At 73.2% G+C, this 43,746-nt stretch carries 42 protein-coding genes, 1 tRNA gene and 1 other RNA gene; 15 read left to right on the forward strand and 29 right to left on the reverse strand.

Features of this window, described 5'->3' with window-relative positions:
- The 3 genes from ACH9D2_RS13580 to ACH9D2_RS13590 form a co-directional block, all read left to right on the forward strand.
- Positions 1 to 745: sortase domain-containing protein (locus ACH9D2_RS13580; RefSeq protein ID WP_396363340.1), on the forward strand; the 745-nt coding region annotated here is incomplete at its 5' end.
- 129 nt (positions 746 to 874) lie between these two features.
- Positions 875 to 1,438, forward strand: a complete 564-nt coding sequence (locus ACH9D2_RS13585) for an RNA polymerase sigma factor (RefSeq protein WP_396363341.1) — start codon at positions 875 to 877, stop codon at positions 1,436 to 1,438.
- Positions 1,422 to 2,267, forward strand: a complete 846-nt coding sequence (locus ACH9D2_RS13590; RefSeq protein WP_396363342.1) for an anti-sigma factor — start codon at positions 1,422 to 1,424, stop codon at positions 2,265 to 2,267. The genes ACH9D2_RS13585 and ACH9D2_RS13590 overlap by 17 nt, the downstream gene beginning before the upstream one ends.
- A 16-nt stretch (positions 2,268 to 2,283) precedes the next feature.
- On the opposite strand, the gene cls is transcribed toward ACH9D2_RS13590, so the two are convergent.
- The 5 genes from cls to purS form a co-directional block, all read right to left on the reverse strand.
- Complete coding sequence (gene cls / locus ACH9D2_RS13595; RefSeq protein ID WP_396363343.1) at positions 2,284 to 3,777, reverse strand: cardiolipin synthase; 1,494 nt, start codon at positions 3,775 to 3,777, stop codon at positions 2,284 to 2,286.
- Between the two features lie 35 nt (positions 3,778 to 3,812).
- Entirely contained in the window at positions 3,813 to 4,331 is a 519-nt protein-coding gene (locus ACH9D2_RS13600) for a GNAT family N-acetyltransferase (RefSeq protein WP_396363344.1), read from the reverse strand.
- 105 nt (positions 4,332 to 4,436) lie between these two features.
- A complete protein-coding gene (gene purL / locus ACH9D2_RS13605; RefSeq protein ID WP_396363345.1) occupies positions 4,437 to 6,734 on the reverse strand; it encodes a phosphoribosylformylglycinamidine synthase subunit PurL in 2,298 nt (765 codons plus the stop codon).
- A 17-nt stretch (positions 6,735 to 6,751) separates the two neighbouring features.
- A complete protein-coding gene (purQ, locus tag ACH9D2_RS13610) occupies positions 6,752 to 7,546 on the reverse strand; it encodes a phosphoribosylformylglycinamidine synthase subunit PurQ (protein WP_396363346.1) in 795 nt (264 codons plus the stop codon).
- A gap of 2 nt (positions 7,547 to 7,548) precedes the next feature.
- The gene (gene purS, locus ACH9D2_RS13615) at positions 7,549 to 7,812 is read right to left on the reverse strand and encodes a phosphoribosylformylglycinamidine synthase subunit PurS (protein WP_344124149.1); all 264 of its coding nucleotides are present in this window, start codon (positions 7,810 to 7,812) and stop codon (positions 7,549 to 7,551) included.
- A gap of 286 nt (positions 7,813 to 8,098) precedes the next feature.
- Here purS and ACH9D2_RS13620 point away from each other — a divergent pair, with 286 nt between their 5' ends.
- Positions 8,099 to 8,590 (forward strand): hypothetical protein, encoded by a 492-nt coding sequence (locus ACH9D2_RS13620; RefSeq protein ID WP_396363347.1) that lies wholly within the window; start codon positions 8,099 to 8,101, stop codon positions 8,588 to 8,590.
- Between the two features lie 197 nt (positions 8,591 to 8,787).
- On the opposite strand, the gene ACH9D2_RS13625 is transcribed toward ACH9D2_RS13620, so the two are convergent.
- Entirely contained in the window at positions 8,788 to 9,021 is a 234-nt protein-coding gene (locus ACH9D2_RS13625; protein ID WP_396363348.1) for a hypothetical protein, read from the reverse strand.
- Between the two features lie 30 nt (positions 9,022 to 9,051).
- Entirely contained in the window at positions 9,052 to 9,474 is a 423-nt protein-coding gene (locus ACH9D2_RS13630) for a CBS domain-containing protein (protein ID WP_396363349.1), read from the reverse strand.
- Positions 9,475 to 9,640: 166 nt separating this feature from the next.
- On the opposite strand from ACH9D2_RS13630, the gene ACH9D2_RS13635 reads away from it, so the two are divergent.
- Positions 9,641 to 10,240, forward strand: a complete 600-nt coding sequence (locus tag ACH9D2_RS13635; RefSeq protein WP_396363350.1) for a helix-turn-helix domain-containing protein — start codon at positions 9,641 to 9,643, stop codon at positions 10,238 to 10,240.
- A 7-nt stretch (positions 10,241 to 10,247) separates the two neighbouring features.
- Here the strand turns inward: ACH9D2_RS13635 and ACH9D2_RS13640 are convergent, their stop codons facing one another.
- The 6 genes from ACH9D2_RS13640 to ffs all read right to left on the reverse strand — a co-directional run bounded on the left by ACH9D2_RS13640 (position 10,248) and on the right by ffs (position 16,882).
- Positions 10,248 to 10,622 carry a Rieske 2Fe-2S domain-containing protein gene (locus ACH9D2_RS13640; RefSeq protein WP_396363351.1) on the reverse strand — a complete coding sequence of 125 codons (375 nt, stop codon included), beginning with the start codon at positions 10,620 to 10,622 and terminating at the stop codon, positions 10,248 to 10,250.
- On the reverse strand, positions 10,619 to 11,554 hold the full coding sequence (locus ACH9D2_RS13645) for a 3-methyladenine DNA glycosylase (RefSeq protein WP_396363352.1): 936 nt from the start codon (positions 11,552 to 11,554) through the stop codon (positions 10,619 to 10,621). Before ACH9D2_RS13645 ends, ACH9D2_RS13640 begins: the two co-directional genes overlap by 4 nt.
- A 46-nt stretch (positions 11,555 to 11,600) precedes the next feature.
- Complete coding sequence (locus ACH9D2_RS13650; RefSeq protein WP_396363353.1) at positions 11,601 to 12,887, reverse strand: aspartate kinase; 1,287 nt, start codon at positions 12,885 to 12,887, stop codon at positions 11,601 to 11,603.
- 103 nt (positions 12,888 to 12,990) lie between these two features.
- Positions 12,991 to 13,587: a recombination mediator RecR gene (recR, locus tag ACH9D2_RS13655; RefSeq protein ID WP_298589693.1), complete on the reverse strand. Its 597-nt coding sequence runs from the start codon at positions 13,585 to 13,587 to the stop codon at positions 12,991 to 12,993.
- A gap of 90 nt (positions 13,588 to 13,677) precedes the next feature.
- Positions 13,678 to 16,710 (reverse strand): DNA polymerase III subunit gamma and tau, encoded by a 3,033-nt coding sequence (locus ACH9D2_RS13660; protein WP_396363354.1) that lies wholly within the window; start codon positions 16,708 to 16,710, stop codon positions 13,678 to 13,680.
- A 75-nt stretch (positions 16,711 to 16,785) separates the two neighbouring features.
- An RNA gene (gene ffs, locus ACH9D2_RS13665) (signal recognition particle sRNA small type) lies at positions 16,786 to 16,882 on the reverse strand.
- A 133-nt stretch (positions 16,883 to 17,015) separates the two neighbouring features.
- Here ffs and ACH9D2_RS13670 point away from each other — a divergent pair.
- Positions 17,016 to 17,100, forward strand: a tRNA-Ser gene (locus tag ACH9D2_RS13670).
- 276 nt (positions 17,101 to 17,376) lie between these two features.
- Here the strand turns inward: ACH9D2_RS13670 and ACH9D2_RS13675 are convergent.
- The 3 genes from ACH9D2_RS13675 to ACH9D2_RS13685 all read right to left on the reverse strand — a co-directional run bounded on the left by ACH9D2_RS13675 (position 17,377) and on the right by ACH9D2_RS13685 (position 21,484).
- A complete protein-coding gene (locus ACH9D2_RS13675) occupies positions 17,377 to 17,946 on the reverse strand; it encodes an OsmC family protein (protein WP_396363355.1) in 570 nt (189 codons plus the stop codon).
- A gap of 118 nt (positions 17,947 to 18,064) precedes the next feature.
- A complete protein-coding gene (locus ACH9D2_RS13680; RefSeq protein ID WP_396363356.1) occupies positions 18,065 to 20,662 on the reverse strand; it encodes an AAA family ATPase in 2,598 nt (865 codons plus the stop codon).
- A gap of 111 nt (positions 20,663 to 20,773) precedes the next feature.
- Positions 20,774 to 21,484, reverse strand: coding sequence for a hypothetical protein (locus ACH9D2_RS13685; RefSeq protein WP_396363357.1), 711 nt, complete (start codon positions 21,482 to 21,484; stop codon positions 20,774 to 20,776).
- Positions 21,485 to 21,688: 204 nt separating this feature from the next.
- Between ACH9D2_RS13685 and ACH9D2_RS13690 the strand changes: the two genes are divergently transcribed.
- Together ACH9D2_RS13690 and ACH9D2_RS13695 are read left to right on the forward strand one after the other, a co-directional pair.
- A complete protein-coding gene (locus ACH9D2_RS13690; RefSeq protein WP_396363358.1) occupies positions 21,689 to 23,041 on the forward strand; it encodes a hypothetical protein in 1,353 nt (450 codons plus the stop codon).
- A 139-nt stretch (positions 23,042 to 23,180) separates the two neighbouring features.
- A complete protein-coding gene (locus tag ACH9D2_RS13695) occupies positions 23,181 to 23,531 on the forward strand; it encodes a type II toxin-antitoxin system VapB family antitoxin (protein WP_396363359.1) in 351 nt (116 codons plus the stop codon).
- On the opposite strand, the gene ACH9D2_RS13700 is transcribed toward ACH9D2_RS13695, so the two are convergent.
- The 3 genes from ACH9D2_RS13700 to ACH9D2_RS13710 all read right to left on the reverse strand — a co-directional run bounded on the left by ACH9D2_RS13700 (position 23,515) and on the right by ACH9D2_RS13710 (position 26,011).
- Complete coding sequence (locus ACH9D2_RS13700; RefSeq protein ID WP_396363360.1) at positions 23,515 to 24,183, reverse strand: TetR/AcrR family transcriptional regulator; 669 nt, start codon at positions 24,181 to 24,183, stop codon at positions 23,515 to 23,517. The genes ACH9D2_RS13695 and ACH9D2_RS13700 overlap by 17 nt on opposite strands.
- 151 nt (positions 24,184 to 24,334) lie before the next feature.
- Entirely contained in the window at positions 24,335 to 25,057 is a 723-nt protein-coding gene (locus tag ACH9D2_RS13705) for a DsbA family protein (protein WP_396363361.1), read from the reverse strand.
- A gap of 96 nt (positions 25,058 to 25,153) precedes the next feature.
- A complete protein-coding gene (locus ACH9D2_RS13710; RefSeq protein WP_396363362.1) occupies positions 25,154 to 26,011 on the reverse strand; it encodes a hydroxymethylpyrimidine/phosphomethylpyrimidine kinase in 858 nt (285 codons plus the stop codon).
- A gap of 226 nt (positions 26,012 to 26,237) precedes the next feature.
- On the opposite strand from ACH9D2_RS13710, the gene ACH9D2_RS13715 reads away from it, so the two are divergent.
- Positions 26,238 to 26,951 (forward strand): queuosine precursor transporter, encoded by a 714-nt coding sequence (locus ACH9D2_RS13715; RefSeq protein ID WP_396363363.1) that lies wholly within the window; start codon positions 26,238 to 26,240, stop codon positions 26,949 to 26,951.
- A gap of 67 nt (positions 26,952 to 27,018) precedes the next feature.
- Here ACH9D2_RS13715 and ACH9D2_RS13720 read toward each other — a convergent pair whose 3' ends face one another.
- Together ACH9D2_RS13720 and ACH9D2_RS13725 are read right to left on the reverse strand one after the other, a co-directional pair.
- A complete protein-coding gene (locus ACH9D2_RS13720; protein WP_396363364.1) occupies positions 27,019 to 27,828 on the reverse strand; it encodes an MBL fold metallo-hydrolase in 810 nt (269 codons plus the stop codon).
- A gap of 112 nt (positions 27,829 to 27,940) precedes the next feature.
- Positions 27,941 to 28,414: an SRPBCC domain-containing protein gene (locus ACH9D2_RS13725; RefSeq protein WP_396363365.1), complete on the reverse strand. Its 474-nt coding sequence runs from the start codon at positions 28,412 to 28,414 to the stop codon at positions 27,941 to 27,943.
- 60 nt (positions 28,415 to 28,474) lie between these two features.
- Here ACH9D2_RS13725 and ACH9D2_RS13730 point away from each other — a divergent pair, with 60 nt between their 5' ends.
- Positions 28,475 to 29,209, forward strand: coding sequence for a TVP38/TMEM64 family protein (locus ACH9D2_RS13730; protein ID WP_396363366.1), 735 nt, complete (start codon positions 28,475 to 28,477; stop codon positions 29,207 to 29,209).
- A gap of 103 nt (positions 29,210 to 29,312) precedes the next feature.
- Here ACH9D2_RS13730 and ACH9D2_RS13735 read toward each other — a convergent pair whose 3' ends face one another.
- Both ACH9D2_RS13735 and ACH9D2_RS13740 read right to left on the reverse strand, forming a co-directional pair.
- Positions 29,313 to 30,866 carry an amino acid carrier protein gene (locus ACH9D2_RS13735; RefSeq protein WP_396363367.1) on the reverse strand — a complete coding sequence of 518 codons (1,554 nt, stop codon included), beginning with the start codon at positions 30,864 to 30,866 and terminating at the stop codon, positions 29,313 to 29,315.
- A gap of 194 nt (positions 30,867 to 31,060) precedes the next feature.
- Positions 31,061 to 31,258, reverse strand: a complete 198-nt coding sequence (locus ACH9D2_RS13740) for a hypothetical protein (protein WP_396363368.1) — start codon at positions 31,256 to 31,258, stop codon at positions 31,061 to 31,063.
- Positions 31,259 to 31,419: 161 nt separating this feature from the next.
- On the opposite strand from ACH9D2_RS13740, the gene ACH9D2_RS13745 reads away from it, so the two are divergent.
- From ACH9D2_RS13745 to ACH9D2_RS13755, 3 genes are all read left to right on the forward strand, one after another.
- Positions 31,420 to 31,845 carry an Lrp/AsnC family transcriptional regulator gene (locus tag ACH9D2_RS13745; RefSeq protein WP_396363369.1) on the forward strand — a complete coding sequence of 142 codons (426 nt, stop codon included), beginning with the start codon at positions 31,420 to 31,422 and terminating at the stop codon, positions 31,843 to 31,845.
- Between the two features lie 68 nt (positions 31,846 to 31,913).
- Entirely contained in the window at positions 31,914 to 32,387 is a 474-nt protein-coding gene (locus tag ACH9D2_RS13750; RefSeq protein ID WP_396363370.1) for a universal stress protein, read from the forward strand.
- Positions 32,388 to 32,464: 77 nt separating this feature from the next.
- Positions 32,465 to 32,935, forward strand: coding sequence for a universal stress protein (locus ACH9D2_RS13755; protein ID WP_396363371.1), 471 nt, complete (start codon positions 32,465 to 32,467; stop codon positions 32,933 to 32,935).
- On the opposite strand, the gene tgt is transcribed toward ACH9D2_RS13755, so the two are convergent.
- From tgt to ACH9D2_RS13780, 5 genes are all read right to left on the reverse strand, one after another.
- A complete protein-coding gene (tgt, locus tag ACH9D2_RS13760) occupies positions 32,917 to 34,218 on the reverse strand; it encodes a tRNA guanosine(34) transglycosylase Tgt (RefSeq protein WP_396363373.1) in 1,302 nt (433 codons plus the stop codon). The two genes, ACH9D2_RS13755 and tgt, sit on opposite strands and share 19 nt — an antisense overlap.
- A gap of 119 nt (positions 34,219 to 34,337) precedes the next feature.
- A complete protein-coding gene (locus tag ACH9D2_RS13765) occupies positions 34,338 to 34,880 on the reverse strand; it encodes an NUDIX hydrolase family protein (RefSeq protein WP_368825069.1) in 543 nt (180 codons plus the stop codon).
- A 98-nt stretch (positions 34,881 to 34,978) separates the two neighbouring features.
- Positions 34,979 to 36,259, reverse strand: a complete 1,281-nt coding sequence (locus tag ACH9D2_RS13770; protein ID WP_396363374.1) for a glycoside hydrolase family 76 protein — start codon at positions 36,257 to 36,259, stop codon at positions 34,979 to 34,981.
- Between the two features lie 42 nt (positions 36,260 to 36,301).
- Positions 36,302 to 37,555 (reverse strand): DUF418 domain-containing protein, encoded by a 1,254-nt coding sequence (locus ACH9D2_RS13775; RefSeq protein WP_396363375.1) that lies wholly within the window; start codon positions 37,553 to 37,555, stop codon positions 36,302 to 36,304.
- A complete protein-coding gene (locus ACH9D2_RS13780; protein WP_396363376.1) occupies positions 37,552 to 38,493 on the reverse strand; it encodes a pseudouridine synthase in 942 nt (313 codons plus the stop codon). The genes ACH9D2_RS13775 and ACH9D2_RS13780 overlap by 4 nt, the downstream gene beginning before the upstream one ends.
- Positions 38,494 to 38,613: 120 nt before the next feature.
- On the opposite strand from ACH9D2_RS13780, the gene idi reads away from it, so the two are divergent.
- Complete coding sequence (gene idi, locus ACH9D2_RS13785; RefSeq protein ID WP_396363377.1) at positions 38,614 to 39,165, forward strand: isopentenyl-diphosphate Delta-isomerase; 552 nt, start codon at positions 38,614 to 38,616, stop codon at positions 39,163 to 39,165.
- Between the two features lie 15 nt (positions 39,166 to 39,180).
- On the opposite strand, the gene ACH9D2_RS13790 is transcribed toward idi, so the two are convergent.
- Entirely contained in the window at positions 39,181 to 40,089 is a 909-nt protein-coding gene (locus tag ACH9D2_RS13790) for a LysR substrate-binding domain-containing protein (RefSeq protein ID WP_396363378.1), read from the reverse strand.
- A 128-nt stretch (positions 40,090 to 40,217) separates the two neighbouring features.
- Between ACH9D2_RS13790 and ACH9D2_RS13795 the strand changes: the two genes are divergently transcribed.
- A complete protein-coding gene (locus tag ACH9D2_RS13795; RefSeq protein WP_396363379.1) occupies positions 40,218 to 43,724 on the forward strand; it encodes a bifunctional proline dehydrogenase/L-glutamate gamma-semialdehyde dehydrogenase in 3,507 nt (1,168 codons plus the stop codon).
- Positions 43,725 to 43,746: the final 22 nt, after the last annotated feature.

Raw genomic sequence — 43,746 nt, forward strand, 5'->3', positions numbered from 1 at the left:
GGCCCACCGCGCACCCGGACCAACAGCTCCCGGCACCCGTCGTCGTCGTCTGGCGGCGGTGGGTGCCGGGGCGGTCGCCTCGGTGTCCCTGCTCGCGGCAGCGGCCGTCACCGCTCTCCCGGAGAACGGGGGGTCGCCGACCGCGTACTCCCTGGCGGCAGGGCCCTACCCGGGCGAGGACGCGGTGCCGGCGCTCGCCGGCCCCGACCGTCCGGTCCCCGCGGGGGGCACGGCGCAGTTCACCGCAGCCCCCGCGGAGATCCCGGTGGCCCCCGCCACGCAGGCGCCCGCCGAGAAGGTCCCGGCCCCGGTGCGGGTGGTCGTGGACGGGTCGCCGATCGACATGCCGGTGGTCCCGGTGGGGGTCGAGGACAACGGCGCCATGACCATCCCGGACAACCACGTGGAGCTCGGCTGGTACCGGTACGGTCCGTCCCCCGGGGCGGACGAGGGAGCCGCGGTCGTCGCCGGCCACGTCGACACCCTCACCGAGGTCACGCCGATGGCGCAGCTGCAGGACGTGCCGGTCGGGGCGGAGATCAGGGTGGAGCGCGAGGACGGCAGCGTCCAGCGCTACCGCACCGAGTCCGTCCAGCACATCCACAAGAAGTCCCTCGCGGACGCGGACCTGTTCCGCCGCACCGGCGAGCCGGTGCTCCACCTCGTGACGTGCGGCGGGGAGTGGCTCGAGGAGATCGGGGACTACGAGGACAACGTGGTGCTGAGGGCTGTCCCGGTGCCCTGAGCGGCAGAGGGAGGCGAGGGGCGCATGACCCCATGGCCGGTGTCCACTAGGCTGGGCACGACGCGGACGCCCGCACCCCGCACGATCGCACGCCACCACGACCTCCGGCCCACGAGGAGCCCTCCCACGATGCCGACGCCGCCCCCGGAATGGGGACCCGAGCTCGACACCGCGTTCGCCGCGGGGGACGAGCAGGCGCTGAGTGCCGCGTACCGGCACTGCGCCGGGGTCATCCGGGGGCTCGCCGTCCGGGCCCTGCGCGACGATGCGGGCGCCGACGACGTGGTGCAGGAGGTCTTCATCCGGGCGTGGAAGTACCGCTCCGGATACCGTCCCGAGCACTCCTCGGCCCCCGCCTGGCTCATCGGGATCGCGCGCAACTGCATCGCCGACGCCGCGAGGAACGCCGGGCGCGAGGCGGAACGGCGCCAGGCGGACGCCGTGCGCACCGACCGGGAGCCGCGGCACGAGGAGTCGGACCTGCTGGTGGACCGGCTCGTGGTGCGGGCGGAGGTCGAGCGGCTCGGGCCCCCCCGGTCGACGATCATGGCGCTGGCCTTCTACGAGGAGCTCACGCACCAGCAGATCGCGCAGCACCTGGACCTGCCCCTCGGCACGGTCAAGAGCCACCTGAGGCGAGGCCTCACGAACCTACGAACACGATTGGGAGACGGTCATGGCACACCTGAGTGAGGAGACGCTGACGCTCCTGGCTCTGGGTGAGGCCGAGGACGCCCGGGACCGGGACCACGTCGCCGCCTGCCCGGCCTGCGCCGCCGAGCTAGCGTCCCTGGAGCGCGTGGTGCGCGCCGGACGGGCGGAGTCGCCCGTCCTGGCGTCCCCCGGGCCCCAGGTCTGGGCTGCCATCCACGCCGAGCTGGGCCTCTCCGCCGAGGTCGCGGCGGATCCGCTGGCCGACCCCCCGGACGGCGCCCGCGGCGGCGTCCCCGGCGATGCCCGCGGCGACGTCCCCGGTGATGCTCCGGACGAGGCCACGGGGCACCGGACCGGCGCGCCCGCCGACGACGGCGCAGCGAGCGGCGGGGCGACCGTCGTCGACCTCGACGCCCGCCGGAGCAGGCCCCGGCGCGGGGTGCCGTACCCGCTGGCCGCGGCCGCCGCGGCCGCCGCGCTGTTCGTGGGCGGGATCTCGGTCTGGGGCGCGCAGCGGCTGGGTCTGGAGCCGGACCCCACGGTGCTGGCGACCGCCGAGCTGGAACCCCTGGCCGGCTACACCGCCCGCGGCTCGGCCGAGGTGGACGAGCGGCCGGACGGGACCCGTCAGCTGGTGGTGCGGACCGATCCCGCCGACGTGGACGGGTTCAAGGAGGTCTGGCTGCTCGCCCCCGACGCGCAGCGCATGGTCAGCCTCGGCGTGATGGCCGGGGACGAGGCCGTGTTCGTGCTGCCCGAGAACCTCGACGTCGGGGAGTTCCCCGTCGTGGACGTCTCGAACGAGCCGATCGACGGCGACCCGACGCACTCGGGGGACTCGATCGTGCGCGGCGTCCTGGAGGTCTGAGCGCGGACCGGCGGCCTCAGAGTAGGGCCGAGGTGAGCCGGGCCACGTTGTCGGCGTACTTTTGCCACAGCGGCCGCCGGTTCCATGCCTCGAAGTCCAGCAGGGTGCTGGCCTCGTGGAACTCCTCCACCACCGCGTCCATCCTTTGCCGGAACTGCCTGTCCACGATGTACACCGAGACCTCGAGGTCCAGGGCGAACGAGCGCTCGTCCATGTTGGAGGAGCCGATCACGGAGACGTAGTCGTCCACGAGCACGAACTTCGCGTGCAGGACGGTCGGGGCCCGGTACCGGTAGATCTTCACACCGGCCTCGACGAGCTCCTGGTAGTAGGAGTTCTGGGCGTGGTAGGCGAGGAAGTGGTCCGAGGTCTCGCCCACGAACAGCTGCACGTCCACTCCGGACTGGGCCTCGGTGGTGAGCGCGTGCATCAGCGACTCGTCCGGGACGAAGTACGGGCTGGAGATGATGATCTGCTCGTTGGCGTTGTAGATCAGGTGGTTGAACAGGCGGAGGTTGTTCTCCGTGTCGAACCCCGGGCCCGAGGGGAGGACCTGGGCGAACACGGGTCCCTCGACGTCGGGGAGCTCACGGGTGGCCTCGTCGAGCAGGAGGTCGCCCGTCTCGGAGTACCAGTCGCTCGTGAACAGGGCGTTGAGCTCGGCGACCACCGGACCCGTGCACTGGATCATCAGGTCCTTCCACTCGAGCCCCTTCCGCAGGTTCCTCCGTTTGTTGTAGGAGCGGTGGATGATGTTCTGCGATCCGGTGAAGGCGAGGTTCCCGTCGACCACGAGGATCTTGCGGTGGTTGCGCAGGTCGGGCCGCTGCCACTCGCCCTTCCACGGGCGCACGGGGAGCATCCGCCGCCACGGGAAGCCGACCCGGTCGAACTCCCGGACCATCTCGGCGTAGCCGGGGTAGCCGACCGAGCCGAGGTGGTCGATGAGCACGCGGACCCGCACGCCGCGCTCGTGGGCGCGCACCAGGGCGTCCAGCAGCACGCGGGAGGTGTCGTCGATGGCCACGATGTAGAACTCGAAGTGGACGTAGTCCTCGGCCCGGTCCACCTCCTCCGCCATGATCCGCAGGGACTCGTGGTTGTCCGTGAGGATCTCGAAGGAGTTCCCGCCGACCATGGGCAGCGCCCCCAGGCTGTAGTTGAGCGCGGCCGTGGACTCGATCCACTCCGGCAGCTGCTCATGGGCGTTGCCGAGGATGTGGGAGTCCGGGGTGTTCTCCCGGATGACGTCGTTCATCTTCGCCTGCATCGCCATCCGCTTCCTGGGCAGCTTGGCGGAGCCGATGACGAGGAACAGCAGGATGCCCACGATGGGCACCAGGGCGATGGCCAGCAGCCAGGCGAGGGCGACCGACGGGCGGCGCTTGTGGGGGATCCACCCCAGTGCGACCAGCCGGACGATCCAGTCCACCACCACCAGCGCCACGAGGATCCACTCGGGCGCACCGTCGAGCGGCAACAGGTCGTAGGGGAAGAGGAGCGTTTCCACGGGGCCAGCCTATCGGCGCGGCGGAACCGGGCCGGCTACGCGGGGCGCGGCAGGAAGTAGTCGGTCTCCGGGCCCGGGGTCTCGCGGTGGACGAAGCCGGCCGCGATGAGCACCTGCGCGGCCGGGGCGTTGTCCCCGGGCACGCTGGCGCGCACGCCCGTGACGGAGGGGTCGGTGAACGCGACGCCGAGCAGCGCGGTGACCCCCTCCTGCGCATAGCCGCGGTTGCGGCGGTCCGCGGCGAGGGAGCCCACGATCTCCAGCTCGTCGTCGATCGGGGGGCCCACGAAGCCGGCCGTGCCCACGATCTGCCCGGTGGACTTCTCCAGGATGGCCATCCGCGCGTACACGGACTCCGTGAAGAAGTAGCCCCCGGCCATGAGGGACTCGCGGGCGAAGTCCATGTCCTCGGCGGTCGGGAAGCCGTGGGCGAAGTGGGCCGCCCGCTCGCCTGCGGCCACGGCGTCGAGCTCCTCGGCGGTGAAGGGACGGAGCAGGAGTCGTTCCGTCTCCAGGACGGGTGCGGGGCGCAGGGCCTCGAGGTCCTCAGTCATGCTGGTGCTGCTTTCTGCGTGCGGGGGAGGCGCGGGTGCCGGCGGTGGACGGTTGGGGTCCGGAGGAACAGGGTGCCGGGGGCGGCGGGAGCCGCCCCCGGTGGATCAGCCGAAGTACTTCGGTAGCGTGCCCTCGTGCGCCGTGCGGAGCTCGTCCAGGCCGATGCCGAACTCGCTCTGCACGTCCAGCGCACGGTTCTCGGTGTCCACCACGCCGATCCGCGTGTGCGGATAGGCGCGCATGGTGCACATGTCCTTGAACCGTACTTCCTCGCTGCGGGGCACGGCCACCACGGCCCGTCCCTGGGTCTCGGAGAAGAGCATGGTGAACAGGTCCACGCCGTCCCGCTCGCACACCTCGCCCAGTCCGATGCGCGCGCCGGTGTCGAAGCGCAGTGCCATCTCGGCGAGGGTCGCCGCGAGGCCGCCCTCGGCGACGTCGTGCGCGGCGTCGATCATGCCGTCGCGGGACATGTTGATCAGCAGGTCGCCGAGCAGTTTCTCCCTGGCGAGGTCCACGGCCGGCGGGAGCCCGCCGAGGTGCCCGCGCAGGTTCGCCCACTCGGAGCCGTCCAGTTCGTCCCGGGTGGTTCCGAGCAGGTAGATCGCCTGGCCGTCCTCGCGCCAGCCCGACGGCGTGCGCCGCCGGACGTCGTCGAGCACGCCCAGCATCGCCACCACGGGCGTCGGGTGGATCGCCACACCACCGGTCTGGTTGTACAGGGACACGTTGCCGCCCGTCACGGGCACCCCCAGCTGCTGGCAGCCGTCGGCGAGCCCGCGCACGGCCTCGGCGAACTGCCACATGGTCTCCGGGTCCTCGGGGGAGCCGAAGTTCAGGCAGTCGGAGACCGCCGCGGGACGGGCGCCGGAGGTCGCCACGTTGCGGTAGGCCTCGGCCAGGGCCAGCTGTGCGCCGGCGTACGGGTCGAGGTAGGCGTAGCGGCCGTTGCAGTCGGTGGACAGGGCCACGCCGAGGCCGGTCTCCTCGTCCACGCGGACCACTCCGGCGTCGTCGGGCATGGCCATCGCGGTGTTGCCCTGCACGTAGCGGTCGTACTGGTCGGTGACCCAGTCCTTGGCGCACAGGTTCGGGGAGGCCATGAGCTCGAGGACGGCGTTGCGCAGCTCCGCCCCGGAGGGGCGGGAGGCGTCGGCGGGAGAGCCCGTGAAGTGGTCGTCCTGGATCCGGTCCTGGTCCGCGGGGCGGGTGAACGGGCGGTCGTAGACGGGACCCTCGTGGGCGACGGTGCGGGGGTCGACGTCGACGATGACCTCGTCGTCCCACTCGATCACGAGCCGGCCGGTGCCGGTGACCTCGCCGATCCAGGAGTGCTCGACGTCCCACTTGTCCATCACGGCCTCGAAGGCGGCGACCTTCTCGGGGGTCACGACCGCCATCATGCGCTCCTGGGACTCCGACATGAGGATCTCGCCCGGGGTCAGGGTCGGGTCCCGCAGGAGCACCTGGGTGAGGTCCACGTGCATGCCGCCCTCACCGTTGGAGGCCAGCTCCGAGGTGGCGCACGAGATGCCCGCCGCCCCCAGGTCCTGGATGCCCTCCACGAGGGAGGCCTTGAACAGCTCGAGGCAGCACTCGATGAGCACCTTCTCCGCGAACGGGTCGCCCACCTGGACGGCCGGCCGCTTGGACGGCTTGGCGTCGTCGAAGGACTCCGAGGCGAGCACGGAGGCGCCGCCGATGCCGTCGCCGCCGGTGCGGGCGCCGAAGAGCACCACCCTGTTGCCGACGCCGGAGGCGTTGGCGAGACGGATGTCCTCGTGGCGCATCACGCCCACGGCGAGCGCGTTGACGAGCGGGTTGCCCTGGTAGCTGGAGTCGAAGACGACCTCGCCGCCCACGTTGGGCAGGCCCAGGGAGTTGCCGTAGCCGCCCACGCCCGCCACCACGCCGTGGACCACGCGCGCGGTGTCCGGGTGGTCGATCGCCCCGAAGCGCAGCGGGTCCATGACGGCCACGGGCCGGGCGCCCATCGAGATGATGTCGCGCACGATCCCGCCCACGCCCGTGGCGGCGCCCTGGTAGGGCTCCACGTAGGACGGGTGGTTGTGGGACTCGATCTTGAAGGTCACGGCCCAGCCGTCCCCGAGGTCGGTGACGCCGGCGTTCTCGCCGATGCCCACCAGCAGGTCCTTCTTCATCTCCTCGGTGACCTTCTCGCCGAACTGGCGCAGGTGGACCTTGGAGGACTTGTAGGAGCAGTGCTCGGACCACATGACCGAGTACATCGCCAGCTCCGCGGCGGTGGGCCGGCGGCCGAGGATCTTCTTGATCTCCTCGAACTCGTTGTCCTTGAGGCCCAGCTCGGCCCAGGGCAGCTCGGTGTCGGGGGTGGCCGTCGCGTGCTCGACGGTGTCCAGGTTGAAGTGCTTGTCGCTCATGGAGTCTTCTGTGTCCCTTACTTGACCAGTGTCTTGAGGGCGGAGACGAACAGGCCCAGCCCGTCCGTGCCGTCGCGCATGCCGACCGCGCCGGAGGCGGAGGAGTCCGCGCCGAAGCCCGGCTCGACCGCGTGCTCCGGGTGCGGCATGAGACCCACCACGTTGCCGCGTCCGTTGCAGATCCCGGCGATGTCCCGGCGCGAGCCGTTGGGGTTGCCCCCGAGGTAGCGGAACACCACGCGGCCCTCGGCCTCGAGGGCGTCGAGGGTCCTCTCGTCCGCCACGTACTGGCCGTCCTGGTTCTTGAGCGGGACCACGATCTCCTGGCCCTGCTCGAACTCGGTGGTCCACACGGTCTCGTTGTTCTCCACGCGCAGGCGCTGGTCCCGGCAGAGGAACTTCAGGCGCTCGTTCTTGATCATCGACCCCGGCAGCAGGTGCGACTCGGTGAGCATCTGGAAGCCGTTGCAGATCCCGAGGACCGGCAGCGGGGAGGACCCGGAGGTGCCCGCGGCGTTCGCGCCCTCGATGATCCGGTCCATGATCGGGGCGAACCGGGCGATGGCCCCGGCGCGCAGGTAGTCGCCGTAGGAGAAGCCGCCGGGCAGGATCACGGCGTCCACGTCCTGCAGGTCCTCGTCGGCGTACCACAGGGGCACCGGGGTGCCGCCGGCCAGCGTCACGGCGCGCGCCGCGTCGCGGTCGTCGAGGGTGCCGGGGAAGGTGACCACGCCGACGCGGGCGCCGGCGAGCGCGGCGTCCGGCGCGGGGGCGGAGAGGTCCGCGATCAGAGGGGTCTCGAGGCCGGGCATGCTCAGTTCTCCTCGGCCTCGTCGAGCACGGCCACGCGCACGACGTCCTCGATGACGGGGTTGGAGAGCAGCTTCTCGGCGGCCTCCCGGGCCTGCGCCAGCGCGTCCTCGGTGGCCTCGCCGTCGACGGTCAGCTCGAAGCGCTTGCCCTGCCGGACACCGGCGAAGCCGTCCAGGCCGATGCGGGGCAGTTCGTTGGCGATCGCCTTGCCCTGCGGGTCAAGGATCTCGGGCTTGGGCATGACGTCGACAACAATGCGGGCCATCGGGGAACTCCTGAGGGTCGAGCAGCGGGCCGGGATCCGGCGAACGTCAGCCATTCTATCGGTTCGGGCACAGCGGTCGCGCCGTGCCGGAACGGGCGGCGGCGGTGTGCTAGGGCTCACCGCCCGTGGCAGGATGCCGCCCCCACACCACACCGAACTCACCGCTTCTGCCCGAAACCGGGGCATGGATCTCCGGGTCTCGGGCAGACGCGGTGACTTGGGCCGGTCGGGGACGTCCCAGGCCAAATGCAGGTCCGTCCCGGGAGGCCGTGGTCCCATGAGGAGCATGAGCAGCACGTCCCGCACCCCCGGCGCCGATCCCGACGACGCCCGGCTGGTCTCGATCTATCGCCAGGTCCTGACGCTGGTGGGGATCGGCACCGTCCTCGGCGCGCTGACCGAGCTGGCGATGCTGCGGCACTGGCAGGGACCCGCCCAGCTCGTCCCGTGGGCGGTGCTGGCTGTGCTGCTGGCCGCCGCCGTGGCGTGGCTGGTGCGACGCACCCGCGGGACGGTCCGCACCGTGCGGGTCGCCGCGGTCGTCTCCGTGCTCGGCAGCGCCTACGGCGTCTACGAGCACGTCCTGGCGAACCTGCGGGCCGGGGCGGTGGACCCCCGGTACGCCGACGCGTGGGAGTCGATGTCGGGCGCGGCCCAGCTGTGGGCGGCGACGAGCGGGGCCGTCGGGCCGTCCCCCGTGCTCGTTCCCGGCACGATGGGCCTGGCCGGGGTGCTGCTCTGGCTCGCCGTCCTGCGCTGGCGGCCCGGGCCGGCCTGAGCCCACCCCCTTCCGCGGCCCTGCCGAACTCATCGGTCCTCCCCGAGAGCACGGGATTCATGCCCTCGTCCCGCGGCGAAGTGGTGAGTTCGGCGGAAGGCCGAGATCGTCCCCGGCGGGGACAGCGGCACCGACCGCGATCGACCGCGTCCGGGGCGGCGGGCCACCCGGCCGGCCGCCCCGGACGCGGGCGGGTCCTACACGCGGTCCGTGAGGCCCTCGGCGCCGGAGTGCTGGGCGCAGTGGGCGCAGCAGTAGACGGTCTCGCCGGCCTCCACGCCGTGGCCCAGGATCCGGCAGCCGCAGTGCGCACACGTGGGCGCCATGGCGTGCGCGGCGCACTCGAAGCTGTCGAAGGTGCCCGTCCGATCGCCCTGGGTGATCGTGAAGGCCTTGTCGTAGTCGTTGCCGCAGGTGTCGCAGACAGCCATGATCGTTTCCTCCTGCTCGTCGGTGCCGGGTCAGTGCTTGTCGAACGAGATGAGCTCCACGAGCTCGCCCACGCGGTCCTCGGGCATGCTCCGGGCGATGTCGGCCTGGCTCACCATCCCCACGAGGTCGTGCCCGTCGATCACGGGCAGGCGGCGCACCTGGTGGTCGGTCATCGTCCGGACGGCCTCCTCCACGCTGTCGTCCGCACCGACCGTGACGGGCTTGTCCTCGGCGAGCTGACCTGCCTTGACCTGCCGCGGATCGGTGCCGATCGCGAGGCACCGCACGACGATGTCGCGGTCCGTGACCACACCCACCAGCCGCTCGTGCTCCCCGCAGATCGGCAGCGCGCCGACGTCGAGGTCCTTCATCCTCCGGGCCGCGACCTCGAGAGTCTCGTTCTCGCCGACGCACTCGGCGCCCGGCGTCATGATCTCTCGCACCGTGGTCATGTCGGTCCTCCTGTCCGGCGGACGTGGTCCGTCAGTTCACTGATCGTTCCGGTCCTTCCAGGGTAGGAGCCGTGCTGCCCCTTGTCTGCCCCCAGGCCGTTCTGCAACGGAACGGCCCGGGCCGGCCGGTGGCGGTCGGCCCCGGTGCGGCTGGAAGAATGGGCCCATGACCCAGCACCCTCCGAGGACCACCCCCGGACTCAGCGGCCGGGACGCCGAACGACTGGCGCACGCCCTCGAGTCCCGGGACGTGACGGTCTTCGTGGACGGCACCTCCCTGCGCCTGCCGGAGGGGGCGCTCGACGCCGTCGTCGACCTCCTGTCCCGGCTCACCCGCGGGGAGACCGTCACGGTGGCGTCCGCCGGGGAGCAGCCGACCGGCTCCGAGGAGCTGCTGACCACCGCGCAGGCGGCGGCGCTCGCCGGGATCTCGCACACCTATCTGCGCAATCTCACCACCGAGGGCGTCCTGCCCGTGCAGTACCGCGGCAGCCACCGCCGGATCCGGCGCTCGGACGTCCACGCCTGGCTCGCGCGCCACGGCGACGAGGCCGCCGACTCCCCGTCCGCGGCGGAGCTGCTGACGACCTCGCAGGCGGCGGCGCTCGCCGGGATCTCGGCCACCCATCTGCGCAACCTCACCACCGAGGGCGTCCTGCCCGTGCAGTACCGCGGCAGCCACCGCCGGATCCGGCGCTCGGACGTCGAGACCTGGCTCGCGGGGCGGCAACGACGCGACGACGACGGCGTGCCGGCGCCGGACTGATCCGGGCTCAGCCGAAGCGGGCCACGACCCATCCGTCGACCACGTCGACCGCCGCCGCGCGGAGATCCTTGGCGGGATCCGGCGGCGCCTCCCGGCCGGCGGCGAGGGCCAGCCGGGACCCCACGAACCGTCCGTCGGGAGCGAAGACCCAGAAGTGGTTGGGGCACTCGAACGTCTCGGCCCGGCCGGCGGCCTCCCGGCACACGGTGGCCTGCTGGTGCGTGCAGGTGTTGCGCAGCACGTGCAGGGCGCCCCCGGCGTCACGGGTGACGAGCACCTGTCCCGTGCTGGAGGGGGCCGTCACGAAGTCGAGCGGGGGCGGCACGGCGGAGGCCGCCACGATCCGCTCCCAGCCGCCGGCGGACTCCCCGGGGACGCTCACGCCGCGGCGCCGTCGGTGGCGCGGGCCGGGTCCAGGACCTCCAGCGCCGCGCCGAGCCGGCGGCGCAGCGGCTCCGCGCGGCGGGCGAAATCCCGCTGCCGGCGCACGTACTCGGCTTTGCCCTCCAGGGTCTCGATCCGCACGGGCTCGTAGCCCCAGCCGGCGAGATCGTAGGGAGCGGCCTGCATGTCCGTCTCCCGCACGTCCCACGCCAGCTCGAAGCAGTCCATCAGCAGCTCCGACGGGATCGCCGGGACCAGCTTGTACGCCCACTTGTAGAGGTCCATGGTGGCGTGCAGGCAGCCCGGCTGCTCCGTCCGGCGCTGGGACTCCCGGGTGGGCTGCAGCTCGTTGAGCGGCACGGCCTGCGGCTGGAAGAAGCGGAACGCGTCGAAGTGGGTGCACCGGATCCTGGCGGTCTCGACCACGGCGTCCGTGCCCGCCGCCCCGAGCCGCAGCTCCAGCTGCCCGTGGCGGATGTCGTTGTCCTCCGAGCGGTAGGCCATCGCCCACTCGTGGAGGCCGAAGCAGCCGAAGAAGCCCGGATTCGTCGCGTGCGCGCCCAGCACCGCCCGGGCGAAGTCGACGGCGGGGGCACGCCGGTCCCGGACGGCGTCGTCGTCGACGGTCACGGCCCCGTCCCCGGGGGAGAGACCGAGGTCCGTGAGCTCGGGGCCGGTGAGCGGCCGGTAGAACTTCTCCCGGGCCCGCTCGGCGGCGTCCAGCAGCACGGTGCCCGCCCCGGGGTGCCAGCGCTTCAGCTGCGCCGGCTTGAGCGTGTAGTAGGTGAACAGGAAGTCCTCCACCGGGTGCTTCTGCCCGCGGTGGCGGCGGTCCACGAACGGGTCCGCGTAGCGGGCCGCACGCTGCTCGTGGGCGTGCGCCCGCGGCGCCCACTCCGCGCGGGACAGGACGACGACGGGGCGGGTCACGGGACCCGCCCCGTCGTCGACAGGCCGCTGGAGCGGGGCACGAGGATCAGCGGCCGGTTCCCGCGTAGATCGTGGCCTCTTCGTCGGAGTCCAGGTCGAACGCGTTGTGCACCACGCGCACGGCCTCGTCGAGCCGGTCGGCGGCCGTGACCACCGAGATCCGCACCTCGGAGGTGGAGATCATGTCGATGTTGATGTCCGCGTTCGCGAGCGCCTCGAAGAACGTGAACGTCACACCCGGGTTGGACTTCATGCCGGCGCCCACGAGGGAGAGCTTGCCGACCTGGTCGTCGTAGTCCAGGCCCGCGTAGCCGATCTTCTCCTCGGCGGCGCGCAGCAGGCTCATGGCCAGTTCGCCCTGGGACTCGTCCACCGTGAAGGAGAGGTCCGTCAGCGGGTGGTCACCGGTGGAGATGTTCTGCACGATCATGTCCACGTTGACCTTCGCCTCGGCGAGCAGGCGGAAGATCCGGGCGGCGATGCCGGGCTTGTCCGGCACCCCGACGACGGTGACCTTCGCCTGGGTGCGGTCGTGGGCGATGCCGGCGATGAGCGGCTGTTCCAACGGGATCTCCTTCGGGGAGGTGGCGGCGTCTTCGGGGCCCGGGATGACCCAGGTGCCCTCGTTCTGGGTGAAGGACGAGCGGACGTGCAGCTTCACGCCGAAGCGGCGGGCGTACTCGACGCAGCGCAGGTGCAGGATCTTCGCGCCGTTGGCGGCGAGTTCGAGCATCTCCTCGCTGCTGACCACGTCCAGCTTGCGTGCCCTGGGCGCGATGCGGGGGTCGGCGGTGAACACGCCGTCGACGTCGGAGTAGATCTCGCAGACGTCGGCGTCCAGGGCGGCGGCCAGCGCCACGGCGGTGGTGTCCGAGCCGCCGCGACCCAGGGTCGTGATGTCCTTGGTCGAGCGGTGCACGCCCTGGAATCCGGCGATGATCGCGATGTTGCCCTGGTCGAGGGACTCCCGCACGCGCTGCGGGTTCACCTCCACGAGCAGGGCCGCGCCGTGCGCGCCGTCCGTGACCATTCCGGCCTGCGAGCCGGTGAAGGACTGGGCGGGCGCACCCGTCCCGGACACCGCCATGGCCAGCAGCGCCATCGAGATGCGCTCGCCGGCGGTGAGCAGCATGTCGAGCTCACGGGCCGGCGGCTTGCGGGTGACCTCGTGGGCGAGGTCGAGGAGCTCGTCCGTGGTGTCGCCCATCGCGGAGACGACGACGACGACGTCGTGCCCCCGGTTGCGCGTCTCGACGATCCGCCGTGCAACGCGGCGGATGCCGTCGGCGTCCGCGACGGAGGATCCACCGAACTTCTGCACGATCAGGCTCATGGGTTCTACTCCTGTGGTCGAGGGTGGCCGGGCTCGGTCGGGCGGCCCGGTCCGTGCGCCCGCTCCCCGCGGCAGGGCACCAGGACATCCTAGCGCGGCGGTGTCAGGCGACGACCGTCCGGCCCTCGAACGCCCGGCCCAGGGTCACCTCGTCGGCGTACTCGAGGTCGCCGCCCACGGGCAGCCCGGAGGCCAGGCGGGTCACGCGGATCCCGAGGGTCTTGAGCATGCGGGACAGGTAGGTGGCGGTGGCCTCGCCCTCCAGGTTCGGGTCGGTGGCGAGCACGACCTCCTGCACGGTGTCGCCGGAGAGCCGCGTCATGAGCTCCCGGATGCGCAGCTGGTCGGGGCCGATGCCCTGGATGGGGCTGATGGCCCCGCCGAGCACGTGGTACCGGCCGCGGAAGCTGCGGGTGCGCTCGATGGCCATGACGTCCTTCGACTCCTCGACCACGCAGATGACGCTGTCGTCCCGGCGGGCGTCACGGCAGATGGCGCACTCGTCGAGCTCGGACACGTTGCCGCAGATCCGGCAGAACTTCACCTTGTCCTTGACCGCCGTCATGGCGTCGGCCAGGCGCCGGACCTCCTCCTTGTCGGCGTCGAGGAGGTGGAACGCGATCCGCTGCGCGGACTTCGGCCCGACGCCGGGCAACCGGCCCAGCTCGTCGATCAGGTCCTGAACGGCGCCTTCGTACACGTTTCCCTCGATTTCCGGGCCGGTGCGCGGCCCTCCTGCTCGTCCCCGGCCACGACGTCACCGGGGTGCCGGTGCGTGGGTCGCCCCGGCTCACTCCCCGGTGTGGAGGTCCCGCTCCTCGATCAGCATGCCCCCGAGGATCCGCTCGATCGCGGCTCGGCCGTAGAGGGTGGAGTCCTCGAGCGCCTCGTCGTCCGAGCTCGGCACGAAGGAGTCGTCCCATTCTACGCCGCGGTCCTGCGGTGCGGCGGCGGGCTCGGGTGCCTTCCGTCCCGCGGCGATGGCCGCGGCGTGGCGCTCCCGGAAGCTCAGCCGCGCGCTCCGGTCGGCACCGGCGGGAGCGGCCGCCGGGGGAGCCTGCTGCGGGGCGGCGGGGGCCGCGCCCGGAGCCGGGGTCGTGGCCCCCGGTGCGTCCCGGGGCGCGTCCGGGCGCGCGGGGGGCGCCGTGGCGCTGCTCCCGGGTCTGTTGCCGGACCGGTCCCCGGCGCCGTGTCCGTCCTCGGGGGCCTGGCGTGCGGGTGCCGCGGGTCGCCACTGCTCGGGGGGCGCCGCGTCCGGATCGTCGGGATAAGGGGGCTCGTCCGGGTACGGAGGCTCCTCGGGCGGCGGGACGTCGTCGTCCGGCGGGGGGACGTCCCGGTCCCGGGCCCCCGGGGTCTCGCCGGGGAACGCGCGGGCCTCGCGCCCGGCCGTCGCGTGGCCGGGGCGGTGTCCGCGCCGGGGCTCGGCCTGCGGCTCGTCCTGCGGTTCGGCCCGCTGTGCCGGCCGGTGGGCGGGCTGCGGATCGGCGGGCCGCTCCGGCGCCGGTCCCGGCGGCCGGCTCGCGGGCGCCGCCGGGGCCTGCGACGCGGGCTCGGCCGGGGCCTCGGGTGCGGGGCCGCCCTGGGGGATGGCGGCCACGGACCAGCTGTGCACGGGCTCCTGGGCCCAGGCGGGGTCGGCCCGCTCCGGGGGCGTGTCCGTGGCGGGCGTCCCGTGCCCGTCCCACGGGTCCTGGCCGCTGCGGTCCCCGTCCTGCGGCGTCGCGTCCGCGGCCGGCTCCGGGGCGGGTGCCGGCGCGCCGTCCGGGGGCGTGCCGGTGGCGCGGGGCGGGGTCGGCTGCCCCTCGTGGCCGCGCGGGGCCCCCTGCCGGTCCTGGCCCGCCGGACGCCGGTCCGGGTCTCCCGGTGCCCGGTTCTCGGGGGCGCGCCGCTCGGGCCGGTCTCCCTCGCTCTCGGGCCGGGGCTCGTTCCGGCGTCCGGGCGGGCGTGTCGACGGCTCGGGGCCGCGCGGCGTCCCGCCACCGCCCCGGCCGTGTCCACCGCCGCCCGGGGGGACGGCCTCCGCGCGGCAGTCGATGCCGAGGATCTGCTGCACCGCCTGCCGCAGGTCGTCCTCGAACCGCGGGAAGTTCATGAGGTCGCCCTCGGCGTCGAACATGATGCGCAGCACCTTGCCGTCGAAGGACTGCGGGGTCCCTCGCTGGACCGTGAACCAGGCGACCCGGCGGATGTCCGCGAGCGCGTTGACGATCTCCGGCCAGGAGGCGCGCAGCAGGTCGATCTCGTTGCCGCCCGGCTCGCCCGCCCGGGGCGTGTCCTGGCGGGGCGGCTGCCCCGTGGCGGGGGGCTGCCGCGGTGCGGCGGGCTGATCCCGTCCGGTGGACGGCTCCTGTTCCCCGGACCGCTCCTGCCCGTGGTCCTCCCGGGCTAGCGGTCGCTCGGGGGGGCCCGCGGCCCGCTCGGCGCCCTGCGCGGCCGGTTCCCGCGGATCCGTCTCCTGCTGCGGGGGCGTCTGCTGCGCGGGAGCGCCGGGCGCGGTGGCGCCGGGCACGGGCGGGCCCGGCCGCTGCGGTGCGGGGGCGGCCGCGGGCTCGGGGCGCGGGGCGGTCCGGCTCGCGGGCGGAGCGGCAGGAGCGGCCGCGGGCACCTCGGGGGACGGTGCCGGTGCGGCGGCTGGATCGTCCTGGGCGGCGCCCCGGCCGATGCTCAGGCGCCGCTCCAGCCGGTCGACGCGGGCCGTGACCCCGCGCGTGGTGTCCTCCGAGGAGGGCAGGAGGATGCGCGCGCACAGCAGCTCGAGGTGCAGCTGGGGCGAGGTGGCCCCCGTCATCTCGGTGAGGGCCGTGTTCGTGATGTCCGCGGCCCGGGAGAGCTCCGCCGCCCCGAGCTGGGACGCCTGGTTGCGCAGCCGGGCGATCTGGTCCTGGGGCATGCCGTGCAGGATGTTGCCCGCCGACTCCGGGACCGCGTTGACGATGATCAGGTCCCGGAACCGCTCGAGGAGGTCCTCCACGAAGCGGCGCGGGTCCTGGCCCGTCTGCACCACCCGGTCCACCGCGCGGAAGACCGTGGCGCCGTCCCCGGACGCGAAGGCGTCGACCACGTCGTCGAGCAGGGCGCCGTGCGTGTAGCCCAGCAGGGCCACGGCGAGGTCGTAGCCGATGCCCCGCTCGTCGGAGCCGGCCATGAGCTGGTCGAGGACGGACAGGGTGTCGCGGACGGACCCGGCGCCGGCGCGGACCACCAGGGAGAGCACTCCGGGGGCCACCTGCACGCGCTCCTCGGCGCAGAGCTGCTCGAGGTAGTGCATGAGCGGCTCGGTGGGGACCAGGCGGAAGGGGTAGTGGTGGGTGCGGGACCGGATGGTCGTGAGCACCTTGCTCGGCTCGGTGGTCGCGAAGATGAACTTGATGTGCTCCGGCGGCTCCTCGACGATCTTGAGCAGGGCGTTGAAGCCCTCGCGCGTGACCATGTGCGCCTCGTCGATGATGAAGATCTTGTACCGGTCCCGGATGGGCGCGAAGGTGGCGCGCTCGCGCAGGTCGCGGGCGTGGTCGACGCCGCCGTGGCTGGCGGCGTCCATCTCGATCACGTCGAGGGAGCCGGCACCGTCCCGGGCCAGGTCGCGGCAGCTGTCACAACGGCCGCACGGGGTGGCGGTGGGGCCCTCCGCGCAGTTGAGGCAGCGGGCCAGGATGCGGGCGGAGGTGGTCTTGCCGCAGCCGCGCGGGCCGGAGAAGAGGTAGGCGTGACTGACCCTGTCCTTGCGCAGCGCCGTCATCAGCGGCTCGGTCACGTGCTCCTGACCGATGACGTCCTCGAAGGTCTCCGGGCGATAGCGGCGGTACAGGGCGGTAGTCACAGATGACACCTTAGCGACGGAATCCGACAGACGGGCCGGGCGGATCGCCGCTGGGGACGCGGGCCGCCGCGGGGACGAGAAGACCCCTCGCGCACCCGCCAGAGCCCGTTTACCCTTGCTACCTTCCGGTCCTGGGGGAGTTCAACAGGATGACGCCACGCGAGGGGCTGTCCAAGAGTCTAGCGGATGCGGCGGGGCGGGTCGAAACCCGGGGACGGAGCCGCGGATTCGGCATTGCCCGGAGGTTCGGTTATGCTGGACCCCGCATGTTCCGGCGCCGTCAGGCCGCCGTGACGTGCGTGCCTGGAGGATTCGCCTAGCGGCCTATGGCGCACGCCTGGAACGCGTGTTGGGTTCACGCCCTCGGGGGTTCAAATCCCCCATCCTCCGCGTCGACGAGAGCCGCTCCCGCCAGTGGAAACACGGGCGGGAGCGGCTTTTTTCGTGCGTTCTGCGATCGATGGCTGCATCGGCTCTGGCCCCTCCATGCTCAGGCCCGTCCGCACCATGGCCCCGTGGCGGGTGTCCGGCTGCCGCTCGGCCGGCCCATGGCCGGTCGTGCAGCGGAACCATTGCTCCGAGCCCCCGTCCACGGCGCGGGCCTCCATCGGCAGGACGTCCCGGTCGACGGGTGCCGGTCAGGCGGTGGTCATGCTGGTCGCCCCCTCAGAGGACGTCGAGCGTGGTCTCCACGGGCACGGCGTTGGCCAGGGAGTCACGCACGGGCGAGGTGTCCTGGACGTACTGGCAGAGCTCTTCCAGCTGCTGCCGGGTGGCGTTGGGCGAGGAGACCCGTCCGGTGGCGCGGATCCTGGTGAAGCCGGGACGCCGGCCGTCGAGACCGAGGAAGGCGCTCACGTCGAAGTCCCCTTCGATCTCGTACTCCATGTGCTCGATCTCGATCCCCCGGGCCGCGGCGTTGGCCACGAAGCCGACGGCGTAGCAGAACGCGAGACCCTGGAGGAGCAACTCCACGGCGTTGGGGCCCTTGTTGCTGCCCAGCAGCACCGGTGGCTCGTCCCCGTGCAGCACGAACGCGGCCGCACGGCTCTGGTCCTCTGCGCCGGCGTGGGTGAACGTCCCGATCTCACCCACGTTGTAGGTGCCGTCCTGCCACGTGCTCCTGGCACGGAACGTGAAGGATCCCGTTGCAGGATCAGCCTTGACGGCGTCGATCGTCTCGGTCAGCGCCCCGACGTCGATCCCATTGGTCCTGGTCGTGCTGGTCTCCGTCACGACAGTCGCCTCCTCCGGTTGGTGTGTGCCCGACGGCCCCGGACGGACCGTCCACATCCAGCCTAGGAACGCGGCGGGGACTCGGGATCGGTGTCCTCACCCATCTTTGCGTCGACCTCTACCCACTTCCCGGGGCGACATCGTCCTGGGCCTCGCGGCTCTTCAGGCGTGCGACTGCCGCGGTGCGCGAGGGCACCTCGAGCTTGGTCAGGACGTCGGCCACATGGTGCTCCACCGTCCGTCGCGAGATGTGCAGGGCGGAGGCGATCTCCTGGTTGCTCAGGCCTTCCGCGACGAGGTCCAGCACCTCCGCCTGTCGGCCCGTGAGCTGGTCGGGGTGGGAACGGGTCGTGGCATGGGGCCCCCGGGGCACCGGCATCCCCAGCGTCCGCATCCGGTCGCAGACCCGCTTCTCCAACGGGGCGGCGCCCAGGCCCCGGGCGAGGCCGACGGCCTCGGCCAGCGCGCACTCGTCGGCGGTGAGCGAGAGCAGCAGCGCGCGGTCGTAGGACCAGCCCACCGCGCCGAAGGCATCGGCCGCGCTCACCCAGTCCCTGCTCGCCATCGCCGCGTGCGGCGGCGCGGCACCCTCCGGTGCGCGTGGGTCCAGTCCGCACACGGCCGCCCAGGCGGCAGCCCGTCCGCGGCCCCATCCGGTCCCGAGCGGGGCGGGGCCGACGACGCGGGCGACCTCCTCGATCCTGTCCACCGGCAAAGGTTGGCCGCGGAGGAGCGCGCGCTCCACCTGGAGTTCGAGCACCGGCTGGATCCGCTTGAGCTCACCGGTGCGGTCGGCGTCCGAGGCCAGGGTGGTGAGCAGCTCGTCGGCGTCGGTGTCACCGCGCCGCAGGGCGAGCTCGGCCAGCACGGTGCGCGCCTGCAACCCCGTCACCGTGCGGGCCGAGGACGGGGTGCTCCGCAGGCGGGCGCCGGCCAGGCGGGCCGCCCGCGCCCACTCGCCCCGGCGCAGGAGCAGCCATGCCCGGACGGCGTCGAGGTAGGCGGCCATGGCGTCCACCTCGTGCGTCCGCGCGTAGTCGCGTCCGCCTTCGCAGTGGGCCATCGCCTCTTCGGGCCTGACCCACTGGAAGTCGACGTAGGCGAGCGCCGTGCAGGCGAGCACCGCGCTGTGGTGCTGCCCCGAGTGCTCGGCGAGATGCAGGGCGGCGAGGAGGGGAGCGGTGTCATCGGCGTCCAGTTGCATGCGCACGGCGCCCATGCTGGTGAGGGCGCGCGTGCGGACCTCGGTGTCCTCACCGGCGAGATCGACCGCCCGCTCGCCCCACCTCCGGCTCTCCACGGCGTGCCCGGCCAGCATGGCCAGCTCGGCGGACTGTACGTATGCCTGGGCGCGGACCGCCGGGGGATCACCGGGATCGAGTGCCTCGCGAGCCGCCTCCGCGTCCCGCCGGGCGGCCTCCCCGGCACCGTTGAACCAGTGCAGGTGCGCCCGGAATGTCAGGTTGCGGACCAGCGCCTCCCGATCGCCCGGCTGCGTGCGCAGGCCGAGGGCATGGGTGACCGCGGTGAGCGCCTCACCGGTCCGGCCCACCAGGTAGGCGCTGCGCGCCAGCTCTTCCCAGAGCCGTGCCCGGTCTTCCGGGGGGAGCCGATCGGCGAAGTCCGATGCCCGGCGGAAGTGCGCGAAGGCCTCCCGGTGGGACTCCGCCGCGCGCGCCTGCCGCGCGGCGATCAGCGACTGCTCGGCGACGACGTCCGCGGCCCCGGCAGCCTCGGCGTGATGGACGAGATCAGCAGGGTCGGCCCGCACCTCGTGCAGCGCGTGCAGGATCGTGCCGTGCAAGGTCCGGCGTCGTGCCGGGGGCACGCTGGAACGGACAGCGGCCTGGGTCAGGGCGTGCCGGAAGCGTACGTGCCGGGGGTCGCTGGTGAGCAGCTGCCGTCGCTCGGGTTGCTCGGCAGCCAGCGACCACCCGGGCTCCGCGACGTCCAGCACCTCCGTGGCCACCCGGCCCGGGACCATGGAGACCAGCTCGAGCAGCTGCCGGGAGGCGTCCTCCAGCTGGGCGACGCGTCCGAGGACGGCGTCGGCCAGCGAGGGCGGCGGTGGGTCTCCCCGCCCGGCGATCAGCTCCGTGACGAAGAACGGGTTGCCGGCGGAGAGGGCGAAGACGCGTTCGGCGTCCGGGCCGGCCAGCTGGGCCACGGCGGCGGACGAGAGGGGGGCGAGCTCGAGGTGCGCCGAGGTGGTGCCCCGGACCGCGGCGATCGCGGCGCGCAGCGGCTGGCCCGGATCCACCTCGCCCGGGCGGTAGGTCAGGAGGAGCACGGCAGGCATGTCGGCGATGCGGCGGCCGAGGACGACGACGGCATCGACGGTGGCCTGGTCCGCCCAGTGGACGTCCTCGAGCACGAGGACGCTGGGCACGTCGCCGGAGCGCAGGTGCTCCAGGAGCACGGAGGGGAACGCCGCGGGGACGGACGGCTGCCGGAGCGCATCGGCCAGCGGTTGCGGCAGCTCCTCCGCGAAGTCCCGGAAGGCACCCAGCGGCCGCGGCGTCGCGAGGTCGTCGCAGAAGCCGCGCAGGAAACGGGCCCGGCCGGCGACCTCGGCGCCGAAGCGGTCCACGAGGGCGGACTTCCCGATGCCAGGCTCGCCGGTCACCAGCACGACGGAACCGTGGGCGTGGGCAGCGTCCCGCAGGACGGCGTGCAGCGTCCGGAGCTCCTGATCGCGCTCGAGCAGGTCCACCATCGTCACCTCCGCGTGCGGTGTGACCGAGTCGTGCCCTTGCAGTTGCGGGGCGTCGATCCTACCACGAGCCCTCTCGCGGGGCGCCCTGCTCGCCGCGGGCGACGGGTGCGGTCAGGACCCGGCGGGGTGCCTCCTGGCTCGGTGGTGCCGGCGGACGACGACGGCGGCCGCGGCGGCGCCCACCGCCGAAAGGCCCACGACCCACCCGGTGGCCGAGGAGCCCGCGGCCGCGTCCTGCGCCGGAACCCGTGTCACGGTCCCCAGCGAGATGCGCGTGAGCGTCCCGGGGCTCACCTGCTGCCGCCGTGGCAGGAGCTGTTCCCGGAGCACGGGCTCGTGCCGGAGCAGGGCCCCGGAGCCGGGGCGGAGGGCCGCGGTGGTGCCGGGTCCGACGAAGGAGGCGTGCTCCAGGGCGGGCAGCTCCGCCGCGTCCGCGGTCCGGTCCTCCGGCGTGCCGGGGGCCGCCTCCGCGAGGATCTCCTCGGCACCGACCTCATGTGCACGGCCCTCCTCCGCACGGCCCGCACCGGGCTCCGGTGCCGCACGCCCGTCGGCGGCGGGGGAGGGCTGCTCGTCCGACGGCGTGCCGCCTCCACCGGGCGCAGGAGGGGCGTCGGGATCAGGCGCGGCGGTGGAGCCGTCGGCGGGGTCCGTCTCCGGCGGGCCGGCCGGTTCGTCGCCGGCCGGAGGCGGGGCTGACGGCTCCGCCGAGGGGGACCCCGCGGCCGGTGCGGGAGGCGGTGCGGTCTCGGTGGCGTGAGCCGCCCCGGTGGCGGGAGCGAGGAGGAGGAGGGCGGCCAGCGCCAGGGGGCGAAGGGGCATGGGGGTGGTCTCTCCGAGGGGATGAAGACGGAACAGGAGCACATCGTAACGTGACGTCGTTCCACCACCTGCGTTCGCTAATGCAATACCCTGCAGATGTGACGGAACGGGCTGTTCCGCCGCACCCGCAGCTGCCCCCCGGCTGTGCTCCCCCTGTCCTCTAATCCCCCCTAAGAGGTCCCCTTGAAGCTGCCTTCATTCCCCATGCCCTCGTCCGCCCTGCCCGCCGCTCTCCTGGCCGGCGCGATGCTCGCCGGCACGACGGTCGGGGCCACCGCCCCGGCCCACGCCTCGACGACCAACACGGTCCACACCGCCGCCGGCGTCTCCTCGCAGTACCACCTCTACGACGCCGGCGTGGACCGGTCCAAGGCCGTCGGCGTGGTCTTCTACTTCGACGGCGACGGGCAGTACTACGCCCAGCGCCCCACCACGTCGATGCTCAAGACCATGGCCGCCCGGGCCGCGGCCAAGAACATGATCCTCGTGGTGCCGGTGGCCCCCGCCAACCGGTCCTGGACCTCCAACAGCGAGGCGGTCGGGGACTGGTTCCGCGCCCTCGCGGCCAGGATCGTCTCCGAGCAGCGTGTCGACACGACCCGCATCCACCTGGCCGGGTACTCCGGCGGTGCGGAGTTCATCTCCACCGAGGTGCTCTCCGACCGCGCCGGCTGGATCCGGGGCGGCGGGTCGACACTCATCGGCGGCGGCGGCGTCTACAACGGGAGGCTCGAGAGCACTCCCGACGCGGCGCTCAGGGCCACGGACCCGACCTGGTACGTCGGCTCCCTCGACAGCTACGGTGCCACCCAGCCGTCCACGTGGTCCGCGCTGGACGCGGCCGGCAAGGGCTCGGCCGCCTACCAGAGGGCCGGTTTCGCGAACGCGGACCGCGTGGTGATGGCCGGGCTGCACCACACCAACTACGACCTGGCGGACCTGGTCGGCGACGACGTCGACCGCCTCTACTCCGGCACCGGCGCGGCCCCGAAGCCCGAGACCGTCTCGCCCACCGGCAACGACGTCGTCAACGGCTACCAGCTCACCGGCGCGATCGGGCGCACGTGGGCGGCGCTGGGCGGCACCGCGTGGGCCACGCCGGTCAGCGCGGAGTACGCCTCCGGGCACGGCTCCGTCTACCAGCGCTTCGCGGGCGCGGACGGCCGGGACAAGGCCCTCTACTGGTCCCGGGCCACCGGGACCCGGGGGGTCGACTACGGCGGGTCCATCGGCAGGAAGTTCGCGGCGGACGGCTACGCGGGCAGCTACGGCCCGCCGGCGACGAACGAGATGCGCGCCGCCGACGGCGGCGCCTACCAGGTCTTCGACGCGTCCGGGAAGCGGACCAAGATCATGTGGTCCTCACGCACCGGGTCGAACGCCATCAAGGAGTACGGGGCCATCGGCCGGAAGTGGGCGGCGCTGGGCCACGAGCGGGGCCTGGGCTACCCGACCTCGGACGAGTACAGCACCTCGAGCGGCATGGCCCAGAACTACACCGGCGGCCGGATCGAGTGGAACGCCACCACCCGCGCCGTCACCGTGACCCGGAACTGACCTCCGGCACGCGCCGGCGGTCCTCGCAGACCCCTCTGCGGGGACCGCCGGGCGCCGCCGGCTGCGACGGCGAACGTGCCGCCTGCCGCCCCGGCGGTGACTCCCGGCGCGCCGCCGGGCCCGCCCCTAGGATGAACGCATGATCTTCAAGGCCGTGGGGGACTCCCGCCCGTACCCGGACCACGGCCTCGTCACGCCGACCGACTGGTCCGGCGTCCCGCCACGCCAGGTCCGGCTGGACCAGCTGATCACCACGAAGACGACCCTGGACCTGTCGACCCTGCTGGACGCGGACTCCACGTTCTACGGCGACCTCTTCCCGCACGTGGTCCGCTGGGACGGTCACCTCTACCTGGAGGACGGGCTGCACCGGGCGCTGCGCACCGCACTGCACCACCGCACCGTGATGCACGCCCGCGTGCTGGAGCTCGGCCCCGGGCCGGGCGAGCGGGCAGGCACCGGGCGGAGCGCGGTCAGGACGCCGCGCTGAGGGGCGGCCGCTCGGGGGCGAGCGGCACGGGGTGGCCCTCGGCGTCGAACTGCGCCCCCAGGCCCTGCTGGATGAAACGGACGGTGGAGCGGATGTGCTGCTCCCGCGCCACCCGGTCCTGGTCGGAGTTCTGCCCTCGGTCGGCCGCGGCGGTCAGGGACCCGTGCACCAGGGCGGCGAGCTCCGAGATGTCGCCCTCCGGCAGATAGGCCTGGCCGATCGCGTCCCGCAGGATCGCGGCCAGCAGGCCCTGCAGCTCTCCCACGTGCTCGCCCAGCTTCTGGTAGTCCTCGGGGGAGAGGACGGTGCGCATGGTGGGGCCCGGGGGCAGGTGGCGCCGGGTGAGATCCTCGATCTGGGCGCGGATGTAGACGGCGAGCCTGTCGACCGGGTTGGCGACGCCCTCGAGGTCGCGGCGCAGATCGGTCATGAACCGCTCGGTCTCGTCCAGGGCGTAGGCCACGAGCAGCTCGCCCATGTCCGCGAAGTAGTTGTAGACCGCGGTGCGGCCCACACCGGCGTTCTTGGCCACGTGCGTCATGGTCAGGCCGGTGAGGCCCTGCTGGTAGAGGAGCTGGCCGAAGGAGTCGAGGATCGCTCGTTTGGTGTTCTCCCGCTGCGCGGCGTTGGTGGCCGCAGAGATACGAGGCATGATGACACCTTATCTGTCCATGTCACCAAATTGTGCACACTGTGCTGAGCCTTGGTGACGGTATGTCCCACTATGACACCACCGATCCGGGCTGTTGGGCTCCCGTTGGGGAAAAAATAAAGGCAACGTCCAGGTAACGTCGGCCCGGGGATCAGGCGCCGCAGCCCTCCGGTCCGCAGGCCGGCGCGTCGCCGCCCGGTCCCACGAGGGGGTGCGTCTCGGACCACACCTGCTCCAGGGCCTGCTCGAAGGCCTCCGTGGGCTGCGCTCCGGAGATCCCGTAGCGGCCGTCGAGGACGTAGAACGGCACGCCCCGGACCCCGAGCCCCCGGGCCGCCGCCAGGTCCTCCTGGACGGCCCGGTCCAGGGCCGGGTCGGACAGGCCCGCCCGGGCGGCCTCCTCGGGGAGCCCGGCGTCGACGGCGAGGGCGACCAGGGCGTCGTCGTCCCCGATGTCCAGGCCTCGTTCGAAGTGACCCGTGAGCAGGGCCTCCTTCAGACGGGCCGCCACGGAGGCGCCCGCGTCGTCCTCGTCCGCCCTCCGGGCGGCATGCAGCAGCCGGTGGGCCTTGCCGGAGTTGGCCACGACGAGGGCGTCGAAGTCGTACTGCAGCCCCTCCCCGGCCGCCACCGAGGTCACCTTCCCGAGCATCTGCCGCACCTGCGCCGGCTGGAGTCCCTTGACCCGAGCGAGGTACTCGGTCTCCGTGCCGTCCCAGGACCCGGGCAGGGAGGGGTCCAGCTGGTAGCTCCGGTAGGTCACGCTCACCCGGTCCCGGTGCGGGAAGGCCGCGAGGGCCCTGTCGAAGCGGCGCTTGCCGATGAGGCACCAGGGACAGGCGATGTCGGACCAGATGTCGATCTGCAAAGTCATGCCCGCGTCAACTGAATGGCGTCCGGGTCCATTCCGCCGCGTGCGGCCGCGCCGCCCGTCCGAGGACGGACGGGCAGTGCGGGACGGTGGCCGCGTTCAGCGCTCGGCGGCCGAGCCTCCCTGCCAGAGGGAGTCGAACGGGGCGCGCGAGGTGAGGCGGCGCCGGATCCCGGCGGAGACGAAGGCCTTCGCGGTGCGGGCCGCCGCGAGGGGCTCGGCCCCCTTCGCCAGTTCCGCGGCGACCGCGGCCGCGAGCGTGCAGCCCGCCCCGGCCACGGGGACCTCGCCGACCTTGGGCTCGGAGAGCACCTCGAGGGTGGTCCCGTCGTAGAAGACGTCGACGGCGTCGGGACCGGCGAGGCGGACCCCGCCCTTGGCGAGGACCACGGCGCCGGACGTCTCGTGGATCCGCCGGGCGGCCTCCTCGAGCTGCTCGACCGTGCTGATCTCGTCCATGCCGGACAGGGAGAGGGACTCGAAGTGGTTCGGGGTCACGAAGGTGGCCAGCGGGAGGACCTTCGCCTTCAGCGCCTCGTCCGTGTCCAGGGCCGCGCCCGGCTCCTGCCCCTTGCAGATGAGGACCGGGTCGAGGACGAGGTGGCGCGGCGCCAGCGCGGTGAGCACCTCGGCGGTGGTGGCGATGGTCTCGGGGCTGCCCAGCATGCCGATCTTGACGGCGTCGAGGACGTGGGCGGCCGTGATCGCCTCGAGCTGCTCGCGCAGGACGTCCTGCGGCACGGGGAACAGCCGGTGACCCCAGTCCGCGGACGGGTCGAAGGACACGATGCAGGTGAGCGCGAGGGAGCCGAAGACCCCGAGCTCCTGGAAGGTCTTGAGGTCCGCCTGCGCGCCGGCGCCGCCCGTCGCCTCGGAGCCGGCGATCGTCAGGGCGACGGACGGCTGGGCGGCGGGGCCCGCGGCGGCGGGAAGGGGAACGGTGCTGGTCTCGGTCATGGGAGCCATTGTGCGCCCCTGCCCGGTGCCGGGGCCAACCGCCGGGGCTAGACTGTCGGACGGTCTCCGGCCGGCGCGCAGTCCCCGCACGGGACCCGCGGCGTCGGGGAGGGGTCCCCGGGTGGCAGGCGGGCGCCCCGCGTGCCTCCGGCACACCTCACAGATCGAACCACGGCGTCCGCCCCGCGCGGGCCGGCGCCGCGTCAATACAGATTGGTGACCGACCGTGTCCTCCTCCTCCGGCCCGGCCCCCGCCGGGTTCGCCCGCCGTCCCCGCACGCACTTCGACCTCGTCGTGGCCGCGTACTGCGTGATCCTGGTGCTCTCCAACGTCGCCGCGACCAAGGGGGTCGCGTTCGGCCCCGTCATCACCGACGGGGGCTTCTTCCTCTTTCCCCTCGCCTACGTCCTGGGCGACGTCGTGGCGGAGGTCTACGGCTTCCGCTCCGCCCGCCGGGCCATCGTCACGTCGTTCGCCGCGGGGCTGTTCTCCTCGGTCGTGTTCTGGCTCGTCATCGCGCTGCCGCCCGCGGAGTTCTACGATGGCCAGGCGGCCTTCGAGGCCGTCCTCGGCCCCGTCCCGCTCATCGTGGCAGGGTCCCTGCTGGGCTACCTCGCGGGGCAGCTGCTCAACGCCTTCGTGATGGTCCGGATCAAGGCCCGCACCCGGGAGAAGCACCTGTGGGCGCGGCTCATCGGCTCGACCCTGGTGGGCGAGCTCGTGGACACCGTGATCTTCTGCACCGTGGCGGCCCCGGTCATCGGCATCACCACGATGGGCGACTTCCTCAACTACGTGGTCGTGGGCTACGTGTACAAGGTCCTGGTCGAGGTGCTCGTCATGCCGGTGACCTACACCGTGATCGGCTGGCTCAAGCGCCGGGAGCCGACCTACGGCGAGGCGGACCTCGCGGGGGAGCCCCTCGCACCCCTGCGCTGACCGTGCGGGGCCGGCTCCGCCGCCGCCCGGCGGCCGGGGGATTCCCCGGCCGCTCCGGCGGCACGGCTCAGAAGCCGAGATAGGCCAGCTGCGCGCCCACCGAGCTGCGGGCGGCGGGCAGCACGTGCTCCGGGACGTCGGTGTAGATCCGGGCCGTGATCGCCTCGAGCGTCGCGGCGCGGCCCAGGGCCCGCAGCGCCTCCCGCACCTCGGCGAGGCGCTCCATCCGGTGCTCGAGGAGCTCCTCGCACACCGCCTCGACGTCCTCGCGCACGTCCGCGTGCGCCGGGAGCACCAGGGCGTCGCCCAGCACAGCCAGACGCTGGAGCGAACGCAGGTAGTCGCCCAGACTGCCGTCCGGGTGGTCGAGCATCGTGGTCCCCCGCCCCAGGACCGTGTCGCCCGTGAGCACCGAGCCCGTGGCGCGCGCCGGGGGGACGGCGTCCCCGCCCCCGACCGGGCCGTCGTCGGGCAGGTGGAAGCACACGGAGTCGGAGGTGTGCCCGGGGGTGTGCAGCACCCGGATCCGGCACCCGGCGGCCTCGATGGTCTCGCGGTCGGCCAGCGGGGCGGCGCCGCGGCAGAACTCCGGCAGGAAGGCGCGCACGGGCGCGCCGGTGAGCGCGTGGAAGTCGTCGACGGCCTCGGTGTGGTCGGCGTGGCGGTGCGTGATCAGCGTCAGCACGGTCCGCCCCGCCGCGGCCAGGGCGGCGAGGTGGCCGCGGTCGGCCGGACCCGGGTCGACGACGACGACGTCCTGCTGCCCCGGCGCCCCGATCAGCCACGAGTTGGTGCCGTCCAGGGTCATGGGACCCGGGTTGGGCGCGGTCAGCCGCCGGGTCAGTACGGTGGTGCGGGTGCCGGGTTCCTGGGTCATGCGGTACTCCTGGGTCGAGCGGGTCGTGGTAAGAGGCCGGGGGCGGGAGAGACGGCGCGGGGGTGTCGGCTGGGCTCTGGCCGACAGGGTCCGGCAGGGCACGGCACCCGGCTCAGCCCTCGGCCAGCAGGGCCTCGAGCCTGGCGAAGGAGCCGCGCCACGCCGCGGCCGCACCCGGGTGCACCGCGGCGGGCAGAGGCCCCTGCGTGAGCACCAGGAGGGTGCCCCCGTCCCCGGTGGCGACGAACTCGGTGCGCGTCAGCACGTGGCTGGGGGTGGGCTCGCCGTCCGGTCCGGGCAGCGCCTCGCGGCCCTCGAGCAGGACGTCCGGCTCGACCCGCAGATAGGTGCCGTGCACCGGGGAGACCAGGGCGGGGTCCGCGTCGTGGACCATGCGGAAGCGCTGCCGTCCCCCGGGCCTGACCTCGAGCAGCACCGACTCCCGGGACACGCTCCAGCCGGGCGGGCCGAACCAGGCGGCGAGCCGGGCCGGCTCGGTGAACGCGGCGAAGACCGCGGCCGGGGGGTGTGCGAGGGCGTGGGAGACGGAGAAGACCTCCGCCGGGTCCAGATCGGTGACGTCCATGCCTCCCATTGTCCCCGGTCGCTCTCGGCCCCCACGACAGCGGTCGGTACAGTGGCGCACGTGAGCACCGAACCTGCGCGGGATCCGGGGTCCCGCGAGCCCGGCACGCGGTCGGCCTGGGTCACCGCGCTCAAGGGCGGGGCGCTCCTGGCGCTGCTGGCCGTGACCGTCTGGTACCTCATCGGCCACGAGCTGCCCACCGTGGACGAGATCCGGTCCTTCGTCGAGGACTTCGGCGCGTGGGGCCCCCTCGTGTTCGCGGCGGTGTTCGTTCTCGTGGCGGCCACACCGGTGCCGGTGACGATCATGGCCGTGTCCGGGGGGTTCCTCTTCGGCATGGCCCAGGGCAGCGTGGTCGGGGTCGTCGCCACCACGCTCGGAGCCTGGCTGGGATACTGGCTCGCCCGTTTCCTCGGCCGCGACGCCCTGTACCGGCTCGCGGGCAACCGGGTCGAGGTGGTGGAGCGCAAGCTCGTCGGCAAGGGCTTCCTCACGGTGCTCGTGCTCCGGCCCGTCGTGCCCAACTGGACCCTCAGCTACGGGGCCGGACTCGTGCGCATCCCGCAGCGCGACTACCTCGGCGCCACCCTGCTGGGCGGGATGCCGGGACAGGTGAGCTTCGCCGCCGTGGGGGCCTTCACGTCCCGGCCGTCGTGGCCGGCCCTGGCGGTGGTCGCCGCCTCCTGGGCGGTCGTGGTGGTCGTGGGAGTGCTCGCCTGGCGGCGGTCCCGGCAGGACCCCGGGCACGACTCCCGGCGCGCGCCCGACGCCGACGGCGTCGGGAGCACCGAGTAGGCGCCACCGGACCCCGGGCACGGCGACGCCCGGCCCTCGGAGCGAGGACCGGGCGGCTGCCGCTCGGTGCGGCCGCGCGGTGCGGCTGTGCGGTGCGGTGCGGCTAGACCTTGGGGCGGACCGCGGTGGACCCGTCCGTCGGCTCGTTGCCGAGGAGGTGCAGCTTGCCGCTCTTGCGGTCGGCGAGGTACTCCTTCATCTCCTTCTTGATGACGGGGAGCAGCAGGTAGACCCCGAGCAGGTTGACGAAGCCGCAGACGAACAGTGCCGCGTCGGCGAAGGCGATGACCTCGCTGAAGGTCAGGACGGTACCGGCCACGGTGAAGAACAGGTAGATGCCGCGGAAGATGTTGTCGCTGAGCCGGCTGCGCCCGAACAGGAACTCCCACGCCTTGAGGCCGTAGTAGAACCAGGTGATCAGGGTGGAGAACGCGAACAGGATCACCGCGATGGCCAGCACGATCGGGAACCAGGGAATCACCGTGGCGAAGGCGTCCGAGGTGAGGATGACGCCGTCGGGGGCGCCCTCACCGGCCTGCACCTGGTCGATGCCGGCCTGCAGGCTGGGGGCGCCGGCGATGATGATGGCCAGGGCCGTCATGGTGCAGATGATCACGGTGTCCACGAAGGGCTCGAACATCGCCACGAACCCCTCGCTGACGGGGCGGCGGGTCTTCACGGCGGAGTGGGCGATCGGGGCGGAACCGAGACCGGCCTCGTTGGAGAACGCCGCGCGCTGGAAGCCCACGATCATGACGCCCAGGACGCCGCCGGCCATGCCCTCGGGAGAGAACGCGCCGTCGACGATCGCGCCGAGGGCCGCGGGCACCTGGGTGAAGTTGACGAGGATGACGATCAGGCACGCGGTGACGTAGACGGCCGCCATGGCCGGCACGAGGCGGCTCGTGGTGGCGCCGATGGACTTGATGCCACCGATGATGACCAGGCCCACGAAGGCCGCGAGGATCAGGCCGAAGATGAGGGCCGCCCCGGCGCTGCCGAGGAAGCCGTCGGGACCGCCCGTCACGTTGCGGGCCTGCGCGAACGTCTGGTTGGCCTGGAACATGTTGCCGCCGGCCGCGCCGAAGAGGAGGATCGCGACGGCGAAGATGCCGGTGAAGATCTTGGCGACGACACTGCCGAACTTGCCGTACGCGACGAGCAGGTACCGGAAGGGACCACCACTGACGGTGCCGTCCTCGTGGACCTCGCGGTACTTCACGCCCAGGGTGCACTCCGCGAACTTCGTGGCCATGCCGAGCAGGCCGGCGCAGATCATCCAGAAGGTCGCCCCCGGCCCGCCGAGGGCCATCGCGGCGCCCACACCCGCGATGTTGCCCAGCCCCACGGTGCCGGACAACGCGGAGGTCAGGGCTTGGAAGTGGGGGACCTCACCGGGGTCGTCCTTGGACGAGAACTTGCCCCGCACCACGTCCCACGACACCTTGAGGCCGCGGAACTGGATGAAGCCGAAGTAGACGGTGAAGATCACACCGGCCGCGATGAGCCAGGCGACGACGAAGGGGAAGCTGACGCCCGCGACGGTGATCGGGACGAAGACGATGGTCGAGAAGACCTCGGTGATGGGAGCGAACGCCGAGTTGATGGCCTCGTCGACGGCTGCCAGCCACTCGACGTCCTCGGCCACAGTCGTCATGGGTGCCGCTTGTGTGATCTGCATCTCACCACTACACCCTGCCGAACGGCCGTTGGCAACAGACACGCCTGTCGTCCAAAGTGCGATCTTGTCGTGGCAACAAGAAGTTAACAATAAGCGGCCCGGCCTCTCGCGAGAGGCCGGGCCGCCGGCGGTGCCGGTGCGGCGTCACCGTTGGCGCCGGGGGCGCCGGGTCAGCGACCGGCGCGCGCTCCGCCGGTCAGGTACTGGGGGGAGGTCATGGCGCACACGCGGAGCCCGCGCGCCAGGTCGCTGCCGGTGCGGCGGAGGGTGCTGCCCGCCGAGGAGGCGCGGGGACCGACGGGGGCTGCCGCCCGGCCGATGGCGGTGAAGAGGAGGGCGGGGAGGCCGAAGACGAAAAGGAGAGCCATGGGAACATCAAGCTTTCTGTGCGCGGGGCGAGGAGATCCGTGGGTCCGAGGGCAGTTCGCCAGGTGCTCCGGCGGTGGGCGGCGCCTCGGTTGACATCTAAAGTCTAACGGGCCGATAGTGAATTATTCAATGTGATAACCCTCACGGGAGGAGTAATTCGTTGCGTCTAGACGACATCGACCGACAGATCATTGCGTCCTTGATCCAGGACAGCCGCGAGAGCTACGCGGCCATCGGCGGAAAGGTGGGCCTGTCGGCCCCTGCGGTCAAGCGCCGCGTGGACGTCCTGCAGCAGACGGGCGCCATCAAGCGTTTCACCGCGGAGATCGACCCGTCGGTCCTGGGGTGGAACATCCAGGCCTTCGTGGAGCTGCACTGCGACGGCGGACTCTCGCCGTCGATGATGCGCACCATGGCCGCCGAGATCGCCGAGGTGACCGCCGCGTACACGGTCACCGGCGAGGCGGACGGCATCTTCCTGATCCGCGCGGAGAACACGACCCACCTCGAGGACGTCATGGTCCGGATCCGGGAGTGGAAGGGGATCAACCACACGAGGAGCTCGGTCATCCTGTCGCATCTGTGAGCGTGGCGCCCCGGGGTTCTGTGATACTGGGCACACAGCACCGTCGTCACTACAGTGGAGGATCGGACATGGAGAACCCAGCGGAAGCAGCGATCGTCGTCGGGGTCGACGGCTCCCCCCAGTCCGTGGCGGCCCTGCGCTGGGCCGCGCGCCTGGCGCCGGCCTACGGGGCGACCGTCAAGGTCGTCGGGGCGTGGGAGAACCCGCCCGAGTACGTGAACTTCGTCCACTTCAAGGACGACCACTTCGACGAACTGGCCCGGAAGCGGGTGGACCGCGCGGTCCACGAGGCCTTCGGGGAGGACGTGCCCGCCGGACTCAGCACCGTGGTGGAGTTCGGCCACCCCTCCAAGGTGCTGATGCAGCACAGCGAGGGGGCAGCGATGCTCGTGGTGGGGCGCCGGGGCCACGGTGGTTTCAAGGGTCTGCTGATGGGCTCGACGAGCTCCGCCTGCGTCGCCCACGCGCCCTGCCCGGTCCTCGTCCTGCCCGAGGAGACGGTCGGGGCGGAGAACGTGGAGGGCACCGGGAGCGCCGGCTGAGAGCGCCGCGCGCCACGGTGGCCCGTGCTCTGTGATACTGATCACGTCAAGGTGATCGCACGAGCAAAGGACTCGGTATGAGCAACGGAACCACACCAGCGATCGTCGTCGGGGTCGACGGCTCCCAGCAGTCCGTGGAGGCGCTGCGCTGGGCGGCGAGGATGGCGCCCGCTCTCGGCGCGGGCATCAGGGTGGTCGGAGCGTGGGAGTATCCGCCCGAGTACGCCGGATACGTCCCGCTGGGCAGCGACAACTTCGACGAGATCACCCGCAAGCGGGTCGACAAGGCGGTCCACGAGGCCTTCGGCGAGGACGTGCCGGCCGGACTCAGCACCTCCGTGGTGTTCGGGCACCCGTCGAAGGTCCTGGTGCACGAGAGCGAGGACGCCTCGATGCTCGTGGTCGGTCGCCGGGGCCACGGCGGTTTCCGCGGGCTGCTGCTGGGCTCGGTCAGCGCGGCGTGCGTCTCCCACGCGAAGTGCCCGGTGCTCGTGATCCACGAGCACCCCGAGGAGGCGGAGGGGTCGGCTCAGGACCGGCCCGCGTAGTAGCGGCCCAGGACCTCGTCCCGGTACTCGAAGTAGGTCCCGTCGGCCATGGCCGCGCGGGCGCCGTCCACCATGCGCACGACGAACCGCTCGTTGTGGATCGACGTGAGCGTCGCGGACAGGCGCTCCTTGGCCTTGAACAGGTGGTGCAGGTACGCCCGGGTGTAGTGCGCACACGTGTAGCAGTCGCAGCCGTCGTCGATCGGGGCGAAGTCCGTGCGGAAGCGGGCGTTGCTGACGGTGAAGCGGCCGGCCGGGGCGTACACGGTGCCCGTGCGGGCCACCCGGGTGGGGGAGACGCAGTCGAAGGTGTCCGCGCCGTTCTCGAGGGCCGTGAAGATGTCGTCCGGCTCCGAGATCCCCAGCAGGTGCCGGGGCCGGTCCTCGGGCAGCTCCTCGTTGCACCAGCGCACGATCGTGCCGAGGTTCTCCTTCTCGAGGGCCCCGCCGATCCCGAACCCGTCGAAGTCCATCGCGCCCAGGTCCCGGCACGCCTGGCGGCGCAGGTCCTCGTGCTGGGCGCCCTGGATCACGCCGAACAGGGACTGGTACGGCCTGCCCGCGCGCTCCTCGGTGAGCCGGACGTGCTCGGCGACGCACCGCTGCGCCCACCGCCGGGTCCGTTCGAGGGACGTCTCCTGGTAGCCGCGGGAGTTGTGCAGCGTGGTGAGCTCGTCGAACGCGAACATGATGTCCGCGCCCAGTGCGTGCTGCACCTGCATCGAGATCTCCGGGGTGAAGCGGTGGACGTCCCCGTTGATGTGCGATTTGAAGGTGACCCCGTCGTCGTCGACCCGGGCCATGCGCTCCTTGCCGGTCGCGACGTCGTCGTCCCCCGCCGCCGAGGCCGCGGCCGTGGACATGTCGATGACCTTCCGGAACCCCGAGCCCAGGGACATGACCTGGAAGCCCCCGGAGTCCGTGAAGGTGGGACCGGACCAGTTCATGAACGCGCCGAGCCCGCCCGCGGCGTCCAGGACCTCCGCGCCGGGCTGCAGGTAGAGGTGGTAGGCGTTGGCGAGCAGGGCCTGCGCACCGAGTTCCGCCATGGACTCGGGCAGCACGGCCTTGACGGTGGCGGCGGTGCCGACGGGGACGAAGGCGGGGGTCCGGATCGTCCCGTGCGGGGTGGTGATGGTCCCGGTGCGGCCCAGGAACGGACCACCGTTGGCCTCGACGCGCCCGCCGGGGACCGTGGCGGTGTCGGCGAGGCGGTGCTCCAGCTCGAAGCCGAAGGTGGAGCGGGCGGCGGCGGGAAGGAGGGTCTCTTCTGGTGCGGGCACCCGTCCATTGTGCGCCACCGTGCGGGGGCGGCTGACCGTGCGCGCCCCGCCGGGCGGATCGGAGCGGGGCCGGGCGTCGCGAGGACGCGGGGCGGGTCCCGTGCGCCGGCTGGGGGCGCTCAGCGGCCCCAGCCGGCGTGGGCCACGGCCTGGCGCACCAGGTCCCCGCGGCCCCCCGCGAACTCCGCCTGGACCTCGGGGCTGAGCGCCTCCTCGGGACTCATCCAGGACAGCTGCAGGGCGTCCTGGCGCGGGCTGCACTCCCCGCGCACCGGCACGATGTAGCTCAGTGCCACGGCGTGCTGGCGGTCGTCGGTCAGCCCGGTCTCGGACGGCGAGGGGAAGAACTCGGCCACGGCGAAGGGCGTGGTGGACACCGGCAGCTGCGGGAACGCCATGGCGCCCAGGTCCTTCTCCAGGTGGCGCAGGAGCGCGGCCCGGATGGTCTCCCGGTACAGCACCCGCCCGGAGACGAGCGTGTACATCATCTCGCCCTGGGGGGTGGCCTGCAGCAGCAGCCCGATCTCGGAGAGGTAGCCCAGCGGGTCGAGCCGGACCGGAAGGGCCTGCACGTAGACCATCGGCAGGCGGCGGCGGGCCTCCTGCAGATCGTCCTCGTTGAGCCAACCGGGATTCGGATCGGGGGTGCGGAGGAAACTCATACTGCTGTTCTATCCCAAGACCCCGGGCGGGGCCACGGTCGCCGCGGCCCCGGACGGCCGGTTCAGCGCACAGCGGAGCCGTGACCCCCCGGCCCTGCTCACGGGCGGGGCAGCCGGGCGGCGGCCTCCAGGACCGTCCACGCCTGCACCTGGGTGGACAGCTCGACCGGTACGCCGGGGCGCTGCGAGTCGTTGGCGTGCCGTGCCGGGTCCGGGGAGAAGATCGCCACCGTCCCGCCTGCGGCCGCCGGGTCCGTGGTGCCCGGCGCGCCGAAGTCCACCGCGGGGTCGAACTCCCGCCGGCCGGCCCACAGGGCGTCGGCGGTGCCCGTCACGAGCGCCGCCGCGGTGCGGCGCGCGGTGGCGGGCAGACCCGGGTGCAGGGCGGCGTCGGCGAGATAGCGGGCCAGGATCCCGCTGAACAGGCCGCCGTCCCCGCCGCCGTGGGCGCGCAGGACGGGCGCCCCGTCCTGCTCGCGGCCGTACTCCTGCGCGGCGCCCGCCACCACGTCGGCGGCCGCGCCCAGCAGGTCCGCCCGGTACTCCTCGTCCGTGCCCGGGGCGTCCGCGAGCTCGAGCAGCGCGCCGAGCACGGGCCCGGAGCTGTAGCTGAACAGTCGCTCGTCCAGGCGCGTCACCTCGGTCCCGGACCCGGCGGCGACCAGGCGCAGGCCGTCGTGGAAGACCTTCCGCTCCGGGTCCCAGAGGGTGGTGCGCAACCAGTCGAGCACCGCGGCGGCCTGCTCCCGGCGGTGCGTGCGCACGAAGCCGAGGGCCGTGGGCGCGGAGGACGCCGTGTTCTTGACGTCGTGGCGGGAGTTCCAGAAGACCCCGCCGCCGAGGTCCCCGGTGTGGCCCTGCTCGAGCCGGGCGAGCAGGGCGCGGCCCGCGTCGAGGCACGCCACGTCCGGCCGGCCGGTCAGCGCACGGTCCAGCCCGGCGAGACGGCCCACGGCCAGCAGCAGCCACGCCATGTCGTCGTAGTAGGAGTTGTGGGTCACCCGGCCGCCGCTGCGCAGGGTGATGCCCCGCAGCAGCCGGTGCCCCTCCCGGCGGAACCGCCGGGCCCGCGCGGGGTCGTCCAGGGTCCGGAGACCGGCGTCCACCAGCGCGTCGAGCAGGTGTGCCTGCCACCAGTAGTGCCACGGGGCCCTCGGGGACGTGGGCCGCGGGTGCGCCGGGGCGCCGAGCAGCGTGCCGGGCACCCCCAGCGCCCGCCCGCCGAACAGCTCCTGGACCGAGTGCGCCGCCTTGTCGGCGCGCTGCGCCGCCGTGGCGCCGGGCCCGGCGGGTTCAGCGGACTCACGGGATGCAGCGGGTCCGGTGGGCTCGCCGGTCGCTGTGCGGTGCGCGGCGCTCGCGCCGGTCGTCGGGGGCATGGGGGCTCCTGTGCTGGCGGGGGAGAAGGGCTGCGACCGAGCCTATGCGTTCGCCGGGGGTGGCGGCGCGCCGCGGTCCCGGGCGGGGCCCAGGAACAGCCGCCGGTGCACGGTCTCGGCGGGACCGGGCAGGCCGCGCCGCTCCAGCAGGGCCGCGCCGAGCAGCGTGACCAGCCACACGGCGGAGCCGAGCAGCAGTGCGGCGGTGGGCGTCAGGGAGCGGCCGAGCCCCAGCGCGAACGGGGGCAGCAGCACGGTGAACAGCACGGACTGCGCGAGGTAGCCGCTCATCGAACGGCGTCCGAGAGCCTGCAGCGACCACAGCACGGGATGCTCCCGCGCCCGGAGCGCGCCCGCCCCGGCGGCGGAGGCCGGGCGCAGGAGCCGGTCGCAGACCAGCGCCACCACGAGCGCGTAGCCGATCCCCTGCGCGGCCCCCGTCACCGCGTCCGCACCGGTGAGCACGGACCCGGCGGCCGCGGAGGGCTCGAGCCTGTCCGTGGTCAGGAGCCCGGTGCCGGCGCCCGTGAGCAGCCCGAGGCCGATGCCGGCCAGGGCGGTGGCGAGCAGCCGGCCGCGGCGGGGCCCGGGGTCCTCGAGCACCCGGTACCGGCTCAGGGCCAGGCCGAGCAGCAGCATGGGCAGCAGCCCCAGCAGCTGGAGCGGGGCGAAGGACACCACTCCGATCCCCTCGACGAGCCCGAGGGCCACCCGCTCCGGGACGGAGTCCGCCACGAGGCTGGGGAAGGGCGGTGTGCCCGGTGTCCGCACGGCCCAGCTCGCCGCGCCGTAGAGGACCATGAGCACCGAGCCCAGGGCCGCGAGGACCACGAGGGTGCGCGTGCTCTCGGCGATCAGCACGGCCAGGAGCAGCCCCCCGAACGCGTACGCGGTGATGATGTCCCCGGGGAAGAGCAGGCACGCGTGCAGGGCCCCGACGAGCACCAGCCACCCGTATCGGCGCAGCAGCAGCCGCCGCGCCAGGGGCAGGGGCGTGCCGCGGGCGGCCTCCCGCGCGGCGATCTGGCCCACGCCGTAGCCGACCAGGAACGAGAACAGGGGGAAGCCGCGGCCGTCCACGAGCATCGACATGGCCATGTTGACGACGTCGTCCACCGTCCACGCCGTGGTGCCCGCGCCCGTCCCCAGCGTCCGGTCCCGGGGGCCGTCGGTGGGCCCGGCCGCCCAGATCCACACGGTGATGTTGGCGACCGCGATGACCCAGAGCATGAGCCCCCGGGCCACGTCCGGCGCCGGGACGCGGACCGTCGCCCGGGCGGTGCGCGGAGCGCTCACGCGGCGTCCCCAGGCCCCAGGGTGCGCCGGCTCTCGAGCACGAGCGGCTCACCGGTCACCGGGTGCACGAGGGCGATCCGGCGGGCCAGCAGCTGCAGCGGCCGGCCCGGGGCCTCGGTGCCGGCCGGCCGGACCTCCGGGTACAGGGGGTCGTGGCGGACGGGGATGCCCAGCCCGGCCAGGTGCACGCGGATCTGGTGGGTGCGCCCGGTCTCGGGCCGGAGGGCGTAGCGGGCCCACGTCCCCTCCGCGTCCGAGAACGGCGGCCCGGCCCCCTCGACCGCGGTGCGCGCGTTGACGGGACCCGGCACCTCCCGCGCCTGCAGGGACGTGCTGTCCTTGACGATGCGGGACTCGACGAGGCGCGGGAGGCGCAGCCCGGGCCGGTGCCCGGCCACGGCCTCGTACTCCTTGGCCACCGCCCGCTCCTGGAAGAGGGTCTGGAACCGGCCGCGGGTGGCGGGGTCCCGCGAGAGCAGCAGGACCCCCGCCGTGCCGCGGTCGAGCCGGTGCAGCGGGGAGAGCCGGTCCTCACGGCGGGAGCGGCGCAGCTTCACGAGGGCGCTCTGCGCCACGAACCCGCCGCGCGGCGTGGTGGGCAGCCCGTGCGGCTTGTCGACCGCCAGCAGCCACTCGTCCTCGAACAGCACCGGCAGGTCCCCGGGCAGCTCCGGCTCCTCGGGCAGGGCACGGTGGTACCAGACCGAGCCGCCGGGGCGGAAGGGGGCGTCGTGGCCGAGGGGCCGCCCGTCGTCGTCGACGATCCCGCCGGCCGTGAAGAGCTCCTCGAGCTCCGGGGCGGACGAGGGGAACCGGGCCAGCAGGTAGCCGCGGACGGTCCCGGGGGACCCGGTCTCCGCGGCCGGCAGCCGCACCCGGACCGGGTCCACCCCGTCCCGCAGCGGCAGGGGGGCGGGGGCGGGCCGACGTCGTCGCATGGTTCCTGATCGTGCTCCGCCCGGGACCGGTTGTCCACTCGGCGGCCCCGCGTTCCGCCGGCCCGCGGATCCTGCGAGAATGGACGCGCACGTCACCGCCCGCCGACCGGAACGAGGCCCATGGCAGTCGAAGAGGTCGTCCTCCTGGACGACGCGCACCGTCCCATCGGGACCGCACCCAAGGCCGGGGTGCACACCACGGACACCCCTCTGCACCTCGCGGTCTCGTGCTACGTCCTCGACGACGACGGGCGGCTGCTGCTGACCCGCCGGGCGCTCGCGAAGAAGACGTGGCCCGGGGTGTGGACCAACAGCTTCTGCGGCCACCCGGGCCCCGGCGAGGGGTTCGTCGAGGCCATCGCCCGCCGGGCGGGCCAGGAGCTGGGCTTCGAGGTGACGGGCATGAGGGAGGTGCTGCCCGACTTCCGCTACCGGGCGGTGGACGCCTCCGGGATCGTGGAGAACGAGTTCTGCCCCGTCTACGTGGCGCGCGCCACCGGCCGGCCGCGGCCCCTGCCCGAGGAGGTCGCTGAGGTCGCCTGGATCGCCCCGGAGGAGCTGTTCGCCGCGGCGGAGGCCGCGCCGTTCCTGCTCAGCCCGTGGCTGCTCGAGCAGATCGCGCACGACCGGCTGCGCGAGGCGCTCACGGGACGGGCCGCGGGGCGCCCGTAGCGCTCCGCTCCCTCCTCACTCCATTCGCCCGGCCAGGTCCTCGGCCACCGTCTCGAGGGCGGCGCGCAGCGCGAGGATCGCCGGGCGGTGCTCGCTCGACCCGCGGATCGAGGTGAACACCGTCCGCCGGGGCCCGCCCGGCAGGTCGACCAGCCGGCAGGGCGAGGTACCGCCCGCCCACATGAGGTCCGGCATGAGCGCCACGGCGTTGCCGGACTCCACGAGCCGGGTCTGCGCCTGCAGGTCCGCCGTCGAGAACCGGACGTCGGGCTCGAAGCCCGCCCTCCGGCACAGCTGCTCGCCCCAGTGCCGCGAGGCGGCTCCCCGCGGTTCCATGACCCACGGGAGCTCGCGGGCCTCCCACAGGGAGGTGATGGCCGCGTGCTCCGGGCCGGGGGGAACCGCCAGGCGGATGGCGTCCGTGATCAGCCGGCGCCGGTCCAGGTCGGGATGGTGGGCGGCGGCGTGGCTCGGGTACTGCTCCGCCACCACGACGTCGAACTCGCGCGTCCACGTCTCGTAGAGGGCGCGCTCCGGCTCGGCCTGCACCATCTCCACCCGCACCTCCGGGTGCTCGCGGCGCATCGTGCCCAGCACGACCGGGAGCAGGGCCAGCGCGGCCGACTGGAACACGGCGACCCGCACCGTGCCGGTCACCGTGCTCAGCGACGCCGCGAGGTCCGACTCGGTGCGCTCCAGGACGTCGAGCAGCTCGGCCGTGCGCGCCACCAGGATCTCCGCCTGCGGGGTGAGCTGGACCCGCCGGCCGGCCTTGGAGAGCAGCGACACGCCGGCCTCCTTCTCCAGCGCCGAGAGCTGCTGGGAGACCGCCGAGGGGCTGTAGTTCAGGGCCGCGGCGACCTCCGCCAGGGTTCCGCGCAGCGCGAGTTCACGCAGCAGCCGCAGCTTGCGCACGTCCAGCACGGGCCACCGTCCATTCATCACGTCCGCTGACGAATCATCTGCGAAAAACATCACTTTATCCGAAGAGACGGGAGGCGCATAGTGAGTACTGCAACAGTGCTTTCCACGCAGACCAGGGAGTACCACCCATGACGACGATCCCCGTCCCCGCGACCGCGAACACCCCCGCGGCACCGTCGAGCGGACGCACCCTTCCCCACGCCACCATCCCGGCGTCGCTCCCCGAGCAGGCCGTGGCCACGGTCCGCCGCTGGCTCACCGAGGCGGAGGAGTTCCCCAAGGACGCCTCGGGCGAGCAGCTGGCCGGGGTGCTCAAGGACTCCAGCGGCCTGGACTTCACGGTCGGCTTCGTCGACGGCGTGATCCGGCCCGAGGACATCAAGGTGGCCGCCCGCAACCTCGCGCGGCTCGCGCCGAAGGTCCCCGGCTTCCTGCCCTGGTACCTGCGCTCCGCGGTGCGCGCGGGCGGGGCCCTGGCCCCGGTCGCCCCGCAGGTCGTGATCCCCGCGGCCCGCAAGGCACTGCGCGAGATGGTCGGGCACCTCATCGTGGACGCCAGCGAGGCCAAGCTCGGGAAGTCGATCGCCAAGATCCGCAAGGACGACGTCCGGCTCAACGTCAACCTCCTCGGCGAGGCCGTGCTCGGCGAGCGCGAGGCCGACCGCCGGCTGCAGGGCACCCACGACCTGCTGGCCCGGCCGGACGTGGACTACGTCTCCATCAAGGTCTCCTCCACCGTTGCCCCCCACTCCGCCTGGGCCTTCGACGAGGCCGTGGCCGAGGTCGTCGAGAAGCTGACCCCGCTCTACGCGCGGGCCGCCTCGTTCTCCACCCCGAAGTTCATCAACCTGGACATGGAGGAGTACAAGGACCTGGACATGACCCTGGCGGTCTTCACCCGGATCCTCGACCAGCCCCGGTTCCGGCACCTCGAGGCCGGCATCGTGCTGCAGACCTACCTGCCCGACGCCCTGCAGGCGATGATCCGCCTCCAGGAGTGGGCCCACGTCCGCCGCGCGGCCGGGGGCGCCCCCGTGAAGGTGCGCGTGGTCAAGGGCGCGAACCTGCCCATGGAGCAGGTGGAGGCCTCCCTGCACGACTGGCCGCTGGCCACCTGGGGGACCAAACAGGACTCGGACACCCACTACAAGCGCGTGCTCAACTACGCGCTGCAGCCGGAGCACGCCGACGCCGTCCGGATCGGCGTGGCCGGGCACAACCTCTTCGACATCGCCTTCGCCTGGCTGCTGGCCGCCGAGCGCGGCGTGGTCGAGGCGATCGACTTCGAGATGCTGCTCGGCATGGCCACCGGCCAGGCCGAGGCCGTCAAGCGCGATGTCGGCTCCCTGCTCCTCTACACCCCGGTGGTGCACCCGGCCGAGTTCGACGTGGCCATCGCCTACCTGATCCGCCGGCTGGAGGAGGGCGCGAGCCAGGAGAACTTCATGTCCGCGGTCTTCGAGCTCTCCGCGAACGAGGAGCTCTTCGACCGGGAGAAGAACCGCTTCCTCGCCTCGCTGGCCGCGCTCGACGACACCGTGCCGCTGCCGAACCGGGTCCAGGACCGTCGGCTGCCCGAGCTGCCGGCCCCGACCGACAGCTTCGCCAACACCCCGGACACCGACCCGGCCGTGGCCGCCAACCGGGACTGGGGCCGGGCGATCCTCGACCGTGTCCCCGGTTCCCGGGCCGGCGTGGAGACCGTCGCCGCCGCGGCGCTGCAGACCGAGGAGCAGCTCGACCGCGTCATCGACGCCGCTCTCGAGGCCGGCCGCGACTGGGCCGCCCTGACCGGGACCCAGCGCGCCGAGGTGCTCCACCGCGCCGGGGAGGCCCTGGCGGCCCGCCGCGCCGAGCTGCTCGAGGTCGCGGCCGCGGAGGCCGGCAAGACCCTCGACCAGTCGGACCCCGAGATCAGCGAGGCCATCGACTTCGCCCACTACTACGCCGAGCGCGCCCGCGAGCTGGACGAGGTCGACGGCGCGTCCTTCGTGCCCTCCCGGCTCACCGTCGTGACCCCGCCGTGGAACTTCCCGGTGGCCATCCCGGCCGGTTCCGTGCTGGCGGCCCTCGCCGCCGGCTCCCCGGTGGTGTTCAAGCCGGCCGGCCCGACCAAGCGCTGCGGCGCCGTGGTGGCCGAAGCCGTCTGGGAGGCCCTGGACGCCTCCGGGATTTCCCGCGACGTGCTCGCCCTCGTGGACCTCGAGGAGCGCGCCCTCGGCCGCCAGCTGATCTCCCACCCGTCGGTGGACCGGCTGATCCTCACCGGTGCCTACGAGACCGCGGAGCTGTTCCGCTCCTTCCGCTCCGACCTGCCGCTGCTGGCCGAGACCTCGGGGAAGAACGCCCTCGTCGTCACCCCCAGCGCCGACTTCGACCTGGCCGCCAAGGACGTCGCCTACTCGGCGTTCGGCCACGCCGGACAGAAGTGCTCGGCGGCCTCCCTGGTGATCCTCGTCGGCTCCGTGGCGCAGTCCCGCCGGTTCCGCAACCAGCTCGTCGACGCGGTCACCTCCCTCACCGTCGACTACCCGACCAACCCCGCCGCGCAGATGGGCCCGCTCACCGAGCCGGCCGAGGGCAAGCTGCTCCAGGCCCTGACCTCCCTCGAGGAGGGCCAGTCCTGGCTGATCGAGCCGCAGCAGCTCGACGGAACCGGCAAGCTGTGGTCCCCGGGCGTGCGCACGGGCGTGCAGCGCGGCTCCGAGTTCCACCTGGTGGAGTACTTCGGGCCCGTGCTCGGCGTGATGACCGCCGAGACCCTGGAGGAGGCCGTTGCCATCCAGAACGAGGTCGACTACGGCCTCACCGGCGGGCTGCACTCCCTGGACCCGGACGAGATCGGCTACTGGCTGGAGAACGTCCAGGCCGGCAACGTCTACGTCAACCGCGGGATCACCGGCGCCATCGTCCAGCGCCAGCCCTTCGGCGGCTGGAAGAAGTCGGCGGTCGGCCCGGGCACCAAGGCCGGCGGCCCGAGCTACCTCATGGGCCTGGGCGAGTGGGAGCCTGCGCCGCTGCGCGACGCCGGGCGCCCCGTGGCCGACATCGCGGTGGCCGCCCTGGTCGCCGCCGCCCGTTCGGGCCGGGCCGGCGTCACCGCAGAGGAGGCCGAGGCGCTCGAGCAGGCACTGCGCAGCGACGAGGCCGCCTGGGCCGGGGAGTTCGGCGTCGCCCGGGACGTCTCGCAGCTCTACGCGGAGCGCAACGTCTTCCGCTACCTGCCGCTGCCCGTGACGGTCCGGCTGTCCGAGGGCGAGCCCCTCGCCGGCCTGCTGCGCGTGGTCGCCGCCGGTCTGCGCGCCGGCGCCGAGCTCACCGTCTCCTCGGCGCTCGAGCTGCCCTCCGCGGTGCGCTCCGTGCTCACCGGCCGGGGCGTGCGGGTCCGGGTGGAGGACGACGCCGCCTGGCTGGCCGGTGCCTCCGCCCTCGACGGCGGACGTGTCCGCCTCATCGGGGGGGACCGTGCGGGCTTCATCGCCGCGACCGGGTCCCGTCCCGACGTGGCCGTCTACGCCCACCCCGTCACCGGGGCGGGCCGGGTGGAGATGCTGCCGTTCCTGCACGAGCAGGCCGTGAGCATCACCGCGCACCGCTTCGGCACGCCGAACCACCTCACGGACGAGCTGATCTAGCAGCTCTTCCTGTCGCGGCCCC

The organism is Kocuria rhizosphaericola (genome assembly GCF_044462205.1).
Classification (GTDB): Bacteria; Actinomycetota; Actinomycetes; order Actinomycetales; family Micrococcaceae; genus Kocuria; species Kocuria rhizosphaericola.

What these genes read in the sequence shown, in the direction of transcription:
- ACH9D2_RS13585 (WP_396363341.1), top strand. Translation starts at nt 875, where the DNA reads ATGCCGACGCCGCCCCCGGAATGGGGACCCGAGCTCGACACCGCGTTC.
- ACH9D2_RS13590 (WP_396363342.1), top strand. Translation starts at nt 1,422, where the DNA reads ATGGCACACCTGAGTGAGGAGACGCTGACGCTCCTGGCTCTGGGTGAG.
- ACH9D2_RS13600 (WP_396363344.1), bottom strand. Translation starts at nt 4,331, where the DNA reads ATGACTGAGGACCTCGAGGCCCTGCGCCCCGCACCCGTCCTGGAGACG.
- purL (WP_396363345.1), bottom strand. Translation starts at nt 6,734, where the DNA reads ATGAGCGACAAGCACTTCAACCTGGACACCGTCGAGCACGCGACGGCC.
- purQ (WP_396363346.1), bottom strand. Translation starts at nt 7,546, where the DNA reads ATGCCCGGCCTCGAGACCCCTCTGATCGCGGACCTCTCCGCCCCCGCG.
- purS (WP_344124149.1), bottom strand. Translation starts at nt 7,812, where the DNA reads ATGGCCCGCATTGTTGTCGACGTCATGCCCAAGCCCGAGATCCTTGAC.
- ACH9D2_RS13620 (WP_396363347.1), top strand. Translation starts at nt 8,099, where the DNA reads ATGAGCAGCACGTCCCGCACCCCCGGCGCCGATCCCGACGACGCCCGG.
- ACH9D2_RS13625 (WP_396363348.1), bottom strand. Translation starts at nt 9,021, where the DNA reads ATGGCTGTCTGCGACACCTGCGGCAACGACTACGACAAGGCCTTCACG.
- ACH9D2_RS13630 (WP_396363349.1), bottom strand. Translation starts at nt 9,474, where the DNA reads ATGACCACGGTGCGAGAGATCATGACGCCGGGCGCCGAGTGCGTCGGC.
- ACH9D2_RS13635 (WP_396363350.1), top strand. Translation starts at nt 9,641, where the DNA reads ATGACCCAGCACCCTCCGAGGACCACCCCCGGACTCAGCGGCCGGGAC.
- ACH9D2_RS13650 (WP_396363353.1), bottom strand. Translation starts at nt 12,887, where the DNA reads ATGAGCCTGATCGTGCAGAAGTTCGGTGGATCCTCCGTCGCGGACGCC.
- ACH9D2_RS13680 (WP_396363356.1), bottom strand. Translation starts at nt 20,662, where the DNA reads ATGGTGGACCTGCTCGAGCGCGATCAGGAGCTCCGGACGCTGCACGCC.
- ACH9D2_RS13685 (WP_396363357.1), bottom strand. Translation starts at nt 21,484, where the DNA reads ATGCCCCTTCGCCCCCTGGCGCTGGCCGCCCTCCTCCTCCTCGCTCCC.
- ACH9D2_RS13690 (WP_396363358.1), top strand. Translation starts at nt 21,689, where the DNA reads ATGCCCTCGTCCGCCCTGCCCGCCGCTCTCCTGGCCGGCGCGATGCTC.
- ACH9D2_RS13695 (WP_396363359.1), top strand. Translation starts at nt 23,181, where the DNA reads ATGATCTTCAAGGCCGTGGGGGACTCCCGCCCGTACCCGGACCACGGC.
- ACH9D2_RS13700 (WP_396363360.1), bottom strand. Translation starts at nt 24,183, where the DNA reads ATGCCTCGTATCTCTGCGGCCACCAACGCCGCGCAGCGGGAGAACACC.
- ACH9D2_RS13705 (WP_396363361.1), bottom strand. Translation starts at nt 25,057, where the DNA reads ATGACTTTGCAGATCGACATCTGGTCCGACATCGCCTGTCCCTGGTGC.
- ACH9D2_RS13710 (WP_396363362.1), bottom strand. Translation starts at nt 26,011, where the DNA reads ATGACCGAGACCAGCACCGTTCCCCTTCCCGCCGCCGCGGGCCCCGCC.
- ACH9D2_RS13720 (WP_396363364.1), bottom strand. Translation starts at nt 27,828, where the DNA reads ATGACCCAGGAACCCGGCACCCGCACCACCGTACTGACCCGGCGGCTG.
- ACH9D2_RS13725 (WP_396363365.1), bottom strand. Translation starts at nt 28,414, where the DNA reads ATGGACGTCACCGATCTGGACCCGGCGGAGGTCTTCTCCGTCTCCCAC.
- ACH9D2_RS13735 (WP_396363367.1), bottom strand. Translation starts at nt 30,866, where the DNA reads ATGACGACTGTGGCCGAGGACGTCGAGTGGCTGGCAGCCGTCGACGAG.
- ACH9D2_RS13740 (WP_396363368.1), bottom strand. Translation starts at nt 31,258, where the DNA reads ATGGCTCTCCTTTTCGTCTTCGGCCTCCCCGCCCTCCTCTTCACCGCC.
- ACH9D2_RS13750 (WP_396363370.1), top strand. Translation starts at nt 31,914, where the DNA reads ATGGAGAACCCAGCGGAAGCAGCGATCGTCGTCGGGGTCGACGGCTCC.
- ACH9D2_RS13755 (WP_396363371.1), top strand. Translation starts at nt 32,465, where the DNA reads ATGAGCAACGGAACCACACCAGCGATCGTCGTCGGGGTCGACGGCTCC.
- ACH9D2_RS13765 (WP_368825069.1), bottom strand. Translation starts at nt 34,880, where the DNA reads ATGAGTTTCCTCCGCACCCCCGATCCGAATCCCGGTTGGCTCAACGAG.
- ACH9D2_RS13770 (WP_396363374.1), bottom strand. Translation starts at nt 36,259, where the DNA reads ATGCCCCCGACGACCGGCGCGAGCGCCGCGCACCGCACAGCGACCGGC.
- ACH9D2_RS13780 (WP_396363376.1), bottom strand. Translation starts at nt 38,493, where the DNA reads ATGCGACGACGTCGGCCCGCCCCCGCCCCCCTGCCGCTGCGGGACGGG.
- idi (WP_396363377.1), top strand. Translation starts at nt 38,614, where the DNA reads ATGGCAGTCGAAGAGGTCGTCCTCCTGGACGACGCGCACCGTCCCATC.
- ACH9D2_RS13795 (WP_396363379.1), top strand. Translation starts at nt 40,218, where the DNA reads ATGACGACGATCCCCGTCCCCGCGACCGCGAACACCCCCGCGGCACCG.